The organism is Citrobacter sp. wls827 (assembly GCF_005280875.1).
GTDB classification, from domain to species: Bacteria; Pseudomonadota; Gammaproteobacteria; order Enterobacterales; family Enterobacteriaceae; genus Citrobacter; species Citrobacter youngae.
The window spans coordinates 1-41,169 of the sequence record NZ_SZWR01000003.1; the positions used below are offsets into that span (position 1 = coordinate 1).

The following is a 41,169-nucleotide window of genomic DNA, read 5'->3' on the forward strand; positions in this document are numbered from 1 at the left end:
CAGGGGGTCGCGGGTTCGAGTCCCGTCCGTTCCGCCACTTATTAAGAGCCCTGAGCATTTGCTCAGGGCTTTTTCTTTGCCTGTAACTTTATTATTGCTGAATTCGCAAAAATCCTCTGCATTGTTCGCTCTTTTTCTATAAAGAGCAGAAGGTCATAATCCCCTCAGTTAACGAACATTGTGATTAAAAAGAGGAATTCTATGACAATCCCTGCATTTGGTTTAGGTACTTTCCGCCTGAAAGACGACGTGGTTATCGCTTCTGTTAAAACGGCGCTTGATCTGGGCTACCGTGCTGTCGACACTGCACAAATCTATGATAATGAAGCGGCTGTTGGTCAGGCGATTGCCGAAAGCGGCGTACCGCGTAACGAACTGTACATCACCACCAAGATCTGGATTGAAAATCTCAGCAAAGAAAAACTGATCCCAAGTCTGAAAGAAAGCCTGAAGAAACTGCGCACAGATTATGTTGATCTGACGCTGATCCACTGGCCATCTCCAGGAGATGCCGTCTCTGTTGAAGAGTTTATGCAAGCATTGCTCGAAGCTAAAGAGCAAGGGCTGACTCGTGAAATTGGTATCTCTAACTTCACTATCCCATTGATGGAAAAAGCTATTGCTGCTGTGGGTGCAGAGAATATTGCGACTAACCAGATTGAGTTATCTCCATATCTGCAAAGCCGTAAGGTTGTTGACTGGGCGAAAGAGCACGGTATCCACATCACCTCATACATGACGCTGGCTTACGGTAAGGCGCTGAAAGATGAAGTGATTGCTGGCATTGCGGCTAAACATAACGCGACGCCGGCCCAGGTGATTCTGGCATGGGCGATGGGGGAAGGTTACTCTGTGATCCCTTCTTCTACCAAGCGTGAAAACCTGGCAAGCAACCTGCTGGCGCTGGAACTGCACCTTGATGCGGAAGACAAAGCGGCAATCGCTGCTCTGGATTGCAACGACCGCCTGGTTAGCCCGGAAGGTCTGGCGCCTGAGTGGGATTAATTGCCTGACCCCTCTGTGCCTTTAACCCTCTTTTACAGCTCCTTCGGGAGCTGTTCTTATATATTCACTTAAAAAATCGATGAATGCCCGAATACGAGTACTGACGGCACGATCGCTGTAATACACCGCGCTGAAAGGCATCTCGACTGGCAGTCGTTTATCCGCCATCAATTCGACCAGCTTACCCTGAGCGATCTCCTTATCAATCATATAATCTGAAAGACAAGCAATACCGTTGCCGTTCAGGCAAAGCTGCTTCAGCGTTTCGCCACTGTTCGAAGACAGGCCGCACTCAACCTCATGTAATTGTCCGTCACTACAGGCAATGGGCCATGTATTGAGCGAAATGGGTTCAGAAAACCCCAGACACAGGTGCTGCTTTAACTCTTCAACAGTCTCTGGCTTACCGAAGCGGGCAATATAGTCAGGTGAAGCAATAATCTTGCGGTAGCTGGTAAAGAGTGGACGTACGCGCAGACTTGAGTCAGTCAAGGCACCGGCACGTATCGCAACATCCACTTTTCGTTCAATAAGATTGATAAATGTCTCTGAGGAAACCAGCGACAACGTCATCTCGGGATAGCGCTCACGGAAAGGTTTGATCAGGGGCATCAGGAAATGCAACATCACCGGTGTTGCCGCATCGATACGTAGCAGACCGCGCGGAGTATTACGCGACTCGATGATTTCCATTTCTGCAGCTGCCATTTCCTGCAGTACCTGCTGCACACGTCTGAAGTAACGCTCTCCTTCTTCAGTCAGGCTTAGCTGTCGGGTTGTACGATTCAGCAAACTGACGCCCAGTTTCATCTCCAGCTTTTTTACTGCCCGACTGACCGCGGAATTGGCTTGTCCAAGCTGTTCTGCCGCCCGGCTAAAGCTACCGCTTTCAACTACGGCTACAAAAATCGCAAGTTCATCGGATGTCGCTTTCATTTTTGCACCTGAAGCAAAATTATATTGAGATTTTGAATATTTTTGTCATTAAAACATCCCGGCATACTACGTGTCATCTGATTATTGATGATATGGAGCTATTTATGCCTCTCGCTTTATTTGCACTCACAATAAGTGCCTTCGCTATTGGCACGACTGAATTTGTGATTGTCGGCCTGGTGCCGACCATTGCTGAACAACTGGCGATCTCTTTACCTTCTGCCGGGATGCTGGTTTCAATCTATGCGCTGGGTGTCGCGATCGGGGCGCCAGTATTGACTGCCCTGACCGGACGTCTGCCACGTAAGCAACTGTTGGTTGCGCTGATGGTTCTGTTTACGGCGGGGAATTTGCTGGCATGGCAGGCACCCGGGTATATGACACTCATTGTCGCCCGCCTGCTGACAGGCCTGGCACACGGCGTATTCTTCTCGATTGGTTCTACCATCGCGACAAGCCTGGTGCCAAAAGAGAAAGCCGCTTCCGCCATCGCCATTATGTTTGGCGGCTTAACGGTGGCGCTGGTGACGGGCGTGCCGTTGGGTACGTTTATCGGTCAGCACTTTGGCTGGCGCGAGACTTTCCTTGCTGTATCTCTGTTGGGTGTGATTGCACTGATTAGCAGCCAACTGCTGATCCCGGCCAACATTCCGGGTCGGGCGGCCGCCAGCATTCGTGATCAGGTAAAGGTGTTAACCCATCCGCGCCTGTTGCTTATCTACGCGGTTACGGCACTGGGTTACGGTGGTGTCTTCACTGCATTCACCTTCCTGGCTCCTATGATGCAGGACCTGGCTGGCTTTTCGCCGGCAGCGGTAAGCTGGATCTTACTGGGCTATGGCGTATCGGTCGCTATCGGTAATATCTGGGGAGGTAAGCTGGCGGATAAACATGGTGCTGTCCCGGCGCTGAAATTTATCTTCGCCGCGCTGTTTGTTCTGCTGATGGTTTTCCAACTGACGGCCTCCACGCAGTACGCCGCGCTGGCTACCATTTTGGTGATGGGGATCTTTGCCTTTGGTAACGTACCGGGGTTGCAGGTTTACGTGGTACAGAAAGCGGAACAATTTACCCCAAATGCGGTGGATGTGGCATCAGGTCTGAATATTGCTGCGTTTAATATTGGCATTGCGCTTGGCTCTGTAATTGGCGGACAAACGGTAGAGCATTATGGTTTAGCACAGACTCCGTGGATTGGCGCGCTGATTGTTCTGGTCGCTTTTTTACTGATGAGTATCAGCGGTCGCCTGGATAAACCGGCGCGGGTAGTATTGGGATAATTCATTGATGTAAGTACCCACTTACAAAACAAACTGTAATTGTTCGTTGAAAGTGAGTGCTAAAGTCCCTATAACAGAAGAACCAGTCCGGCTGCGGGCTGGTTGACGTTATAGAGGTTTGAAAGTCTAAAGTGCGAAAAAACACCTATGCCATGCGCTATGTTGCCGGACAGCCCGTTGAGCGGATTTTACCGCCTGGGTCATTTGCGCATATCGGCCAGGCATTACCTGCAGGCGTGCCGTTAAGCAGTGAAGATCGCATTCGCGTGCTGGTGTGGAATATTTTTAAGCAACAACGGGCAGAATGGCAGTCGGTGTTGAAGAATTTTGGCAAAGACGCGCATCTGGTGTTATTGCAGGAAGCGCAAACCACGCCAGAACTGGTGCAGTTTGCGACCGCTAACTATCTTGCTGCCGATCAGGTTCCGGCCTTTGTGCTGCCTCAGCATCCCTCTGGCGTCATGACGCTTTCCTCCGCCCACCCCGTTTACTGCTGCCCATTGCGCGAGCGTGAGCCGATTTTACGGCTGGCGAAATCGGCGCTGGTGACGGTGTACCCATTGCCTGACACTCGGCTATTAATGGTGGTGAATATCCACGCGGTTAACTTTAGCCTTGGCGTTGATGTCTATAGCAAGCAGTTACTTCCGATTGGCGATCAGATTGCTCATCACAGCGGTCCGGTGATCATGGCCGGCGATTTTAATGCCTGGAGCCGTCGACGGATGAATGCGCTGTACCGCTTTGCGCGTGAAATGTCACTGCGCCAGGTACGCTTTACTGACGATCAGCGCCGCCGCGCGTTTGGTCGTCCTCTCGATTTTGTGTTCTATCGCGGTCTGAACGTGAGTGAAGCCTCTGTGCTGGTCACCCGCGCATCTGACCACAACCCACTACTCGTTGAATTCAGTCCCGGCAAACCTGAACAATAACGGTGTGTCAGGTCTGCCGTAGGGCAGGCCTGTGATGGTTGCCCTTCATTTTTCACAACAACCGAAGGACAACACAATGACAACACGCTCTCATCATGACAACGTCGAAAAACAGTTTGGCTCTCAGGCAAATGCCTATTTAACCAGTGCTGTGCATGCCTCTGGTCGTGACTTGCAACGTCTGGCGGAAAGGTTGTCGGCATTTCCACAGGCCCGCGTATTGGATATGGGATGTGGAGCGGGGCACGCCAGCTTTGTGGCCGCACAACACGTACAGCAGGTCGTGGCTTATGATTTATCGTCGCAGATGCTTGAAGTGGTTGCTGAGGCGGCAAAAGACCGAGGTCTGGATAATATCACCACGCGACAGGGATACGCAGAGAGCCTGCCGTTCAGCGATTGCGCTTTTGATGTGGTGATTAGCCGCTATTCAGCGCATCACTGGCATGATGTCGGGCGCGCGCTGAGGGAAGTGAACCGCGTTCTGAAGCCCGGCGGTGTGCTGATTGTGATGGATGTGATGTCGCCAGGCCATCCGGTCCGTGATATCTGGTTGCAAACCGTGGAGGCGTTACGTGATACCTCACACGTACGCAACTATTCCAGCGGAGAGTGGTTGTCGTTAATCAATGATGCCAATCTGATTGCCGATACGTTGTTAACTGACCGTCTGCCGCTGGAGTTCAGTTCGTGGGTGGCGCGGATGCGCACGCCTGCAGCGTTGAGCGGCGCGATTCGTGTTTACCAACAGAGTGCTTCTGTTGAAGTGAAAACCTACTTTGCGTTGCAGGAAGATGGCTCGTTTACCAGCGACACGATCATGGTTGAGGCGCATAAAGCGGGATAAATAAAAAAGGCACTGGGGGGAAGCCAGTGCCTTCATTTCTACAATGCTATCAGGAGTCCGGCATGCCGTTGTTTTTCACAAACAACGTGAGCTGATCGCCTGGCTGCAGATTGTCCGTATCGTTGTTCCAGCGCATCACATCCTTGATGTTAACCCCGTGGCGTTTGGCAATGCTCGACAGCGAGTCGCCTTTACGCACACGATAGGTGATGCTATCGCTGTTATTAGCCAACCGCTGCGCGCTGGTACCCGCACCTACGGTCAGGCTTTGGCCCACTTTCAGCGATGATCCACGCAGATTATTCCACTGCTGCAGATCCTTCGTGCTCACGCCAAGACGTGCAGCGACGCCGGAAAGCGTATCGCCAGAGCGAACTTTGTAGCTACGGCTGTTCAGCGGCGTGTTATCCGCAACCAGCGTTGACTGTACGGCTGCAATTTCGCCGGAAGCCAAAGACTCACGCAGCTTCTCTGCATGCTTCTTTGGTACCATCACGTATTGCGGACCGCTGGCACCCAACGTGGAGCCTTTCACACCTGCATTGAAGGTCTTCAGCTTGCTGACGGAAATACCCGCCATATCGGCAACCTGAGCCATCTCAACCGGGCTGTTCAGGCGAACACGTGCCAACGCGCGGCTTTCATCTGTTGTTGGCAGACGTACGCCATAGCGTTTGCTGTTTTTGAGTATATCGCTCAATGCCAGCATTTTGGGCACGTATAGCTTCGTTTCCTGAGGCAATGGCAACGACCAGAAGTCAGTGGGTTTACCACGAGCTTTGTTCGTTTTGATTGCCTTCATGACACGACCTTCACCGCTATTATACGCGGCAACAGTCAGCAGCCAGTCGCCATCAAACATCTTGTTCAGACGCTGCATCATGTCCAGCGCGGCAGTGGTGGAAGCCACAATGTCGCGACGTGCATCATAATTGCGGGTCTGTTTTAAACCATAATTGCGCCCCGTGCTCGGAATGATCTGCCAAATACCTGCGGCATTGGCGCCAGACGTTGCGTGAGGATCAAAAGCGCTCTCCACTATGGGTAGTAGTACCAGTTCCATAGGCATGTTACGTTTCTTAACTTGCCCGGCTATCCAGTACATATACGGCTCTGCCCGTAAAGTTACATCGTGGAGATAGCTCTTATTGCGTAAATACTTCTGTTTTTGTTCGCGAATCCGGTTGTTTTCCGGAATTCCCATCTTTAGCTCGTCACCAATGAAAGCCCACAAATCCTGATCAGCAGCGATAGATGTTCCATCGTCCATCCATCGCGCCTGACTTGTAAACTTTCCTGCTTCCCCTTGACCAGCTGCAGAAAGGCTCTGTGCGTGCTGTTGGACGTTACCAGTATTCTGGCACCCAACAAGCAGGACAGAGGCGAGTAATATCGCTTTTGCCTTCATGTGTGTGTCAATAGTTGCTTAAAAGACGACCGATCATAACGGCGAAGTTTTCAAAAGGCAACCCGGAATTGTCAGAACGTATCTTTCTTTGACCTTAACCATGCAAAACGCTCTTCAGGTTGTTGCAATATTGTTTCTTTGTTTATTTCGTTAATTAAATCAATATCTTCTGTTCTTAAAAAAAGATTATTTCGTCGCTCATTTTTCAGAATTACGGGTAGCGTCATTTGTTTTTTTACCCGTAACTCATTAACTTTACGATAATAATCATTAATAAACGAATCGTGCGGCAGAATGCTTAAGGCAAACTTCATGTTTGCTAATGTGTACTCATGGGCGCAGCAGATCAATGTATCATCAGGAAGCGCACTTAATTTATTAAGTGATTGATACATTTGGGTTGCTGTGCCTTCGAAAAGTCGACCGCAACCGCCAGAAAAGAGTGTGTCACCACAAAATAAGTAAGGATGGCTAAAGTAACAGATATGTCCTAAAGTGTGACCCGGAGTAGCAATTACCCTAAATTCATGCCCCAAAACGAGTGCAATATCGCCATCTTCGACTATATGGGTCGTTCCCTTATCTTGCGTTTCAGCCGGTCCGTAAACCACTAATTGTGGGAAATGTTGCAAAAGTTCTTTCACACCGCCGACGTGATCCTGATGGTGATGGGTGAGGAGAATGGCCTCTGGCACCCAGTGATATTCTGCAATGGCTTTCAAAACGGGAGCGGCTTCGCCCGGATCAACAATCAGGCAACGATTTTCATTATTTGTCAGGACCCAGATGTAATTGTCCTGAAATGCGGGAATACTGTTAAGATTCATAAATTACCTCTCAATGCGTAACGGAAGGTTGTGATGAAACCGGCAAGGATCCCTCAAACTGTCGTAGCGCCCGTTAGCTGGGATGATATGCCCTGGGGCGAACACTATCGTGAGGCGCTGGAACATCAGCTTAATCCGTGGTTCGCAAAAATGTACGGTTTTCATCTGCTTAAGATTGGTAATTTAAGCGCAGAAATCGATTCTGAAGCGTGCGCGGTTTCTCATCAGGTAAATGTTTCTTTGCAGGGTTCGCCCATGCAGGTCACAGCCGATCCTTTACACCTTCCTTTTGCCGATAAATCCGTGGATGTTTGCCTGTTGGCGCATACACTACCGTGGTGCGCCGATCCGCATCGCTTATTGCGTGAAGCCGACCGGGTACTGATTGATGATGGCTGGTTAATACTGAGCGGGTTTAACCCGGTTAGCCTGATGGGGTTGCGTAAGCTGGTGCCAGTGCTACGTAAAACACCGCCTTACAACAGCCGGATGTTTACCCTGATGCGCCAGTTGGATTGGCTCTCTTTGCTGAATTTTGAGGTGCTGCACTATAGCCGGTTCCACGTACTGCCCTGGGCGAAGCAGGGCGGTAAAATGTTAAGTGCGCATATTCCGGCACTAGGCTGTTTGCAGTTGGTTGTCGCGCGCAAGCGAACAATTCCGCTTACGCTCAATCCGATGAAACAAAGTAAGAGTAAGGCACGCATCCGCCAGGCCGTTGGGGCCACCCGACAATACCGCAAGCCAGATGCTTAAGACTCTGCCTGATACCCAACATCATCCTGGGTGGGACTCATTGCCGCAGCACGAGCAAGCTCATCGCAGCGTTCGTTTTCCGGATGACCCGCGTGCCCTTTAACCCATTCCCATTTGATTTGATGAGGTCCCAGCGCGGCATCCAGACGTTTCCACAGATCGACGTTTTTCACTGGTTTTTTATCTGCGGTTTTCCAGCCGCGCTTTTTCCAGTTGTGGATCCACTGCGTAATGCCCTGACGCACATACTGGCTGTCCGTGCTGAGTATCACTTCACACTGTTCTTTCAGGGCTTCCAGCGCAACGATTGCCGCCATCAGCTCCATGCGATTATTGGTAGTGAGGTTGTAGCCTTCGCTAAAGGTTTTTTCGCGCCCGCGATAGCGTAAAATCGCCCCGTAACCACCTGGCCCTGGATTTCCCAGGCATGAACCGTCGGTGAAAATTTCTACCTGTTTAAGCATCTCTGGTAGACTTCCTGTTTTAGCAAATCGAAATCAAACGATAAGTCTGACATAAATGACCGTTATGAGCACTGGAATTACACGACAGGTAGTCCTCGATACCGAAACCACCGGTATGAACCAGATTGGCGCCCACTACGAAGGCCACAAGATCATTGAGATCGGTGCGGTTGAAGTGGTGAACCGCCGCCTGACCGGAAATAACTTCCACGTTTACCTGAAGCCGGATCGGCTGGTGGACCCGGAAGCGTTTGGCGTACACGGAATCGCCGATGAATTCCTGCTTGATAAACCCACGTTCGCCGATGTTGCCGATGAGTTTCTCGACTATATCCGTGGCGCGGAGCTGGTTATCCATAACGCATCGTTTGATATCGGCTTTATGGATTACGAATTCGCGAAACTCCATCGCGATATCCCGAAGACGAACACCTTCTGTAAAGTGACCGATAGCCTGGCGTTGGCGAGGAAAATGTTTCCTGGCAAGCGTAACAGCCTTGATGCGTTATGCTCGCGCTATGAGATAGACAACAGCAAGCGTACCCTGCACGGCGCATTGCTCGATGCCCAGATTCTGGCCGACGTTTATCTGATGATGACCGGTGGGCAGACCACCATGGCGTTCTCAATGGAAGGTGACAGCCAGCAGCAGAATGATACGGGGATCCAGCGCATTGTGCGTCAGTCCAGTAAATTACGCGTTGTTTTCGCCACTGATGAAGAGCTGGCAGCCCATGAGTCGCGCCTTGACCTGGTACAGAAGAAGGGCGGAAGTTGCCTCTGGCGGGCCTAGTTCTGGTATTTACAGTACAGAAATGGTCATTCGGGTGATTTTTGCAGCAAACGATTAAAAAACGTGAGAAAAAGCGTTGACGAGGCGCGAGGCAATCCGTAATATTCGCTTCGTTCCCAAGCGGAACACAACGCGGAGTGGTAGTTCAGTTGGTTAGAATACCTGCCTGTCACGCAGGGGGTCGCGGGTTCGAGTCCCGTCCATTCCGCCACTATTCAGAAAGCCTGAATCAGAAATGATTCAGGCTTTCGTCGTTTTTACTGCCCAAAAAAATAAAAGCCTGCAACCATATGTTATTGCAGGCCTTGCTGTTACTCGCTCAGCGTCTGTGCGATATCTTTTTGCACCTGCTGGCGCTGTTCTGGGGTCAGCACTTTGTTCAGGTCAAAGTAGTATTTCACGCGGTAATAACGCGCCTGTTGTTCGATGTTGCTGAACGCCGAAAGCTGTTTTTTGACGGCTGCTTCATCCCATTTCCCGGACTTGATGACGTCAATTAGCGCGCCGTCTTTAACGTCTTTCACTGAAATCTGACCGACATTGGTTTCAAGCTGCTGGTGCAGTTTTTTAATCTGCGCCACCTGGTCGTTGGTCAACTTAAGGTGTTGAACGACCGGATCCTGGGCCGGAGCCGGAACATTAGATGTGGTTGCTGCAAGCGAGCTAAAAGAAGCGCCAGCCACGGTAACTGCCAGCAAAGTCATGCGTACGAAGTTTTTCATTATTGAAATCCTGATAAGGGAATTATCGACATTGTCTGCCACTCGCTGGTGACGAGTGATTATCCCTTGCAGAATACGTTGCCCGATGCATGTCGCCACGCGAATTTGTTTTGCGGTTGGTTACGGAGTGAAACAATCCCGCCGTGGATACATGGTCCGTGGCGGGAGGGAAGGCAAACTCTACAGGATGAAAGCGTCAGCATCCTGCCAGGCGGGAAACTTCTCGCGATACTCGCGTAGCGCCGAGAGTGACAACTCAGCGTCAATACGTGTGGCCTGATGCGGCTCGGCGGTGGCAATAATCTCACCCTGCGGATTAATCACCCGGCTGTCACCGCGATAATGATGGCCGTTACCGTCAGTGCCCACGCGGTTACATCCTGCTACATAAGCCTGGTTCTCAATCGCCCGTGCGGTGAGCAGAATCTGCCAGTGCAGCGAGCGCGGTGCGGGCCAGTTAGCCACATACAAGGCGAGGTCGTAGTCGTTGCGGTTACGCGACCACACCGGAAAACGCAAGTCATAACAGACCAACGGCAGAATGCGCCAACCACGCCATTCAAAGATGATGCGCTCTTCACCTGCCTGATAATGCTGATGCTCATCCGCCATGCGGAACAGATGGCGTTTGTCATAGAGATGCACGGTGCCTTCGGGTTCAACCAGCAAAAAACGATTCACCGGCCCCCGTTCAGACTGTATCGCCGCGCTACCTGCTATCAGGGCATTCGTCTGCTGCGCTTTGCTACGCATCCAGCTTACAACTTCCTCTTGCGGCAACGATTTGTTTGCCGCTTCCATCGCAAATCCGCTGGTAAACATCTCGGGCAACACAATAACGTCACGCCCGGTGACGGTTTCCAGTTGGCGGTCGAAATGGCGCAGGTTGGCCGGGCCATCCATCCAGATCAGCGGTTGTTGCAGCAGCGTAATTTTTAAACCTGGCACGATCGAGGCTCCTCGTTGAACAGCATTTTGACACTGTAGCATGAGCCTTAACGAAAATGTGGCAATAAAAAGCCCCGCATTGAGCGGGGCTGAACGTTGTGCGTTAGCGTTATGCTGCTTCGACCTTACGCACCTTCTCTGGCAACTTTACCGGCTGAGTCGCCAGCGCCTCGGGTTCAAAGTCATCCACGTTGATGCTGCGCAGACGACTCGCCTCGGCTTTCACCAGAATTGCGGCTTCGTCTTTATCAATCAGCCCTTTGGCCAGCGCATTGTGCGCCAGTTCATCCAGGCGGGTAAACGGCAGGTTTTTACCCAGCTCTTTGCAGATTCGCTGGTGGATAGGGTCGGCTGCAATCACATCCAGCAGCGCCTCTTCCAGTAAGCCAACCGGGTTGTGTTCGCTTGGCGTCAGGTACTGACCGCGACCAAGACGAGAACGGGTGGCGCTTGGAACCTGCAAAATCTTCGCGACTTTATGATCCAATTTGTCAGACGGTGCATGGTAGTGGCGACCGGTAGGGAAGATAACCACATTAAGCAAGCCTGCGACCAGACGGTTCGGGAAGTTTTTCAGCAGATCGTCCATCGCCTGTTCCGCTTTGTACAACGCATCCTGAACGCCCCAGTGGACCAGCGGCAGGTCTGCTTCATTACGGCCTTCATCGTCATAACGCTTCAGCACCGCGGAGGCCAGATACAGCTGACTTAACACATCGCCCAGACGCGCGGAGATACGTTCACGGCGCTTCAGGCTACCGCCCAGTACGGCCATGGACACATCCGAAAGCAGTGCCAGGTTGGCGCTCAGACGGTTCAGGTGCTGGTAGTAACGTTTGGTCGCATCGCCGGTTGGCGTGCTGCTGGTTAAACCACGCGTCAGGCCAAGCCAGAAGCTACGCACTTTGTTACTGCCGACGTGACCAATGTGTTTGAACAGCAGTTTGTCGAAGGCATTCACATCGTTACTCTGCGCCGCCGCCATCTCTTCGAGAACATACGGATGGCAGCGAATCGCACCCTGACCGAAGATCATCATGCTACGGGTCAGAATGTTGGCACCTTCAACGGTAATAGCGATTGGCGCACCTTGATAAGCACGGGCGAGGAAGTTGCTTTCCCCAAGCATAATGCCTTTACCGCCAGTGATATCCATTGCATCGATGATTGACTGCTGCCCACGGTGAGTACAGTGATACTTCACGATGGCCGACAGCACCGCCGGTTTTTCACCCAGCATAATACCGTAGGTTATCAGCGACGCCGCAGCGTCCATCACGTAGGCGTTACCCGCAATACGTGCCAACGGCTCTTCAATACCTTCCATCTTACCAATAGAGATTTTGAACTGGCGACGAATGTGCGCATACGCACCGGTGGCCATTGCGACCGATTTCACGCCGCCCGTCGAGTTAGAGGGCAGGGTAATACCGCGTCCTACGGACAGACATTCCACCAGCATGCGCCAGCCCTGACCGGCCATTTTCGGACCACCGATGATGTAATCAATTGGAACAAAGACATCTTTGCCCAGCGTCGGGCCGTTCTGGAACGGCACGTTCAGCGGGAAGTGACGACGTCCAATTTGTACGCCTGGCGTTGAGGTTGGGATCAGCGCACAGGTAATGCCAAGATCTTCTTCGCCACCCAGCAGTTTTTCCGGGTCGGAGAGTTTAAATGCCAGACCCAGTACGGTAGCGATAGGTGCCAGCGTGATATAGCGTTTGTTCCAGGTCAGGCGCATCCCCAGCACCTGCTGCCCCTGCCAGTCGCCCATACAAACCACACCGGTATCAGGGATCGCGCCTGCATCGGAACCCGCTTCCGGACTGGTCAGGGCAAAGCATGGGATCTCCTGACCACGTGCCAGACGCGGCAGGTAATGGTTCTTCTGCTCTTCGGTGCCGTAATGCTGCAGCAGTTCGCCTGGGCCTAATGAGTTAGGTACGCCAACGGTGATCGCCAGGATACCGGAAACGCCGGAGAGTTTCTGCAGAACGCGAGCCTGAGCATAGGCGGAGAATTCCAGCCCGCCGTATTCTTTCTTAATGATCATTGCGAAGAAGCGGTGTTCTTTCAGATACGCCCACAGCTCCGGCGGTAGATCCGCGAGTTCGTGGGTTATCTGGAAGTCGTTCGCCATGCGGCAGGCTTCTTCCACCGGGCCATCAATAAACGCTTGTTCTTCAGCAGTCAGATGCGGCTGAGGATAGTTATGCAGTTTTTTCCAGTCTGGCTTGCCCTGGAACAGGTCGCCTTCCCACCAGGTCGTACCGGCATCAATCGCTTCTTTCTCGGTGCGTGACATCGGCGGCATGACTTTACGGAAACCGCGGAACACCGGCGCAGAGATCATGGATTTGCGCATCGGCGTAAAGTTAAACGGTACGAGGATAATGGCCAGAGGAACCAGCAGCCAGACTGACCACAGGCCAGCCACGCCAAGCGCGGCCGTCCAGGCGAGCAAAATTAAGCTGCTGAGGAATAAGCTCACGCGGTGATAAAACAGAACGCTGAGCAGAACAACCGTAGCGATAATACTCAAAATCATCATAACGAAAAGCTCCCTTGCTTGTAGGAGGTCTGACCACTTGTGATGATATGGTTGTAGTGGATGTGAATTCTTTTAGCAATGTGTTTACAAAATAATTACAACAAAGCTCACATTGTTGTTGTTTTAACCGGCACAAAAAATCAAAAGCGACAGCCATTCCTGTGGCTTGTACTTCTCGCTGGTAGCGCTATCCGGTACACTGCATCTTGTCATTTACATTCATGCTGAAGGATATCCTCATGTACCAGGATCTTATTCGTAACGAACTGAGCGAAGCGGCGGAAACGCTGGCTAATTTTCTTAAAGATGACGCCAATATTCACGCCATTCAACGCGCGGCGGTCCTGTTGGCAGACAGCTTCAAAGCCGGCGGTAAGGTACTTTCTTGCGGTAACGGCGGCTCCCATTGCGACGCGATGCACTTCGCCGAAGAGCTGACCGGACGCTATCGCGAAAACCGTCCGGGCTACCCGGCGATCGCTATCTCTGACGTCAGCCATATCTCCTGCGTCAGCAACGATTTCGGTTACGATTATGTATTCTCCCGCTACGTGGAAGCCGTGGGCCGCGAGGGCGATGTCCTGTTAGGCATCTCCACTTCGGGTAACTCCGGTAACGTGATTAAAGCGATTGCTGCGGCGCGTGAGAAGGGAATGAAAGTCATCACCCTGACCGGCAAAGATGGCGGTAAAATGGCCGGCAGTGCAGATATTGAAATTCGCGTGCCGCACTTTGGCTACGCTGACCGTATTCAGGAAATTCATATCAAAGTGATTCATATCCTGATCCAGTTGATCGAAAAAGAGATGGTTAAACCATAAGAAGACGATTGCCGGATGGTGGCTGAAGCCGTATCCGGCCTACATGAGCGCCACGTAGGCCTGATAAGCGCAGCGCCATCAGGCAGTTCACGGTTTTAAGGTAGGTGATGTATGTGCGAACTGCTCGGGATGAGCGCCAATGTGCCAACCGATATCTGCTTTAGCTTCACCGGGCTGGTTCAGCGCGGCGGAGGTACCGGTCCGCACAAAGACGGCTGGGGTATTACGTTTTATGAAGGTAAGGGCTGCCGTACGTTTAAAGATCCGCAACCCAGCTTTAATTCGCCTATCGCCAAACTGGTACAAGACTATCCCATCAAATCCTGTTCTGTGATTGCCCATATTCGTCAGGCGAACCGTGGCGAAGTGGCATTGGAAAATACCCACCCATTTACGCGAGAGCTGTGGGGACGTAACTGGACATACGCCCATAACGGCCAGCTCAGCGGCTATAAATCGCTGGAAACTGGTAATTTCCGTCCGGTCGGCGAAACCGACAGCGAAAAAGCGTTTTGCTGGCTGCTGCATAAACTGACCGAGCGTTATCCACGCACGCCTGGCAATATGACGGCAGTATTTAAATATATCGCGATGCTGGCAGGTGAACTGCGGGAGAAGGGCGTCTTCAACATGCTGCTATCTGACGGGCGTTATGTGATGGCCTTCTGTTCGACCAACCTGTTTTGGATCACGCGGCGTGCGCCATTTGGCGTAGCGACGTTGCTGGATCAGGATGTGGAGATTGATTTTAGCTCAGAGACCACACCCAATGATGTGGTCACCGTGATTGCCACACAGCCGTTAACCGGCAATGAAACCTGGCAAAAGATTATGCCAGGCGAGTGGGCATTATTTTGTCTCGGGGAGCGCGTAGTTTGATGCCAGCTGTGGCTGAACGACTTCGTGACTCAACGGCTTGCTGATAACATAACGGCCATCGACGACGGAAACAGTTGGTGGCTTACGCGTTTGTTCGAAGTAATCGTATCCCGGTTTTAGTTGCGACCAGAACTCTTTGTAATACGAGAACTTATGACGCTGCATGTTGGCGTCGGTCATACGGAACGGATAAATGCTGACCTGCACACTGGACTGCCCAAACACCAGCGCGCCGGTGACAAACTGGAAAATCTCATCAATGCCGTTATCGGTCATCGCGTAGCAGCCGACGGAAACGCAGGCACCGTGGATCATCAGGTATTTACCTTCATAACCGTGTGCGCGGTCGTAGGCGTTAGGGAAACCAATGTTAATCGCTTTGTAGAAGCGGCTATCCGGTTTCAGCTGTCCACGCTGTACGCTGTAAAACCCTTCCGGACTTTTGAAATCACCCTGACGCTGTTTCGGCCCTAAGCCGCCGGAATAATTGCAGATCTTATAGCTGTCGAGCAATTGATACTGTTCGCCCATCTTGACGTACAGATCCAACGTTCGCTCTTCTTTGAAGATCTGAATATAGACAGGGGAGCCCATTAATTGCTGCTTATATTCTTTGCTGACAGGCGTGGTCGGGCTGCTGCTGCTCAGCAAACCGGCAAACGAAACGCACGGCAATAAAAGCATCGCAAGAAAAAATGCGATTTTACGCATACTGCTTATTCCTTGATAAAACGATTACACACGCCAGGACGGCAAAAAGAGTCCCCAAATCGGATAAATCTGGATCTGGAGCGCTCACATTATCACCCAGAGAGTTTTTCGCAAGTCTCTCGTGCTGCGTTTACACTTTAGATTTTCTTTATACGGAAAATTGTGCTTAAAGTCTGTCAGACACCGGCGTATTTTGCAGGTTAGCGAACGTCATTGAGTCTTTTTAGTGCAGAATTTCTAATGTATTGAATTTAAAAAATTAATAATTTAATAATCGAATATTAAAATGGAATACCCGGCAATAGCGGTAGACTGCGCCGAACGTGTTTGATTAGGTATTTTTGTTTTCATGTCTTTTGTCTCTGCACCCCGACGCTTTTTGCCGGGTCTGCTGTCTTTGTGTGTTGTGTTGTCATCACCGTCTGTCGCCAAAGTTCAGCCCCTCTTATCTGACGCCCATCTAAGCTATGCGGCGCAAATGCGCATGCGTAATCGTGCCCGGCTGCTGAAGCAATACCACGCGCAGGTAAAAAAGCAGGCAAGTTATGTGGTGGTAGGTAATGCGCAAAGTAAAAGCGCGCTGCGCCAGCAGAACAGGACGCTGATTAAACAGCACCCGGAGTGGTTCCCTGGGCCGCTGAAAGCGAGCGATCATCGCTGGCAGGAGCTGGCGGAGAATGACCATTTTCTCAGCAGCGACCATCTGCACAACATGACCGAAGTGGCAATCCACCGTCTTGAGCAGCAGTTAGGTAAACCCTATTTGTGGGGCGGGACCAGCCCGGATCAAGGCTTTGACTGCAGTGGGCTGATTTTTTATGCCTACAACAAAATCCTGGCGGCAAAATTGCCGCGTACGGCGAATGAAATGTATCACTACCGGCGGGCGACCATCGTCGCCAATCGCGACCTTCGTCGTGGTGATTTATTGTTCTTTCATATTCACAGCCGGGATATTGCCGATCATATGGGGGTCTACCTGGGACAGGGGCAATTTATTGAATCGCCGCGTACGGGAGAAACTATTCGGGTGAGTCATTTATCCGATGACTTTTGGCAGGATCATTATCTCGGCGCCCGTCGTATTCTGACGGAAAATACCATTCTGTAATCAATAAGGCGGTGCGAATGGCACCGCCTTGCCACGGGTTAACTCAGCGCCCCCATGATTTTTAATTCCAGCTCATCCGGAACTTCGTTATAAGACAGTACCTGCAAACCCGGTGCAAACAGGCGGGCATAACGCGCGAGCAGAGGACGAAGCTGCGGTGCGACCAACAGCACCGGCTCTTTACCCGCCGCTTTCATCTGTTCTTTAATCTGCGGCATATTGGTCTGGAACTGATTGAGCATATTCGGATCGACCGGTACGCTATCGAGCACTACTTTGCCGCTTTGCTGCGCCTGATTCACCACATTAGCCAGCAGATTCTCCAGCTCATTATTCAGCGTGTACACCGCCAGTTCATCTTTGCGCACAAACGGATGGGTAATACTGCGACGAAGCGCCAGACGCACATCGGCCGTTAACAGAATATGATCTTTGGTGACGGCGCTACTGGCGACCAGGACGGTGGCAATGGTGACGATATCGCGCAGCGGCACGCCTTCAACCAGCAGTGCCCGGTAAACCTTCAATAGCTGGCTGTAATTCAGCGCTGCGCTCAGATCTTCCGCCAGGCGAGGTGCCATTGAAGAGAGGCGGTTATGCAGTTGCGTAATATCATCGTAGTTAAACAGGTCGGGAATATAGCTGCGAATGACCTTATTCACATGCGTCGCAATAACGCTGGCGCTATCGATAACCTGGTACCCCATATTTAACGCTTTGGCTTTTTGCGCCGGGACAATCCACGTGACCGGCATACCGTAGGCCGGATCGTGGCCTAAAACACCATCGATCTCACCGTAGGTTTCACTGGAGGGCAGTGCCATCAGCTTATCTGAGGGAATATCGGCCTCATCAGCCTTGATCCCATTGATAAAAATGGCGTACTGGGTCGGTTTCAGACGGAAGTTTTCGCGGATGCGAATTTCCGGCAGCAGCACGCCGTTGGTGTCTGAGATAACCTGTCGCACGCCGCGAATACGTTGAGTGAGCGGATTCCCTTTGGACTTGTCCACCAACGCCACGAGTTTGTACCCCAGGCTCAGGCTGATTGGCTCAATTAAGGGGATGGTTTCCCAACTGACCTGTTGCTCGGTGGTTTCAACGATGGTTTTGGTCAGCGTCTCAAGATTTTTTTCTTCGGTCTCCGCCACCTTCGGGCGCTTGCTCATACGCCAGGCGGTAAACCCCAGCAGGGCGCTGAATACCAGGAACGGGAAATGCGGCATTCCCGGTACCACTGCCAGGACAAACATGATGCTGGTGGCGGTATAAAGTACGGAGGGGCTTGCCAGCAATTGGCTACGAACGTCGGTGGCGATATCGCCGCTGTCGCTCACGCGAGTAACGATAATTGCCGCTGCCGTCGATAGCAGCAGAGAGGGGATCTGGGCGACCAGGCCGTCACCGATGGTCATCAGGACATATTGCTGGAAGGCGGCTTCAGCGCTTAAATCGTATTTAAAAATACCGATACAGACCCCGCCGATCAGGTTGATGGCCAGAATCATCATCCCGGCGATGGCATCACCGCGCACGAACTTCGACGCGCCGTCCATTGCGCCATAGAAATCCGCTTCGCCCGCCACATCTTTACGTCGGGCCTGCGCCTGGGCCTGATTAATCAGCCCCGCGTTCAGATCGGCGTCGATCGCCATCTGCTTGCCGGGCATGGCGTCCAGCGTAAAGCGGGCCGAAACTTCGGAGATACGCTCGGCACCCTTAGTAACCACGATAAAGTTAATTGTGAACAGCGTCAGTAAGGCCGATCGTGAAAACATCGTCGCGGCGCTGCATGGACAGTCTATTTTTAACGGTGGCGGCATGGCACCGTTAAACAAGCTCGGCAAACAGCCGATAGCGCCAGGCGCGCAGAAGAAAAACGTCACGCGCAACAAGCTGGATAAAACGGTTAACCCGCAAGAGACGGCGAAAATCACCGAAGATAACGCCAAAAAAGCGCTGGATGTGAATGAAAAAGCGGTGCTGCTGAAGCAAAAATCAGCCCGTGAATTGGGTGAGCTGGCGACCGACATTAACGTCATCGCCCGCAATGCGCATATGGAAACCAACCTTGAGATGGAGATTGTTCCTCAGGGGCTGCGCGTGCTGATTAAAGATGACCAGAACCGGAATATGTTTGAACGCGGTAGCGCCAAAATTATGCCGTTCTTTAAATCGCTGCTGGTTGCGCTGGCCCCCGTGTTTGACTCGCTGGACAACAAGATAATCATCACCGGCCATACGGATGCGATGAGCTATAAGAGCAACATTTACAACAACTGGAACCTCTCTGGCGACCGTGCTTTGTCAGCACGACGCGTGCTGGAAGACGCCGGCATGCCGCAGGATAAAGTCATGCAGGTTAGCGCCATGGCGGACCAAATGCTGCTGGATGCGAAAAACCCGGAAAGCGCAGGCAACCGTCGTATTGAGATCATGGTGTTAACGCAAAGTGCTTCCGATACGCTGTATCAATATTTTGGTCAGCACGGCGAGAAAGTGGTTCAGCCGCTGGTTGATAAGCTGGACAAGCAAAAGCAGGTGACTTCTTTACGTCAACCCTCTGCTCCCGCCACGCATTAATTCTGTTCTCCGCCCCCACGCAATGTGGGGGCAAATTATCCCGCAGGAAGGCAATATGATAGATATAGCCCATATTATTCCATTGGATATTCATACTGATAACGTCACCGATGTGGCTTGTCAGGGGGCGCATTTCGACCCGGTTTCAGGTATCTGGTACGCCGAACCTCATGAGTTAAATGAGACGCTGCGCGAGCATGTTTACGCGACGGACAATTTTAATATTGTGGCTCCTTATTACCTGGTTATTACGTCGAAAATGCAATGCTGGAATTGCCATCAGCCCACGTATATTCATGGTGTGATGCTTACCCGGTTTATCAAACAAAATCAGGATGATAAAAGATGGGTGTCCGTGCGGCGCAATACATTTTTGTTCCATATCAACACGCTGCCGGAAGAGATAAAAAAGAACATCAAAGCCAGCAATTACTACCTGGATAAAAGTAAAACGACCGGACTACGTTATTGGATGAACCACTGTGAAATCTGTGGAGAGCGCCTGGGTGACTACGAGCTGTTCTGCGTCGAGGATGATGCCTTTCGTCTGATGACGATTGAAAAACTTTTGCGGGCAAATGTGCGCAAAGTGAATAAGTTGTTTGTCAGTACGGCAGGAAATCCCGCCGACCATGCGCCAAAAGACATTGTGCGTTATCTGTGTGATGCGCGCTTTGTGATGAATGGACCCGCACTGACGTAGCAGAGGTACAGACTTCTCATATCGTAAAAATACTGTATACTTAAACAGTGTTGTGAGAGGTGAGTCATGCGCAAAATCATACATGTCGATATGGACTGCTTTTTCGCGGCGGTGGAGATGCGTGATAATCCCGCCCTGCGTGACATTCCCATTGCCATTGGCGGTAGTCGTGAACGCCGGGGAGTTATCAGCACGGCCAATTATCCGGCGCGTAAATTTGGCGTGCGCAGCGCGATGCCAACCGGAATGGCGTTAAAGCTGTGCCCGCATCTTACCCTGTTACCCGGTCGTTACGAGGCTTACAAAGAGGCCTCTCGCCAGATTCAGGCGATCTTCTCCCGCTACACCTCACTCATCGAACCGCTTTCGCTGGATGAAGCCTACCTGGATGTCACCGACAGCATTCATTGCCACGGCTCCGCGACGCTGATCGCCCAGGAGATCCGCCAGACGATCTTCAACGAACTACAGCTCACCGCCTCTGCCGGGATTGCGCCGGTTAAATTCCTGGCAAAAATCGCCTCCGATCTCAATAAACCCAACGGGCAATATGTGATAACCCCTGCTGATGTCCCTGAATTTCTCAAAACGTTGCCGTTGGGGAAAATTCCCGGCGTCGGCAAAGTCTCCGCCGCTAAGCTGGAATCAATGGGATTGCGTACCTGCGAAGATGTTCAAAAATACGACCTGGCTACGCTGCTCAAACGTTTTGGTAAGTTTGGCCGCGTGTTGTGGGAGCGCAGCCAGGGGATTGACGAGCGGGACGTCAACAACGAGCGGCTGCGTAAATCCGTCGGCGTCGAGCGGACGCTGGCGGAAGATATTCATCAGTGGTCAGAGTGCGAAGCGATTATTGAGCGGCTCTATCCTGAACTGGAACGGCGTCTGGCAAAGGTCAAGCCGGATCTGCTGATCGCCCGCCAGGGGATAAAACTCAAGTTTAATGATTTTCAGCAGACCACGCAGGAGCACGTCTGGCCGCGCTTAAATAAAGACGACTTAATTGCGACGGCACACAAAACCTGGGAAGCGCGTCGGGGAGGGCGAGGCGTGAGGCTGGTGGGATTACATGTCACGCTGCTCGATCCACAAATAGAAAGGCAGTTATTGTTGGGGCTTTGACGTTGATGTATTGCCGGATGGTGGCGTTAAACGCTTTATCCGGCCTACAAATCTGCTTGTAGGCTGGATAAGCACAGCGCCATCCGGCATTTAGCGCAGACTTACTTCGCCGGAATAGACTTCAGCAGTTCAGTCAGAAGCCGCCAGTAGTGGCCGACGCTTTCGATATGAACCTGCTCATCCGGGGAGTGTGGACCGGTGATGGTTGGCCCGATGGAAACCATGTCCATTTCCGGATACGGTTTTTTGAACAGGCCACATTCCAGACCAGCGTGAATGATCTGAATGTTTGGCGTTTTATTGAACAGACGCTGATAGGTTTCACGAACCAGGTGCATAACCGGAGAGTTCGCATCCGGCTGCCAGCCTGGATACGCGCCTTTGGCTTCGGTTTTGGCGCCAGCCAGTTTACCCAGTGAATCCAGCATGCTCACCACGTAGTCTTTACCGCTGTCGATCAGCGAGCGAACCAGACAGTGGATCTGAACATTATCGTCAGTCATGGTTACCACACCGACGTTCAGCGAGGTTTCTACCACGCCTTTGGCGACGTCAGAATTGCGGATCACACCGTTCGGGGTGGCATTCAGCAGACGAATGAAGCTATCGCGAGACGAGGTAGTCAGCGCGGCTTTGTCGTTAGTCACGGCATCCAGCAGCAGCGCCAGGTTTTTCTCTTTGGCTTCCAGTTCGTTTTTCAGGATTTCCTGGTAGGTGCTGACCAGCGCTTTTAACGCATCAACTTTATCGGCAGCCACGGCGAGGGTGGCGAAGGCTTCACGCGGAATCGCATTGCGCAGCGTACCGCCGTTGAAATCAACCAGACGCAGATCTAACTCTTCAGCGTGGCCTGCCAGGAAACGTACCAGTAGCTTGTTCGCGTTACCGAGACCCACATGGATTTCGCCGCCGGAGTGGCCGCCTTTCAGGCCTTTTAACGTCAGCTTAAAGCTCTGGAAGCCAGCCGGGATTGCTTCACGGGACAGCGGCAGGTTAGAGGTAAAGTCGATCCCGCCCGCGCAACCCATATAGATCTCACCTTCTTCTTCTGAGTCGGTGTTGATCAGGATATCCGCTTGCAGCCAGTTCGCCTGCAGACCAAATGCGCCGTCCATGCCCGCTTCTTCGGTCATGGTCAGCAGCACTTCCAGCGGACCGTGTGCCACATTGTCATCAGCCAGTACCGCCAGTGCGGACGCCATACCGATACCGTTATCTGCACCCAGCGTGGTACCACGGGCTTTTACCCACTCGCCATCAATATAAGGCTGGATCGGATCTTTGGTGAAGTCGTGCACGGTGTCGTTATTTTTTTGCGGGACCATATCCAGGTGCGCCTGCAAAACGACCGGCTTGCGATTTTCCATGCCAGCGGTAGCGGGTTTACGAATCAGGATATTACCAACCTGATCGCGCTCGACGTGGAAACCTTTCTCCTGGGCCCAGCTCAGAATGTGTTCAGCGAGTTGCTCTTCATGGTAGGACGGATGAGGAATAGAACAGATTTTGGCAAAAATATCCCACAGCGGTTGCGGGGATAACTGAGACAGTTCAGACACGTTGAGTCTCCTTGGCGATGTCCTGCAAAATTGACTTGCAGGCCACGGGGTTAGCGGAATTAAAAACACCACAAGTCAGGCTTGCGCGATGCGATTGAGAATACCACTTTCTTCGCTGACGGCTAGTATAAAGCATGCAAAAAGAGGCGCGGATTCCGCGAAACACTGGTTTTTAGTGCGTCAGATCTCTATAATCTCGCGCAACCTGGTTCACCCTCAATTTATTAATTAGCCGTAGATAAACAGGCTGGGACACTTCACATGAGCGAAAAATACGTCGTCACCTGGGACATGTTGCAAGTCCATGCACGTAAACTGGCAAGCCGCCTGATGCCTTCTGAACAATGGAAAGGCATTATTGCCGTTAGCCGTGGTGGTCTGGTGCCGGGCGCATTGCTGGCGCGTGAATTGGGTATTCGCCATGTCGATACCGTATGCATCTCCAGCTACGATCACGACAACCAGCGCGAACTGAAAGTGCTGAAGCGTGCGGAAGGTGACGGTGAAGGTTTCATCGTGATCGATGACCTGGTAGACACCGGTGGTACCGCCGTTGCTATCCGCGAAATGTATCCTAAAGCGCATTTCGTCACGATCTTCGCTAAGCCGGCTGGTCGCCCGCTGGTGAATGACTATGTGGTTGATATTCCGCAGGATACCTGGATTGAGCAGCCGTGGGATATGGGCGTGGTATTTGTTCCGCCGATCTCTGGTCGCTAATCTAAAAAGTTTTCAACGCCCGCACTGTCGGGCGTTGTTCTTTTTGTGCGGTGTCAGGTTACACTATGCCTTAGTGAGTACTCATGGAGGCCGTAATCATGTCGCAGGCTAACCTCAGCGAAGTTCTGTTTAAACCCCGCTTCAAACATCCTGAAACGTCAACGTTAGTTCGTCGTTTTAACCACGGCGCGCAGCCATCTGTGCAGTCCGCTCTGGATGGTAAAACAATCCCGCACTGGTATCGCATGGTGAATCGCCTGATGTGGATCTGGCGTGGGGTCGATCCGCGTGAAATCCTTGAGGTGCAGGCGCGTATCGTCATGAGCGAAGCCGAACGCACGGATAAAGATCTCTACGATACGGTCATTGGCTATCGTGGTGGAAACTGGATCTACGAGTGGGCGAAGCAGGCGATGGACTGGCAACAGAAAGCGTCTATGGAAGAGGATCCGCAGGTGAGCGGACGCCACTGGCTGCATGCTTCCACGTTGTACAACATTGCAGCATACCCGCATTTAAAAGGTGATGAGCTGGCAGAGCAGGCGCAGGCCCTGGCCAACCGCGCTTACGAAGAGGCGGCCCAACGACTGCCAGGTACATTGCGCGAGATGGAATTTGCCGTTGCCGGCGGTGCGCCGATAACCGGCTTCCTGCACATGCCAAAAGGCGACGGCCCGTTCCCGACGGTGCTGATGTGCGGTGGTCTGGATTCTATGCAAACCGACTACTACACCCTGTATGAGCGCTATTTCGCTCCGCGTGGTATCGCCATGCTGACGCTGGATATGCCGTCGGTTGGGTTCTCGTCAAAATGGAAACTGACCCAGGATTCCAGCCTGCTGCACCAGCACGTATTAAAAGCGCTGCCGAATATTCCCTGGGTGGATCACACCCGTGTGGCGGCATTCGGTTTTCGCTTTGGCGCTAACGTCGCAGTACGCCTGGCCTATCTTGAATCATCGCGCCTGAAGGCTGTGGCCTGTCTGGGACCGGTGGTTCATGCGCTGCTTAGCGACCCACAGCGTCAGGCTTCAGTACCGGAAATGTATCTTGACGTTCTGGCCAGCCGTCTGGGGATGCACGATGCGTCCGATGAAGCGCTACGCGTCGAGCTAAACCGTTATTCATTAAAGGTACAAGGGCTGCTGGGGCGACGCTGCCCGACGCCAATGCTTTCGGGGTTCTGGAAGAACGATCCGTTTAGCCCGGAAGAGGAATCTCGCTTAATTACGTCGTCATCTTCTGACGGTAAGCTGCTGGAGGTTCCGTTCAACCCGGTGTATCGCAATTTTGACAAAGCGCTGCAAGAAATTACCGGGTGGATCAATCATAGATTGTGTTAATAGATTGCTAAATTTTATTGGTTTGGTAAAACAGTTGCTTCACCTAAGGAGATCGCAATGACGTTACCGAGTGGGCACCCGAAAAGTAGATTGATCAAAAAATTCACCGCGCTTGGCCCGTACATCCGCGAAGGGCAGTGCGAAGATAATCGATTCTTTTTCGATTGTCTGGCTGTTTGCGTCAACGTGAAACCGGCACCAGAGAAACGTGAATTTTGGGGCTGGTGGATGGAGCTGGAAGCGCAGGAGAAACGCTTTACGTACAGCTACCAGTTTGGTTTGTTCGATAAAGATGGCAACTGGACCGCCGTGCCGATTAAAGAGACTGAAGTGGTAGAGCGACTGGAATACACCTCATGAAAAGTTGCGTGGGTTGTTAACGACGCTGAATCTGGCGCTGGAGCCTGCTGACGACTTTAAGGATGAGCCGGTTAAATTAACGGCATAATGAACAGCAAAATGCCGGATGGCGGCGCAACCCCATCCGGCATTTTTTATGTTACATCAGAACTGATAAACCATACCGACGGCCACGATATCATCATCGTTGATGCCCAGTTTATTATCGCTATCGAGCTGGTTGATTTTATAATCAACAAACGCTGACATATTTTTGTTGAAGTAGTATGTTGCGCCCACGTCGATATAATTCACCAGATCCTCATTACCTACGCCTTCAATATCTTTACCTTTCGACAGCACATAACCCAGGGATGGACGCAGACCAAAGTCAAACTGGTACTGAGCAACCACTTCGAAGTTCTGAGTTTTGTTAGCAAAGCCACCGGAAATAGGTGTCATATTGCGCGTTTCAGAATAGAACGTTGCCAGATAAATGTCGTTGGCATCATATTTTAAACCTGTCGCCCAGGATTCTGCTTTATCGCCAGTACCCCGGTTTTGCAGGTTCTGCTGATTGGTACGGTCGGAGTTGGTATACGCACCACTGATGGCGAAATCGCTGCCGCCAAAGTCATACGTCACGGAGGTACCAAAGCCGTCGCCGTTCTGTTTCTTCACATCGCGGTCCTGGTTTTTGCCCTGATATTGCAGGGTAAGGTCCAGACCATCGACGACGCCGAAGAAGTCGGTATTACGGTAGGTCGCCAGGCCGCTAGCACGTTTGGTCATAAAGTTATCGGTCTGCGCGGAAGAGTCACCGCCGAATTCCGGGAACATATCCGTCCAGGCTTCCACGTCATACAGCGCACCCAGGTTACGACCATAATCAAACGAGCCAAAATCTTTTAATTTCACACCGGCGAAAGCCAGACGTGTTTTTTGCTGATTGGTTTCGTTTTCCGCTTTATTCCCTGCGAACTCAGCTTCCCAACGACCATAACCGGTCAGTTGATCGTTAATTTGTGTTTCGCCCTTAAAACCTAAGCGGATATAGCTCTGGTCGCCGTCTTTGCTGTCATAATCAGTCATGTAGTGCATCGCTTTGACTTTGCCATACAAGTCCAGTTTATTACTGTTCTTGTTATAGACTTCTGCCGCCTGTACGGACGCCGATGCAACAATTCCCATCACCACTAATGCCAGAGTGCTCTTTTTCATTTTCATTCCTGATTTAAAGTACGCGCTAATATTTACTGGGTGTGATCCCCGTTAAAAGACAGGAGGGTTTTTAACGTCTGGCAATGAACGTTTTATGACAAAGTAAGAATATTTTTAAAAAAGAATGTTTTTTTGTGTCTGTAATAAATGCGTCAAAGTCTGCCGCTACGCTTGCTGATCCTGCGCAATAAAATTTCATGCTTTGTGCGCTGGCTGTTGGCAACCGGGGCCAGTCCTGCTAAAACGTTCGTTTGATATCATTTTCCCCAATTTTGAATGGCAGAGAATCATGAGTGACAGCCAGACGCTGGTGGTAAAACTTGGCACCAGTGTGTTAACGGGCGGATCGCGCCGCCTGAACCGCGCCCATATCGTAGAACTGGTTCGCCAGTGCGCACAGCTCCACGCTGCAGGACATCGTATTGTTATCGTTACTTCGGGCGCGATTGCCGCCGGACGTGAGCATCTTGGTTACCCTGAGCTCCCGGCAACGATAGCGTCGAAACAGCTGTTGGCGGCGGTAGGGCAGAGCCGATTGATTCAACTGTGGGAACAGCTGTTCTCGATATACGGTATTCATATCGGGCAGATGCTGCTAACGCGTGCGGATATGGAAGACAGAGAGCGCTTCCTCAACGCCCGCGATACGCTGCGCGCGCTGCTGGATAACAACATTGTTCCGGTCATCAATGAGAACGATGCGGTGGCGACCGCTGAAATTAAAGTCGGTGACAACGACAATCTTTCGGCGCTGGCGGCGATCCTTGCCGGAGCCGATAAGCTGCTGCTGCTGACCGATCAGCAGGGGCTGTTTACCGCCGATCCGCGCACCAATCCGCAGGCGGAGCTTATCAAAGACGTGCACGGTATTGATGATGCGCTGCGCGCCATTGCCGGAGACAGCGTCTCTGGTCTGGGAACCGGCGGGATGGGAACAAAATTACAAGCCGCCGACGTGGCCTGCCGCGCCGGCATCGACACCATAATTGCCGCAGGCAGCAAACCGGGCGTGATTGGCGACGTGATGGAAGGCGTTTCCGTTGGGACGCGTTTTCATGCTCAGGCCTCTCCACTGGAGAACCGTAAACGCTGGATCTTCGGCGCGCCGCCTGCCGGGGAAATTACCGTTGATGAGGGCGCTACCGCAGCGATTCTGGAGCGCGGCAGCTCATTATTGCCAAAAGGGATTAAAAGCGTGACAGGCAACTTCTCTCGTGGTGAAGTGATCCGCATCTGCAATCTGGAAGGGCGCGATATTGCCCATGGCGTTACACGTTATAACAGCGATGCGCTGCGCCGTATTGCCGGACATCACTCACAACAGATCGACACCATCCTGGGCTACGAATACGGTCCGGTTGCTGTCCATCGCGACGATATGATTACCCGTTAAGGAACAGGCATATGCTGGAACAAATGGGCATTGCTGCCAAAGCTGCGTCATATAAGCTGGCGCTACTCTCCAGTCGCGAAAAAAACCGCGTGCTGGAAACCATTGCTGATGAACTGGAAGCGCAAACGGAAAGCATCCTCAGCGCGAACGCACAGGATGTTGAACAGGCGCGTGAAAATGGCCTGAGCGAAGCGATGCTTGATCGCCTCGCACTGACGCCAGCGCGTCTGAAAGCGATTGCTGACGATGTACGCCAGGTGTGTAATCTCGCTGACCCGGTCGGGCAGGTGATTGACGGTGGTCTGCTGGATAGCGGTCTGCGTCTGGAGCGTCGTCGCGTGCCGCTGGGCGTGATTGGCGTGATTTATGAAGCGCGTCCAAACGTCACCGTTGATGTGGCTACCTTGTGCCTGAAAACCGGCAATGCGGCGATCCTGCGCGGAGGAAAAGAGACGTACCGGACGAACGCCGCCACTGTTGCGGTGATCCAGCATGCGCTGCAAGCCTGCGGTTTACCGGCTGCCGCGGTGCAGTCGATTGATAACCCGGATCGTGCGCTGGTCACTGAAATGCTGCGTATGGATAAGTACATCGATATGCTGATCCCTCGCGGTGGCGCGGGCCTGCACAAGCTGTGTCGTGAGCAGTCGACTATCCCGGTTATCACCGGTGGTATTGGCGTATGTCATATCTATGTAGATGACACGGCGGAGATCGCCCCGGCACTGAAGATTATCGTTAACGCCAAAACCCAGCGTCCGAGCACGTGTAATACTGTCGAAACACTGTTGGTGAATCAGAGTATCGCTGAGCGCTTCCTGCCTGCTCTAAGCCAGCAAATGGCAGAAAGCGGCGTGACGCTTCATGCAGATGATGCTGCGCTTGCCGCGTTGCAGGCCGGACCGGCAAACGTCGTAGCGGTAAAAGAGGAACAGTATGACGATGAGTTTTTATCGCTGGATCTGAACGTGAAAATCGTCACCAGTCTGGATGATGCCATTGCCCATATTCGTGAGCATGGTACTCAGCATTCCGATGCGATTCTGACGCGTACGCTGCGCAACGCCGATCGTTTTGTGAATGAAGTCGATTCTTCCGCTGTGTATGTGAACGCCTCCACCCGTTTTACCGATGGCGGTCAGTTTGGGCTCGGGGCGGAAGTGGCAGTTAGCACGCAAAAATTACACGCGCGTGGCCCAATGGGGCTGGAAGCACTGACTACATACAAATGGGTTGGCTTCGGCGACGACACGATCCGTGCGTAATTGAAAACGGGCGATGCCATAATAGCACTCTGATTTTCAAGGCTATTAAGGCATCGCCCAGTTAATTCTAACCTTCACTCCACTGCCACATTTTTTCTATCCTGCGTTTTAACATCATCAGTCTGGTTTTGACCCATGCGTCCCTGCGCCATAAAGGCGATGTATCACAGAATTTTCCCCGCCAGCATGAATTTTCCTGGTCTTCAGTTCACGTATTGTTCCCATGGCCCGATCTATTAGAATCAGTCTCATTTTTATGAGGAGTTGTTGCGTGAAATCGGATATTCACAAACATCGCATTCCTGTTGTGCCGCTCGGCAACCCGTTTCCCCCCCGCCATTGTTCGCTGTGTCCAAAGGGAGCGGCAATTGATCGTGATAATCAACACCGATTAATAGACAAAAGAAGAAGGTTTAAAGCAGGGGAGATACTCGCCAGGCAGGATGAAGCCGCAAACATGCTTTTTGTTATTCACGAGGGATACTGCAAGTCCAGCGTGGAATGCGGTGATAACGATTTTATCAGTCGCTTTTATGTTCCGGGAGATATCATGGCGCTGGATGCTGTCGAAGGGGGGAAGTACCTGACAACGATTAAGGCGGCAACGGCTGCGGAGGTATGTCATATCGATATTGCGCGGTTGTTCAAAGTAGCAGAAAAGGATCCGTCGGTTGCTGCCGCAGTCATCAAGTTTCTCTGCAGGGACAATGGATTCATTGTTGAAAAACTGCGGCGCTATGCGAATAAACATGCTGAGGCCAGGATCGCTGCTTTTCTGGTGGAATTTTACGAGATGCATTTACGTATTGGCAGGCCAGAAACGACGCTACACTTGCCATTCTCCCGGGAGGAAATTGCCAGTTATCTTGACCTTAAAATTGAAACCGTTAGCCGCTCATTAAAATCCCTCGAACAACAAAATTTGATTACCCTACATCGAGTGCGTACGGTAACACTTAATAGTTATTTGGGATTAAAAGGTTTCAGCTAAATCTCTCATGGTTGAACGTTATATAAATCTTGATATTCCAGGAATATTCTTTTTATATGGAAAGTTCCTGGTTTTATTTTTGTGAAATAATTATCAATTCGAATACTAATCCTCCAGCTTAGTGCTTATTTTATAAGAATATTCCCTCATATATGAATATTTTATGAGAATTTTCTTGTGAAGTTAAAAATTTAGCATAATTGCAACAAATAATAAGCATTATAGAGAAAATATGGAGGTGTTAATTATCTTTATGTTTTGTAAGGGTTTTGCTTAGGTGCTATTTGTATGATCTTTTTGATATTTATCAAAAACATAAAAAAGATGAATTGTTTGGTATTACTTATTTGTGTGGGTGATAATTCTGAAACATGGCATATTTTAAGTAATTGCGTCTTAGGAAACTTCTTAGATAGATTTTTTGGTGGGAAAATTCTTAGTTTTTTGTAATTTTTGCGTTTCAGGGTTTGTTGAGATGTTACTTAATTCAAATGATAATTTTGGGGCGCGGCAATTCTGGCTCGCAATTAATGGAACCGCTGGAGTGATTTAAAAATAAGACTCGGTGGTGAGTTTGTTCTTAGGAGAAGATAAAAATGAAAAAATTATTATTAGTAACCTCTCTGGCTTCTGTATTTGTTGCAGCAAATGCAATGGCAGACGTTACTGCTTCTGCAACTGCCTCGTGGGACGCGACGGCAACAAAAGATACCACCAGCATGTTGGTTGTCACTCCGCTGAACTCTTTGACTTTCCAGTATGCTGAAGGACTGAACGCCTTCAACTCTCAGGACGGTGCTTTTGATGTGACTATTCAGGGTCAGGAAACGGCAACTGATTTTGAGCTGACTGCTCAGATCATTAGTAACACGCTGACCAACGCCAGTGGCGATGCGTCTACCCTGAACGTAGGGGTGGCATGGAATGGCACCGCGCTGACTAATTCATCAGATACTGTCCTGGTTAACTCCAGTTCGACTTCTGGTCTTGAAAGCCTGATGGCTGATGGCGCTTATAACGGTGCTGCTCGTGTCAGCGATCAATCCAACTTCAAATTCACCATCGCGTCAGCGACTTCTGATGGTAGCCAGACAGTAACGGATTACTCTGCTCTGCCAGACGGCTATTGGACCGGCGATGTAAAAGTACAGTTTAATGCAACCTGGACGACTCCGTCTGCCTAAGTAATAAAAATTCGGGAGAATTTTTTCTCCCGAATTTATCAGGAATGGCGTCATGAAAAAATATTTACCGACAGCGATGTTGGTAGGGTTAGTAGCATCTTTTCCCGGATGGGCAATTAATGTGGGTGAAATCACATCGATAATGACTTCTGCTGAGAGTTCATTATCGAAAGAAATTACTAATACAACTGATGCGGCGCGTTATGTCAGTGTTTCGGTAAAACAATTGTCATCACCTTTGGCGGGGGGAGTCGAAATAAAGCCTGTTAATTCCGGAGAGTTACTTTCTACACCTGCCAATCTTATTCTTCCTGGTCAGGCAAAGGATGTTTTTCGCTTCTTTTATAAAGGACCAGCAGATGATCTCGAACGTTATTATCGTCTGCAATGGATAGATGAGCCGGTCACCGAGAGCGTGGAAACCCGGGCGAATAAAATGGCGGTTGCAACAGCGTCGGCAGAAATTGGCACTATTCTGGTGGTCGCACCGCGCAAAGAGCGTTTTGAATACAGCCGTAATGGCGATGTTATTACCAATACCGGCAATGTTTCATTTCGTGTGATCGCCTATGGCGCTTGCAAAGACAAGGCTCGCGATCAGGGACGAGGTTGTCGCGAACGTTATTACATTATGCCGGGTACGAAAATAAAATTACAGTTTACCGACATCAGCAATAGCCGTTCACGCATCGGTATCTGGCACGGTAAGCAGTTTATTACAGTGAAGTGATGGTCGATTGCAGCCATCTGTACGGGATAAATAAAAATACCGGAATGTAAGGATGCATATGACAACAATAAATATTGTCGGCGGTAGCATTTGTCTTTTTCTTGCGCTGACACCAGGAACTTCACATGCAGCCCCAGTAAAAGTGGGTAATTACGTTATTCCCAGTGCTTTCGCCCGTTCACTGGAGCAGGGAATGACGGTGCCGGTATATATTCGTTACAACGAGACTGACGAGAAAAGTCAGCAAAAAATTGCCGATGCGGTGATTTCGCTTGTTGATGGCAATATTACAGTTAAAGCCCTGACTCTTGCTGAATTGCCTAATAATGCCGTGTTATCTGGAAAAACTCGTGCGTTGGTAGAAAAAATTCGTGATGTGAAATTTCACGATAACACCAATATCGAGCTATCGGACAATGCATGCCTGCAGCTCAACGTCTCTTCATTTCACCTGGAGATGATTGTCAGCAAAGATGCGTTAACTGAAGCGATTGTCGCACGCAGTAGCCTGCTTGGACCTTCCAGCGTGGAGTCTCTCTCTAACGTCCTGAACTATAACTTTGGTACCTACTACAACGATTATCATAATGGCAGCAGTACCCGCAGCTATCTGACGGTTGACAACACAACATCGCAGCGTGAGCACCATATCAACATTAACGGTTCGTTTTACGGCATCGGCGACAGCAACGGCACCAGCAAACTCTATCGTGCGATGTATGAGCGTGATTATGACGGTTATCGACTGGCGCTCGGGATGCTCGACACCTGGAATGTCCAGTCTATTGCCAGCCTGAATGCACTGAATGGCGGGAAAATTTACGGTGTGAGCTACGGAAACAAAGGAAGTACGGTTGTTGAGAATACCGCGCTTTCACTCACGCCGATTACCGTATTTTTGCCAGCCGCTGGCGAGGTTCATGTCTTCCGTGATGGGCGTTTGCTCAGCGTGCAGAACTTTAATATGGGCAGTTATGAAATTGATACCAGTCGTTTTCCGTATGGTGTTTATGACGTCACGGTAGATATCGTCGTCAATGGCCGGACAATTAATAGTCGTATCAGCAGGGTTAATAAAATCTTTGCCCGCCAGCAAGCTGCCGGGATTGATCAGCTCTCGTGGCAGCTGTTTGGTGGTTCACTGGATTATGACCGTGTGAGTTATAAGCGAAATCATTATCAGGATTTGGGCAGCGAGCAGACCTGGATTGCCGGGGGGGCCGCATCGGTGACGCTGGCGATATTGTCGGGGCTGGGCCTGAAGTCCACGCTCTACGGTTTTGACAACAATGCGGTTAATGAAACGGATGTCACGCTCAATGTGAATGAATACGTAAGCATTGGCAATCAGACGCTGGTGGCGAACGATTCGTCATGGCGAAATATCAGTAACATCAACCTTAATGTACCTGAGGGATACGGTTCCCTTTGGGCATCTCGTGAAGACAGTAAAATTGGCGATCGTCTGCCCATGCAGGAGCGTGATAATTATTCCATTGGCGGGACTCTTAACCTCGGAAAGTTTATTCCTCATGGCGGCTCGCTCACCGTGAGTCAGACGGAGAATCGCTACTCGGGAAATAAATATCGTAATCTGGACTACAGCACGACCCTTTATTCAGGCAGGTATGCCACGGTTGGGTTGCGTGCAGGTATTCAGCGTTATTACTACAACAACCGGAATGACGATGGGCGACAGGAACGTTATGTCAGTCTGGATTTATCGTTGCCGTTGGCATCCTGGTTGAGCATGGGCGTCTCCCGGGATCGCTATGGCAGTACTCAGGGTAATCTCAGCGCGCGCAAGCAGTATGCTGAGGGCCCGATTAAATCGGTCGGATTGTCGGCATCAACGCGTCTGAGTGGTGAACAGTATTACGACAATAATTATTCGGTAAACGGCAATTTGAGTTATGACACGAAATATAACGCCGGCACCGTATCGGTAACGCGTTCTGCTGACAACTCCACCAATATGAACTTCTCTTCCCAGGGTTCTCTGGCGTGGGCAGGTAAAGATTTCGGCCTGAGTAAAGAGCGGCAGCGGTCTGGCATCATTGTGAAAACAGATTTGACCGGCGAAGGGAAACTGGCTGCGAAGATTAATAACCGCAACTATCTTCTCAGCGGTAAATCAAATTTCATTGCACTGCCGCCCTATGCTCAGTACAAGCTGGAAATCCTCAATGATAAAAACTCTGAGGACAGCTTCGATATTGTTTCAGGACGCAAACAGGAGCTGACGCTATATCCGGGTAATGTGGGTGTTATCAACCCTGAAGTGAAAAGCATGGTCACCGTATTCGGGCGCATTCGTTATCCCGATGGGCAGTTGGCTGCAAATACCGATATCCATAACCACATCGGTAAAACGCGTACGGATGAAAAGGGTGAGTTTGCTATTGATATCGATAAAAAGTATCCGGTCATCACGTTAATTTCAGCCAATGGCAGCATATGCGAAGCCGATCTTGATTTGGAAAAAGCACGGGGCGCAGCGTGGATTGGTGATGTGAAATGTGCAACGCAAACCACGATGGCGCAGAGGTAATAAAATGAAAGTATTGATTAAATTAGCTACTGTAATCTGTACCGTAGGGAGTTTTTCACCTGTGCCTGCTTTGGCGTTGAATGCAATCTCTTCCGGCTCAGTCAGTAATAACTATTTGTTTATCGAAAATGCCATTGATAGTGAATACTTTATTACCCCATCGGCACTTGATCCACGTTTCAGCGGATCAAACACGTGGATAAAATACGGTACCTCTCAGGTCAGTCTCGGGTATTTAGGTTTTGTCGGCTGGACTGCGCCTGGACATTATTATCAGGACATGTGGATTGATAACTCCCCGATTAACGGGCCTTTCCGGGGAATCCGTTGTTATAGTGGCACTCAATGTCCATCAACCGGGTTTATTGCCGGATTGGGCACAGACAAAAACGGTTTTTATCATGCGCAGGTCGGCTCTGTCGCAGGCGTTATTGGTGGCGCCTACGGATTCGCTTCCCTGACCGATACTGCTTATGAGTACTTTCGCAATGTGCCTACCGGTAGCAGCGAAACCTATGTGTTCAACCGCTGTTATACTTCTGTGAATTATGATTATTCTTCCGGGCAACGGTGCAAAGACCAATCGACAGGATCATGGAATTACGTCAATTACACGTTAACTAAACGCGGTCATCTGTCACTTGTCTCGACTAACGCATTTCAGGAGCTTTGGGTTGCCAGCGATGGTACGCCGAGCATCACCAAAGACTCTGGTTATTGCGAACTTGGCGTGGTGGGCGGTACTGACGGTGTGATTTGCAAAATGGTGAGTTATAACTTGCAACAAACGGCCAATCTGACCGCCTCCTTGACGTTTCGCGCTTTTGTCGACACGGCGATGCTAGGTTTTACGCCCGGAGCGGCCACCGTGAGATACTCCGGGAATGGTTCAAACTGGTATAACTATGGTACTTCAACTGCTTATTACAACGTTTTTACGACCTCTGGAGAATACATTTATATTTTTCTGTCAAAAGCATTTTTGAAGAATCTTGTCGATTCAGGGATCAGCATTACTAACAGTCAGCCCTTTACCTTCGGCTTTTATAATGGCTTAACACCAGAGTCAGGACACTACCAGTTTACCCCTTCGCTACAGCTTAATATTGTGCCGAAGGAGTATGGGATCAGTATCGTCTCTTCGGACAACACAGCTTCTGCGAGCGGTAGTGGCACGATTGGTGATGCCGCTCCTATAGAAATGGATTACACCGTAACCGTCTCAGGCCCCCGTCAGGCCGACAGTATCACCGCGCAAGTTATTGGGGAAAGTACGACGATAAACAGTGTGCCCTACTGTCTGTTTACGTCTGCGCAAGGCGGGCTGTCCGTCCCCATTCCCGCTTTTCTGCAGTACAACAGTCAGTCGGGGGGCGTGGTGCAAAAACGAAATAGCTGCAGTGAAGCGGCAGTCAGTATGAGAGATGCGCAGTGGCAACAGACGCCCTGGGACGCAAATAACAATGACGATGGAAGCTATTATGCTACTGATTTAAAGTTGCTTTTCTCAATGAATGATTCGCGTTCGATGTTAACCGTTTCCGGCGCTGACTGGGAAGGTGTCGTCAGCGCTAGTGGAGAGATAAAAGTCACGGCGAATTGGGTGGGAGTGACGCCATGAACCGCCGTCGTCTGGCGCTTAGATGGGTATTTATTCTACTTTCCGGTCTGACAGCATTCTCTACACAGGCAGTCTACCTGGAGTCGACCATTTATGAGATGCCGTCGGATAAATCATTTATCAGTAAACGAATCTATAACGATAGCCAGAAACAGAATTTATACAGTATCGGCGCAGTAAAAATTGATAAGCCGGGACCGGGAGGAGAAAACAGGAGTGCTATTGCTGAAGGCGAACTTCTGTTTACTCCGCTGAATTTTTCACTGGCTCCGCAGGCGAGTGAGTTTTTTAAGATTTTCTACCGTGGGCCGCAGGATGATAAAGAACGCTATTACCGAATTCTGTTTCGTGAAATGCCGATCACGCTGTTTACTGAACGTAATCAAGGGAAAGGCGGGCAGGCTCTCCCGGTGATCGCTATGGACACCATATTGGTTGTTCGCCCGAGAAACATAAATCTGGCCTACACCATTGATGAGGCTAACGGAACATTGAAAAACACCGGGAATACTTTTTTTAAAATCATCGTACATCAGGGGTGCAACTCAACCGATGATGAAGCCACCATGCATTATGTGTTGCCGGGTGAAACCTGGCGTAGCAGCGAGCTGAAAACTAAAAACCGAAAGTTTATCGTAGCGTTGCAGAAATACATTCCAGTGGGTCAGGGGTGCTTCAAACTCAATCAATAGTAAGTATTGAGTCTGATCCGATATGTCATGGTTAGATATCGAACCTATACTGTAACTATCTTTATACAATGCAGTAATCAGCTTGGCACAGATGAAACTTTGGTCATTTGTACTCCATGTCACGGTATTTAAGAGTCAGGTAGTATGAAAAGTATAATTAATGATCAGGTTGAGTACGATTCCACCAGAAAAAGCCTGAAACATCGCGATACTACAATAATCCTTTCGGCATCTACAGCGAGACTACTTGAGCTATTCATTGCCTATAAAAATCAACAACTCCACCGTGAGTTTATCATAGAAGAAGTATGGAAGAAGCATGGCATGGCCCCATCGGGTCATAGCCTTAATAAAAGTATCAGTATATTGCGAAAAGCATTTAGTGAGTTGGGGGCCGAAAACCCCATTGAAACGTTGCCCCGGCAGGGATTTTTGTTCCATGCTTCGGTCAATGATGAACAGTCATCTTTCAGTAGGGATGTACCTGTTCGTTCGGTAACAGAAACGGTGAATTCACCCGCAACACCGAAACGCAAAAATATTCTTCTGTTCATTTTGTTGTTCGCTTTTCTTGGGAGCGCGGTTTTGATATTGCCAGCTCTTAACTCAGGTACCACGAATTTTATCTATATCAGGGCAATAGGTGATTGTGAACTTTATACTGCCGATGACAATAATGCTGATAAAACGAAGGAATTTTTATCTTCTGATATGTGGCGAAAAGTAAATACAATTTGTCATAATGGCAAGAAAACAATTGTTTTTTATGATGATAATAATTTATCGGCAGGTAATAATCTTAAAGAGAATTTTTTGGGGATCTGTACGCTGGATAAAGGAGGGGTTGCCCGTGAATGCGAAAATTATCTTTATTAGCGGGGCGATCTTTCTTGCTGTGATAACAGCATACTTTTTTTATCGCCATCAAGAACCTGAGACGTTGACCTGCTCTGCCAAGAATTACCTTCATTTGCAGGCGCAAACTCAGGGGGTAAAAATTGAAGGTGAAGTTCTGTTGGTTTTTCGTATTTCTTCCGCTACCGAAGGGCGGGTATCCCAGGTAGGGAGCCTTAATATTCAAGGTAAGCACTATGCTGTAGATCGTAATGTTGTTCTGAATTTTATTGGCAAAGACCGCGACGGATATTTGCAAACTCGTCGCCAGGCTATCGTCAAAAACAAAAATGATAATGTTCCCGATGAAATTACAGAACTGCTTATGTCTCAACAGGATATTTTCTATTATAAGGTCATCCGTATCGCCGGAAATGTCTATGCGATAAGAGATCTGCGACGTACGCTCATGGTTTGTCGGGCAGCATAAATCGAGGTAATATGTTAGTATTTTGATTTTTGTGGTTTTATGTTTTGTTATTTCTTATGTTTGTAGTCTTTTATTTTGTCTTGTGGTGAAAATGAGTAAAAGGATTTGTACTGGTGAAAATTAGGAATTTTCCTTTTTCGATATTTAAAATGGATTTACCATTTAATGGGAATACGCATATGGATAATTGTGATTATAAAATCTGAAACTACGTGATATGACTTATGGATAAAGTTAGTTCACGAACCGCCTTATAATTGCTGGAGGCTGAAGGTGTTGTATATTCTCTCGTGTATATAACGAGGGACCTGCTATGCCATAAATTTAAGTTGGTGGTAACTATGAATATGAAAAAGGTTTTTCTGCTCAGTTATGATATTTTTCTTTTCTCAGGGATAAAAGCATGGCTGCCAAATCTGGTACTGGTTGATGCGCGAACATTTATTTCTGGTACGCAGTCAGTTATTCCACGACACCCGTCCTGTTTGCTGGTGATCGATAACCGGTTACCATTGCTCCTGGTCAGGAAATGGTTTCAGAGAAATAGCACGCAGTTTATCAACATAAACTGTATTGTTCTTCGGATGAATGAAACTCGTTCTGTTAATCGAGGATACGAGGAGTATGCTTTCATTAATGGACGAGAATTATCTGATCAATTGATTTCTCAGCTAAGAGCCAATTTAATGGCACCCAATGAGGTTGTGGAGGTCACTAAAGGTTCGACGATGTTTACTTTTCATTTGACTGAATTTGAAGAGGAAATGTTGTATGCATCATTCACAAAAGAAAAGTTGCACGATTTTTGTATTGCTAACTCACTAACAACTAAGTCAGTGTATCGATATCGGGAACGGATAACCGCTCGCCTGGGATTTTCTCATTTTAATGAAACCATCATTTTTTTAACCAGGAATAATTTATTGCATGAAGGTTACCCGACAAACAATTATTCTGGTGAGAATGTAATTTACGGCGAAGCATATGATGTCTCAGATTCTGGTCGACTGAGTATGGCAATAAGGAATGAAGAAATCATTCCTTATTTTCAGCCCATCGTAAATATCAATGGGGACGTCTGTGGCGTTGAGGTTTTGGCTCGATGGCCACAGGGCCATAATTATGCGATTTCTCAGCGTGAGTTTATACCTCTGGCTGAAAAAAGTGGCTTAATGAATGAGTTAACGAGCTATTTAATGACCACCGTTGCGCGTAATCTGGTCGACGGAAGCGAAGGGATAAATAAAACACTATTCGTCTCCTTTAATGTCAGTCCATCAGGTTTAAGTAATCCCGTTTTTTATTGGGAATGCCTTAATTTTATGGAGATAACGCAAAGACTACCGATAAAATTAATGATTGAAATAACCGAAAATCAGACTCTCACTATCACTCCAGCCATCAAAGAGCTGATACGATCGTTGCGAAACAGAGGAGTTCTGTTTGCTTTAGATGATTTTGGGACGGGATACGCTAACCTCTGCTATCTCAATGAGTTAGACCTGGATGTTATCAAAATTGATAAAACTTTCATCAAGGCTATTAAAGAAGCTGAGCAACATATCCCTATGCTCGAGTCAATCATTCATCTTTCCGGGCTCCTGGGATTACGCATGGTGGCGGAAGGCGTTGAATATGGCTATCAGCAGCAATGGTTGGGGAAAAATAATGTGGATTACCTGCAGGGCTATCAATTTTTACCGCCAGTGATGTTTGATGATTTTATGCGTTTTTACAAGCAGTCTGTAGGGTTGTTTGAATCAGCGTCGGATTCAACTTTTTCAGCGTAAACCTGTCGGGAACATCAGGGGCGGATGCCTCTGATGCCGGTATTTTTGCAGAGGTTAGTGCTACAGATCCTGCCTGTCTGGTGAAGGCGAAAGCCTGTGGTGAATGAAGCATCGTTTGTTTATGTGTCTTTTACAGGGTATTTATAACGGTATCAGCGTTAATCAAACCGCTTCCGAGGTTAGTCCATAGCCATGCGTCATTTCCTGCAAAAATTAAGGGCCTGGTTTCCGCCGCCACTCATCTTAGTACTTTTCCTCGTTGCCGATGCGTTGACGGCGAGCTCACGTTTCACATTTGGCGCGGTAAATATCGTGATAAGCGCATTACTGGCCAGTGTCAGTCTGTGGATGATACTGCATACCGCATGGCAAATGCGGATGAAACGTACGACCCTGAACCCGCTTCATGCAAATAAATCGACCACGCTTGTTACCGGCGGATGTTACGCCTGGAGTCGCAACCCGATCTACCTTGGTATGAGCGGACTCCAGCTAGCCTTTGCTCTGTTCATCGGCAGTCCGGCTGGCGTAGTGGCTGTACCGCTGTTTATGCTGGCGGTTGCCAGATTGCATATTGATTTTGAAGAGGAACAATTGCGAAAACATTTCGGGCTGGAATGGGATCGCTTTGAGCGACAGGTTCGCCGCTGGCTATAGTCATACCCGACCGGGTACAAGCATTCCTGTCACGACACGATTCGTGCGTAATTGAAACCGGATGATGCAAAATTAGGCGTTTGATTCACAAGGCCATTGACGCATCGCCCGGTTAGTTTTAACCTTCTACCCCGTGTTCGCATTCGTGGGCATGTCCTTATCAGGGCCGATATAGCTCAGTTGGTAGAGCAGCGCATTCGTAATGCGAAGGTCGTAGGTTCGACTCCTATTATCGGCACCATTTCTCTATTTCCTCGGACTGATTTTTCCCATTTCCTGTACCAGGCCCAGGCCGTTTGATGTCATCATCATCTCATTGTACTCAAATAAATCTTCTGTATTACCGCTATCCTTCCTCCAGAAGGGAGCAGCGACAGCCGCTCCCTT

Annotated in this window: 35 protein-coding genes, 2 tRNA genes and 3 pseudogenes; 29 read left to right on the forward strand and 11 right to left on the reverse strand. The window is 49.9% G+C overall.

Going from position 1 to position 41,169, the window contains the following annotated elements; translation table 11 throughout:
• Positions 1 to 201 precede the first annotated feature (201 nt).
• Positions 202 to 1,005, forward strand: a complete 804-nt coding sequence (gene dkgB / locus FDX03_RS02770; protein WP_137345460.1) for a 2,5-didehydrogluconate reductase DkgB — start codon at positions 202 to 204, stop codon at positions 1,003 to 1,005.
• Between the two features lie 21 nt (positions 1,006 to 1,026).
• Here the strand turns inward: dkgB and yafC are convergent, their stop codons facing one another.
• On the reverse strand, positions 1,027 to 1,941 hold the full coding sequence (yafC, locus tag FDX03_RS02775) for a DNA-binding transcriptional regulator YafC (protein WP_137345461.1): 915 nt from the start codon (positions 1,939 to 1,941) through the stop codon (positions 1,027 to 1,029).
• Between the two features lie 104 nt (positions 1,942 to 2,045).
• Between yafC and FDX03_RS02780 the strand changes: the two genes are divergently transcribed.
• The 3 genes from FDX03_RS02780 (at position 2,046) to FDX03_RS02790 (ending at position 5,000) form a co-directional block, all read left to right on the forward strand.
• Complete coding sequence (locus FDX03_RS02780; protein ID WP_061067294.1) at positions 2,046 to 3,221, forward strand: MFS transporter; 1,176 nt, start codon at positions 2,046 to 2,048, stop codon at positions 3,219 to 3,221.
• Between the two features lie 131 nt (positions 3,222 to 3,352).
• The gene (locus tag FDX03_RS02785; protein WP_048212545.1) at positions 3,353 to 4,153 is read left to right on the forward strand and encodes an endonuclease/exonuclease/phosphatase family protein; all 801 of its coding nucleotides are present in this window, start codon (positions 3,353 to 3,355) and stop codon (positions 4,151 to 4,153) included.
• A 76-nt stretch (positions 4,154 to 4,229) separates the two neighbouring features.
• Entirely contained in the window at positions 4,230 to 5,000 is a 771-nt protein-coding gene (locus FDX03_RS02790) for a class I SAM-dependent methyltransferase (RefSeq protein ID WP_137345462.1), read from the forward strand.
• Between the two features lie 49 nt (positions 5,001 to 5,049).
• Here FDX03_RS02790 and mltD read toward each other — a convergent pair whose 3' ends face one another.
• Together mltD and gloB are read right to left on the reverse strand one after the other, a co-directional pair.
• Positions 5,050 to 6,408, reverse strand: coding sequence for a murein transglycosylase D (gene mltD, locus FDX03_RS02795; protein ID WP_137345463.1), 1,359 nt, complete (start codon positions 6,406 to 6,408; stop codon positions 5,050 to 5,052).
• A 71-nt stretch (positions 6,409 to 6,479) separates the two neighbouring features.
• On the reverse strand, positions 6,480 to 7,235 hold the full coding sequence (gene gloB, locus FDX03_RS02800; protein WP_137345464.1) for a hydroxyacylglutathione hydrolase: 756 nt from the start codon (positions 7,233 to 7,235) through the stop codon (positions 6,480 to 6,482).
• Positions 7,236 to 7,268: 33 nt separating this feature from the next.
• On the opposite strand from gloB, the gene FDX03_RS02805 reads away from it, so the two are divergent.
• On the forward strand, positions 7,269 to 7,991 hold the full coding sequence (locus FDX03_RS02805; RefSeq protein ID WP_115600936.1) for a class I SAM-dependent methyltransferase: 723 nt from the start codon (positions 7,269 to 7,271) through the stop codon (positions 7,989 to 7,991).
• On the opposite strand, the pseudogene rnhA reads toward FDX03_RS02805, so the two are convergent.
• A pseudogene (gene rnhA / locus FDX03_RS02810) lies at positions 7,988 to 8,566 on the reverse strand (ribonuclease HI). The gene FDX03_RS02805 and the pseudogene rnhA sit on opposite strands and share 4 nt — an antisense overlap.
• On the opposite strand from rnhA, the gene dnaQ reads away from it, so the two are divergent.
• Together dnaQ and FDX03_RS02820 are read left to right on the forward strand one after the other, a co-directional pair.
• Entirely contained in the window at positions 8,520 to 9,248 is a 729-nt protein-coding gene (gene dnaQ / locus FDX03_RS02815) for a DNA polymerase III subunit epsilon (protein WP_075551413.1), read from the forward strand. The pseudogene rnhA and the gene dnaQ overlap by 47 nt on opposite strands.
• Before the next feature lie 134 nt (positions 9,249 to 9,382).
• Positions 9,383 to 9,459 (forward strand) — tRNA-Asp (locus FDX03_RS02820).
• A 100-nt stretch (positions 9,460 to 9,559) separates the two neighbouring features.
• On the opposite strand, the gene FDX03_RS02825 is transcribed toward FDX03_RS02820, so the two are convergent.
• The 3 genes from FDX03_RS02825 to fadE all read right to left on the reverse strand — a co-directional run bounded on the left by FDX03_RS02825 (position 9,560) and on the right by fadE (position 13,472).
• Complete coding sequence (locus FDX03_RS02825; RefSeq protein ID WP_101743095.1) at positions 9,560 to 9,970, reverse strand: Spy/CpxP family protein refolding chaperone; 411 nt, start codon at positions 9,968 to 9,970, stop codon at positions 9,560 to 9,562.
• A gap of 180 nt (positions 9,971 to 10,150) precedes the next feature.
• A complete protein-coding gene (locus tag FDX03_RS02830; protein WP_048212537.1) occupies positions 10,151 to 10,918 on the reverse strand; it encodes an amidohydrolase in 768 nt (255 codons plus the stop codon).
• A 109-nt stretch (positions 10,919 to 11,027) separates the two neighbouring features.
• Complete coding sequence (gene fadE, locus FDX03_RS02835; protein WP_048212536.1) at positions 11,028 to 13,472, reverse strand: acyl-CoA dehydrogenase FadE; 2,445 nt, start codon at positions 13,470 to 13,472, stop codon at positions 11,028 to 11,030.
• Positions 13,473 to 13,711: 239 nt separating this feature from the next.
• On the opposite strand from fadE, the gene lpcA reads away from it, so the two are divergent.
• Together lpcA and FDX03_RS02845 are read left to right on the forward strand one after the other, a co-directional pair.
• A complete protein-coding gene (gene lpcA, locus FDX03_RS02840) occupies positions 13,712 to 14,293 on the forward strand; it encodes a D-sedoheptulose 7-phosphate isomerase (RefSeq protein ID WP_003031390.1) in 582 nt (193 codons plus the stop codon).
• 111 nt (positions 14,294 to 14,404) lie between these two features.
• Entirely contained in the window at positions 14,405 to 15,172 is a 768-nt protein-coding gene (locus tag FDX03_RS02845; RefSeq protein WP_003031388.1) for a class II glutamine amidotransferase, read from the forward strand.
• Here the strand turns inward: FDX03_RS02845 and dpaA are convergent.
• Positions 15,143 to 15,883, reverse strand: a complete 741-nt coding sequence (dpaA, locus tag FDX03_RS02850) for a peptidoglycan meso-diaminopimelic acid protein amidase (RefSeq protein ID WP_003843847.1) — start codon at positions 15,881 to 15,883, stop codon at positions 15,143 to 15,145. The two genes, FDX03_RS02845 and dpaA, sit on opposite strands and share 30 nt — an antisense overlap.
• 349 nt (positions 15,884 to 16,232) lie before the next feature.
• Here dpaA and FDX03_RS02855 point away from each other — a divergent pair, with 349 nt between their 5' ends.
• On the forward strand, positions 16,233 to 16,994 hold the full coding sequence (locus FDX03_RS02855) for a C40 family peptidase (protein ID WP_048212535.1): 762 nt from the start codon (positions 16,233 to 16,235) through the stop codon (positions 16,992 to 16,994).
• A gap of 38 nt (positions 16,995 to 17,032) precedes the next feature.
• Here FDX03_RS02855 and FDX03_RS02860 read toward each other — a convergent pair.
• Positions 17,033 to 18,736: pseudogene (locus FDX03_RS02860) on the reverse strand (flagellar biosynthesis protein FlhA); the annotation flags it as partial.
• Here FDX03_RS02860 and lafU point away from each other — a divergent pair.
• From lafU to dinB, 3 genes are all read left to right on the forward strand, one after another.
• Positions 18,663 to 19,577: a putative lateral flagellar export/assembly protein LafU gene (gene lafU / locus FDX03_RS02865; RefSeq protein ID WP_197081314.1), complete on the forward strand. Its 915-nt coding sequence runs from the start codon at positions 18,663 to 18,665 to the stop codon at positions 19,575 to 19,577. The pseudogene FDX03_RS02860 and the gene lafU overlap by 74 nt on opposite strands.
• A gap of 55 nt (positions 19,578 to 19,632) precedes the next feature.
• Complete coding sequence (locus tag FDX03_RS02870; RefSeq protein ID WP_137345465.1) at positions 19,633 to 20,280, forward strand: DNA primase; 648 nt, start codon at positions 19,633 to 19,635, stop codon at positions 20,278 to 20,280.
• Positions 20,281 to 20,346: 66 nt separating this feature from the next.
• On the forward strand, positions 20,347 to 21,402 hold the full coding sequence (dinB, locus tag FDX03_RS02875; RefSeq protein WP_048212532.1) for a DNA polymerase IV: 1,056 nt from the start codon (positions 20,347 to 20,349) through the stop codon (positions 21,400 to 21,402).
• 101 nt (positions 21,403 to 21,503) lie between these two features.
• Here dinB and pepD read toward each other — a convergent pair whose 3' ends face one another.
• Complete coding sequence (pepD, locus tag FDX03_RS02880) at positions 21,504 to 22,961, reverse strand: cytosol nonspecific dipeptidase (RefSeq protein WP_048212531.1); 1,458 nt, start codon at positions 22,959 to 22,961, stop codon at positions 21,504 to 21,506.
• A gap of 261 nt (positions 22,962 to 23,222) precedes the next feature.
• Here pepD and gpt point away from each other — a divergent pair, with 261 nt between their 5' ends.
• The 3 genes and pseudogenes from gpt (at position 23,223) to crl (ending at position 25,472) form a co-directional block, all read left to right on the forward strand.
• Positions 23,223 to 23,681 (forward strand): xanthine phosphoribosyltransferase, encoded by a 459-nt coding sequence (gene gpt, locus FDX03_RS02885; RefSeq protein ID WP_048212530.1) that lies wholly within the window; start codon positions 23,223 to 23,225, stop codon positions 23,679 to 23,681.
• A 98-nt stretch (positions 23,682 to 23,779) separates the two neighbouring features.
• A complete protein-coding gene (gene frsA / locus FDX03_RS02890) occupies positions 23,780 to 25,024 on the forward strand; it encodes an esterase FrsA (protein WP_061067342.1) in 1,245 nt (414 codons plus the stop codon).
• 57 nt (positions 25,025 to 25,081) lie between these two features.
• Positions 25,082 to 25,472, forward strand: a pseudogene (crl, locus tag FDX03_RS02895) (sigma factor-binding protein Crl).
• Between the two features lie 56 nt (positions 25,473 to 25,528).
• Here crl and phoE read toward each other — a convergent pair.
• Positions 25,529 to 26,584 (reverse strand): phosphoporin PhoE, encoded by a 1,056-nt coding sequence (phoE, locus tag FDX03_RS02900; RefSeq protein ID WP_048212528.1) that lies wholly within the window; start codon positions 26,582 to 26,584, stop codon positions 25,529 to 25,531.
• Between the two features lie 289 nt (positions 26,585 to 26,873).
• Here phoE and proB point away from each other — a divergent pair, with 289 nt between their 5' ends.
• The 13 genes from proB (at position 26,874) to FDX03_RS02965 (ending at position 41,023) form a co-directional block, all read left to right on the forward strand.
• A complete protein-coding gene (gene proB, locus FDX03_RS02905; protein WP_003031373.1) occupies positions 26,874 to 27,977 on the forward strand; it encodes a glutamate 5-kinase in 1,104 nt (367 codons plus the stop codon).
• 11 nt (positions 27,978 to 27,988) lie between these two features.
• Complete coding sequence (proA, locus tag FDX03_RS02910) at positions 27,989 to 29,242, forward strand: glutamate-5-semialdehyde dehydrogenase (RefSeq protein WP_061067343.1); 1,254 nt, start codon at positions 27,989 to 27,991, stop codon at positions 29,240 to 29,242.
• A gap of 271 nt (positions 29,243 to 29,513) precedes the next feature.
• Positions 29,514 to 30,233, forward strand: a complete 720-nt coding sequence (locus FDX03_RS02915) for a Crp/Fnr family transcriptional regulator (protein ID WP_061067344.1) — start codon at positions 29,514 to 29,516, stop codon at positions 30,231 to 30,233.
• 596 nt (positions 30,234 to 30,829) lie between these two features.
• Positions 30,830 to 31,417 (forward strand): common pilus major fimbrillin subunit EcpA, encoded by a 588-nt coding sequence (locus tag FDX03_RS02920; RefSeq protein ID WP_115643841.1) that lies wholly within the window; start codon positions 30,830 to 30,832, stop codon positions 31,415 to 31,417.
• A gap of 52 nt (positions 31,418 to 31,469) precedes the next feature.
• Entirely contained in the window at positions 31,470 to 32,147 is a 678-nt protein-coding gene (locus FDX03_RS02925; protein ID WP_115600906.1) for a hypothetical protein, read from the forward strand.
• A 58-nt stretch (positions 32,148 to 32,205) separates the two neighbouring features.
• The gene (locus FDX03_RS02930) at positions 32,206 to 34,698 is read left to right on the forward strand and encodes a CS1-pili formation C-terminal domain-containing protein (RefSeq protein WP_137345466.1); all 2,493 of its coding nucleotides are present in this window, start codon (positions 32,206 to 32,208) and stop codon (positions 34,696 to 34,698) included.
• Between the two features lie 4 nt (positions 34,699 to 34,702).
• The gene (locus tag FDX03_RS02935) at positions 34,703 to 36,319 is read left to right on the forward strand and encodes a fimbrial protein (RefSeq protein WP_137345467.1); all 1,617 of its coding nucleotides are present in this window, start codon (positions 34,703 to 34,705) and stop codon (positions 36,317 to 36,319) included.
• Positions 36,316 to 37,011 carry a fimbria/pilus periplasmic chaperone gene (locus tag FDX03_RS02940; RefSeq protein ID WP_137345468.1) on the forward strand — a complete coding sequence of 232 codons (696 nt, stop codon included), beginning with the start codon at positions 36,316 to 36,318 and terminating at the stop codon, positions 37,009 to 37,011. The genes FDX03_RS02935 and FDX03_RS02940 overlap by 4 nt, the downstream gene beginning before the upstream one ends.
• 144 nt (positions 37,012 to 37,155) lie before the next feature.
• A complete protein-coding gene (locus FDX03_RS02945; protein ID WP_137345469.1) occupies positions 37,156 to 37,887 on the forward strand; it encodes a winged helix-turn-helix domain-containing protein in 732 nt (243 codons plus the stop codon).
• Entirely contained in the window at positions 37,862 to 38,335 is a 474-nt protein-coding gene (locus tag FDX03_RS02950; RefSeq protein ID WP_137345470.1) for a hypothetical protein, read from the forward strand. Before FDX03_RS02945 ends, FDX03_RS02950 begins: the two co-directional genes overlap by 26 nt.
• 341 nt (positions 38,336 to 38,676) lie before the next feature.
• Positions 38,677 to 40,125 (forward strand): EAL domain-containing protein, encoded by a 1,449-nt coding sequence (locus tag FDX03_RS02955; protein ID WP_137345471.1) that lies wholly within the window; start codon positions 38,677 to 38,679, stop codon positions 40,123 to 40,125.
• A gap of 192 nt (positions 40,126 to 40,317) precedes the next feature.
• Positions 40,318 to 40,782 (forward strand): isoprenylcysteine carboxylmethyltransferase family protein, encoded by a 465-nt coding sequence (locus tag FDX03_RS02960; RefSeq protein WP_061067350.1) that lies wholly within the window; start codon positions 40,318 to 40,320, stop codon positions 40,780 to 40,782.
• A 165-nt stretch (positions 40,783 to 40,947) separates the two neighbouring features.
• Positions 40,948 to 41,023, forward strand: a tRNA-Thr gene (locus FDX03_RS02965).
• Positions 41,024 to 41,169: the final 146 nt, after the last annotated feature.

Coding starts and splice junctions, on each gene's coding strand:
- phoE (WP_048212528.1), bottom strand. CDS start 26,584: ATGAAAAAGAGCACTCTGGCATTAGTGGTGATGGGAATTGTTGCATCG.
- FDX03_RS02920 (WP_115643841.1), top strand. CDS start 30,830: ATGAAAAAATTATTATTAGTAACCTCTCTGGCTTCTGTATTTGTTGCA.
- fadE (WP_048212536.1), bottom strand. CDS start 13,472: ATGATGATTTTGAGTATTATCGCTACGGTTGTTCTGCTCAGCGTTCTG.
- FDX03_RS02925 (WP_115600906.1), top strand. CDS start 31,470: ATGAAAAAATATTTACCGACAGCGATGTTGGTAGGGTTAGTAGCATCT.
- FDX03_RS02945 (WP_137345469.1), top strand. CDS start 37,156: ATGAAAAGTATAATTAATGATCAGGTTGAGTACGATTCCACCAGAAAA.
- FDX03_RS02930 (WP_137345466.1), top strand. CDS start 32,206: ATGACAACAATAAATATTGTCGGCGGTAGCATTTGTCTTTTTCTTGCG.
- FDX03_RS02845 (WP_003031388.1), top strand. CDS start 14,405: ATGTGCGAACTGCTCGGGATGAGCGCCAATGTGCCAACCGATATCTGC.
- frsA (WP_061067342.1), top strand. CDS start 23,780: ATGTCGCAGGCTAACCTCAGCGAAGTTCTGTTTAAACCCCGCTTCAAA.
- FDX03_RS02790 (WP_137345462.1), top strand. CDS start 4,230: ATGACAACACGCTCTCATCATGACAACGTCGAAAAACAGTTTGGCTCT.
- gpt (WP_048212530.1), top strand. CDS start 23,223: ATGAGCGAAAAATACGTCGTCACCTGGGACATGTTGCAAGTCCATGCA.
- dinB (WP_048212532.1), top strand. CDS start 20,347: ATGCGCAAAATCATACATGTCGATATGGACTGCTTTTTCGCGGCGGTG.
- FDX03_RS02960 (WP_061067350.1), top strand. CDS start 40,318: ATGCGTCATTTCCTGCAAAAATTAAGGGCCTGGTTTCCGCCGCCACTC.
- FDX03_RS02955 (WP_137345471.1), top strand. CDS start 38,677: ATGAATATGAAAAAGGTTTTTCTGCTCAGTTATGATATTTTTCTTTTC.
- dpaA (WP_003843847.1), bottom strand. CDS start 15,883: ATGCGTAAAATCGCATTTTTTCTTGCGATGCTTTTATTGCCGTGCGTT.
- lafU (WP_197081314.1), top strand. CDS start 18,663: ATGGCGTCCAGCGTAAAGCGGGCCGAAACTTCGGAGATACGCTCGGCA.
- dnaQ (WP_075551413.1), top strand. CDS start 8,520: ATGAGCACTGGAATTACACGACAGGTAGTCCTCGATACCGAAACCACC.
- FDX03_RS02855 (WP_048212535.1), top strand. CDS start 16,233: ATGTCTTTTGTCTCTGCACCCCGACGCTTTTTGCCGGGTCTGCTGTCT.
- gloB (WP_137345464.1), bottom strand. CDS start 7,235: ATGAATCTTAACAGTATTCCCGCATTTCAGGACAATTACATCTGGGTC.
- FDX03_RS02940 (WP_137345468.1), top strand. CDS start 36,316: ATGAACCGCCGTCGTCTGGCGCTTAGATGGGTATTTATTCTACTTTCC.
- proA (WP_061067343.1), top strand. CDS start 27,989: ATGCTGGAACAAATGGGCATTGCTGCCAAAGCTGCGTCATATAAGCTG.
- FDX03_RS02805 (WP_115600936.1), top strand. CDS start 7,269: ATGAAACCGGCAAGGATCCCTCAAACTGTCGTAGCGCCCGTTAGCTGG.
- dkgB (WP_137345460.1), top strand. CDS start 202: ATGACAATCCCTGCATTTGGTTTAGGTACTTTCCGCCTGAAAGACGAC.
- FDX03_RS02780 (WP_061067294.1), top strand. CDS start 2,046: ATGCCTCTCGCTTTATTTGCACTCACAATAAGTGCCTTCGCTATTGGC.
- FDX03_RS02825 (WP_101743095.1), bottom strand. CDS start 9,970: ATGAAAAACTTCGTACGCATGACTTTGCTGGCAGTTACCGTGGCTGGC.
- FDX03_RS02935 (WP_137345467.1), top strand. CDS start 34,703: ATGAAAGTATTGATTAAATTAGCTACTGTAATCTGTACCGTAGGGAGT.
- mltD (WP_137345463.1), bottom strand. CDS start 6,408: ATGAAGGCAAAAGCGATATTACTCGCCTCTGTCCTGCTTGTTGGGTGC.
- FDX03_RS02870 (WP_137345465.1), top strand. CDS start 19,633: ATGATAGATATAGCCCATATTATTCCATTGGATATTCATACTGATAAC.
- yafC (WP_137345461.1), bottom strand. CDS start 1,941: ATGAAAGCGACATCCGATGAACTTGCGATTTTTGTAGCCGTAGTTGAA.
- lpcA (WP_003031390.1), top strand. CDS start 13,712: ATGTACCAGGATCTTATTCGTAACGAACTGAGCGAAGCGGCGGAAACG.
- proB (WP_003031373.1), top strand. CDS start 26,874: ATGAGTGACAGCCAGACGCTGGTGGTAAAACTTGGCACCAGTGTGTTA.